Genomic DNA, 54,576 nt, shown 5'->3' with positions numbered 1-54,576 from the left:
AACACCAGCCGCCGCACGCCCGTCTTGCAGCGGCATCACCTGCGGCCCATCCGGAACCGGACCGGCAAAGCCATAGCCATCTACCGCCGTATTTGCCTGCGGCGGGTTCGAACGTTGGGCATATACATCGGCGGCCAAAATCCGACCTGCGGCTTGTGCCAACGGAACGGTTTCAGCCCCCATCACGACCGAAAGGCGGTCGCGCAGCAGGGCCAACGCCTCGTCAACCGGCGTCCAGCTCACGCCCGCAGGCAAGGCAAAACAATCGTTTCGCAGGGGCGGTGGGGCAATGTCCGGTTTGCTCATAATCCTACCTCTTGCAGAATGAACCCTGCGATGGCTGCGGTGTCGTCCAGATCAAAAACCGGACGGTCGAAGTTCAGCTCTGTGTCACTGGCAACCGCGCGCACAGTTTCGTTCTCGGCCGCAATCAACGGATTTCCAGCGGCCACCCGATACGCCTCGACCTTGGGGTGGGCTTCGCGTTTGAACCCCTCGATCAGCACAAGATCAACCGGAGCCAAGCGTGCCAGCAGATCAGAGAGAGGCGGCTCCGGTGCGCCGCGCAGTTCCTGCATCATCGCAATGCGCTTGCCGGACGCCAACAGCACCTCGGACGCACCGGCTTCTCGATGGCGGAAACTGTCCGTGCCGGGCTGGTCGACATCGGCGGCGTGATGGGCATGTTTGACGGTCGAAACCGAAAAGCCACGCGCGGTGATCTCGGCCACCAAACGCTCCATCAGGCCGGTCTTGCCCGCGTTTTTCCAGCCGGTGACGCCATAGACCTTCATGCCTGCTCCAGCAGCTTTTGCGCCCGCGCCAGATCGTCGGGCGTGTTGACATTGAAGAAGGGATCAAACGGCTCCGCCGGAAACAACGCCTCACGCCCATCATGTTTATCTGTCCACAGCACAACCTTGCGCAGCCCGTCATTCAAGGCATCTCGCAAATCATCTCGCAACGCGACAGGCCAGAGGCCAAATGTCGGATGCCGGTCGACCCGTTTGCCGCCGCCGGATTTCAGTGCTTCATCCCCGGTTCGAGGCGTAGTCGCCAGCACCAACGGATGGGTTTGCCCTTGAGCAGCATCCGTTAGGCGCGCCACAAGATCGCGCGGAAAAAACGGCGTGTCGGCAGCGGCGGTGACGATGCTGTCGGCCCCCTGTTCTGCTGCCCAATCGAGCCCCGCCAGCACACCCGCCAGAGGCCCGGCGAAACCTTCAATCGTGTCGGGAAGAACCGGCAGGTTCAGGTCGGCGAACCGTTCGGGATCACCATTGGCATTCAGCGCCAGACCGACCACCTGCGGGCCAAACCGGTCAATGACATGAGACAGCAGGCTCTGCCCACCGACTGTCAGCAAGCCTTTGTCGCCACCACCCATCCGAGTGGCAAGGCCTCCTGCGAGGATGATGCCGAGGGGGCGGGTCATTTGATCTCCTCAAGTGCGGGCCATTTCCTGAATTTCTGGGTGGGCAGGAAAAGCAATGGACCGACGGCCAATCCGAATGCTGTAAACCAAATAATTGCAGGCCACCCCGTCAATTCGGCCGCCTTGTGACTCAGGCTATAGTGGGCTGGCAAAAACACTAAGACGGCTCCAACAGCAAAGATAAGACCAAAACAGCACCGATACGTGCGCACCGCCTTTCTGACCTCATCTGGTATCCCGGCAAACTCAGGCAGACCGTGCATCAAAACCCGCTGAAGCACGAGTGCTTGTTTTTGAGACAACTCCCCCCATGCCTGCCAACCAAGCCGAAAGGGGGCGGCGATGTTCCAAATGCTGATGTATTCCTCTGGCGCCCACCCCAGACGGTTACGCAGGTTGACGTCCAATTGCGCCATACCCTCAATGATCGCGCGTTTCGACCGCTCAAGGAGCCAGAACACATAGACCATCAATGGCAGCAAGCCCAATGTCGCGACGAATAAAATAAATAAACCAAAGACTTCCAAAATCATTCCGCACTCTTCCGTCTATGCTTTTTATCTTCGACCGCCACTGTCGACGGGTCCACATCCCGCACCAGTCGATCCTCGCCCGCAAGGCACATGAACCGCTGCCCCCGCATACGACCGATCAGCGTCAGGCCAACCTCACGCGCGATTTCGACACCCCAAGCGGTGAACCCTGATCGTGACGCCAGAACCGGGATGCCCATCATTGCAGTCTTGATGACCATTTCCGAGGTCAGACGGCCTGTGGTGTAGAGGATCTTGTCCTCGGCACCCACGTTTTCGGACAGCATCCAGCCGGCGATCTTGTCGACCGCGTTGTGGCGTCCCACATCCTCCATGTAGACCAACGGTCGGTTTTCCCGACACAGGACCGTGCCGTGAATTGCACCAGCCTCAAGATACAATGAAGGGGTTCGGTTGATCTTGGCCGCCAGATCATACAGCCACGATGTGCGCACCGAGCCCTGTGGCAGGCGCACATCCTCCAGCCCCTCCATCATGTCACCAAACACAGTGCCTACCGCACAACCGCTGGTCCGGGTCTTTTTCTTCAGCTTATCCTCATATGAGGTTTCGCGCGCGGTGCGCACCACCACGGTTTCCAGATCGTCATCGTAATCCACGCCGGTAATGTCATCATCGGCCAACAGCATCCCCTGATTGCGCAGGAACCCCAGCGCCAGATATTCAGGGTAATCGCCGATTGTCATTGCAGTCACGATTTCCTGAGCGTTAAGGAATATCGTCAGGGGGCGTTCCTCAACGACCGAGATCCGGCTGACCGCGCCATTCTGGTCGATGCCGTCAACCGCACGGGTCAGGCGAACCGCGCCGGGATCAGGGGCGATGATGTAGTCGGTGGCATCCGGTTTCGTGGCCAATTGCAACCCTTTCCCAAGATCGCTACTGCTGTTGGCGATACCATAGGAATTTGCCATGGCTTACACCACATCCAAGTCATACTTCTGGAAGGGTTTTCGCGATGGAGCGCCGTTTATCTTTGTGGCAATTCCGTTCGGCACCCTTTTCGGCGTATTTGCGACCGAGGCTGGGCTGGATATTATCCAGACAATCGCCTTTTCGGCGGCTGTCTTTGCCGGGGCAGCCCAGTTCACCGCCCTGCAGCTGTTGCAGGACAACACACCCAGCCTGATCGTTCTGGCATCGGCCCTGGCGGTTAACCTACGCGTGGCAATGTATTCGGCCTCACTGACACCTTATCTTGGTGCGGCCCCCCTGTGGCAACGGGCCTGTGCCGCCTATCTGACGGTCGATCAGTCCTATGCCTGCTCCATTGTACAGTTCGAAAAAGAGCCCGATATGACCGTGCCGCAGCGCATGGCCTATTTCTTTGGCTCGGTCACACCGATCACGCCGCTTTGGATTTTGGCAACTTATCTGGGCGCAGTTTTGGGCGCACAGATTCCAGAAAGCTGGGCGCTGGATTTTGCACTTCCGATCACATTCCTGGCAATGATCGGGCCGATGATGAGGACGCTTGCCCATGTCATCGCCGCCTTAGTCGCCATAACCGTTGCTTTGTTGACCGTAGGCGTGCCGTTCAACCTGGGCCTGCTGATCGCCGGGACCGCCGGGATGATCGCAGGGGCGCAGGCCGAATTGATGTTAGAGCGGAATAGGCCATGACACAGATTGATCCGGTGACCATGTGGAGCATTATCGTTGGCTTGGCGATTGGCAGCTTTGCGCTACGCTTTACCTTTATCGGCATCGTCGGAGACCGCCCGATGCCACCCTGGTTGTTACGCCACCTGCGCTATACCGCCGTTGCCATCGTCCCGGCCCTGATTGCGCCGCTGGTGGTCTGGCCAACCGCGACGGGTGGTCAGCCCGACGTGCCGCGCATGGCCGCCGCAGCGGTTGCTTTGACGGTTGGTGTCATCACAAAAAACGTGGTCATTGCCATCTTTGCCGGGGCGGGCACGCTCTATGGCTTGCTGTACCTATTGGGTTGAAGCCGCTTCCAACTGGTTCAGGCGCGCATTGTTCGAGGCCAAACCGGCCTGCAGGTCAGCATCGTCATTCTCGCGGTATTCGGTGGTCACGACGCCGGGGAGTTCACCGAACTGATCGGACAGCTTGACCGGGTAGAAGGTCGTATTGATCTGCTCGAAACCCGGCACCTGCCGCAATAGCTGCGAGGTTGAGTTGGCGCAAAACGCTTCGGATACAGGGCCCATCTGCTTGGCCAGTTGCAGGGCAATTTCGGCCTGCTGTGGTGTCACCTGAATCGTCTGGATACGCGCATAATGCGTTTCGCGTGCGTGGCTGCTGCGATAAGCGCGTTCGACATTCGGCGTGATGCCATACAGAACATCGTTTCGGATCGGCACCACATCGGCGCGAAACGAGCCTGCGGGGTCAAAGATCACCCTTTCGCTGCCGCTTATCATCAGCGAGGTATGCGCCCCCGAACCGGTCCGGGTGCTGATCATGGTATAGAGCGTCAATGTTGATGGCCCCGGATCACGATAGGAACGGGCCACAACTTCGGTCTGATCGGCCTGCGGACGCTGCGAACCGGCACAGCCAGCCACTGTTGCTGCCAGCAGGCAGGCAATCACAAATCTGATCACGGCGGTCAGCCTCGCCCGGGATTAAGCGGCGAAAACCGCCAGAAACAGGCAAAGGAAAGCAATCGCCACCACGCACCATGTGGTCGCTTTTACGAAACCGTTGAAGGTTTTGGTTTGAACGGTGATGTCCATTTCGCCGTGCTTATGTTCAGCCATGATTTTCAGAATCCTAATTCGCGTGTTTGATACGTTGGATAATCGAAAATCCCGGGCCTGTCACCACGTCATTCGGGCGCAGGTGACACGGAATCAAAGACCGAACACCCGCGATATCCGAACCCCCACCGCCAGGGCAGGCCCGAACAGGGCGCCCCGCCCAATCGCACCGCGCCATACATGGCCTCGGCGGTTATGGCATGGGCGGATCGTATCTGATCCGAAGTCATGTCATAGCGTTCGGCGTAAATTTCGGCGTTCTCATCCCCGTGTTGCCGCACGCAGGCTCTCAGGCTGTCATCGGCTGACAGGCGCGCGTCATAACTGTCTTCGGGGCGCAGGCCTGCGCCCGCGTGGTGATAGGCCCGGTCATGGCTGACACAGCAACTCTCCCATGGGGGATGCGCCTCGAACAGGGCCTGAAAGCTGGGAAACCTGTCAGCCACAAAGCGCCAGCTGGCTGACAACCCGCCCGAGCAGCCATCCGTTTCAAATGGCGTCAATTCCGCAGCGCCCCGCTGTGCGATCAGCGCGCGATGGGCGGGCATCTCAAGACTGCGCATAAAGTCCTGCGCCCCGACTGGCGCCGCGATCAGCGCCAGAGAAACGGCCAGATTACGGGCTTTCATCGCGCATCGCATCGGTATCAACGGCCATGCCGAGCACCGTTGCCAGCCACAGCATCAGACGTTCTGCCGGCCCCATTTCAGCGCGGATACGCAAGACTTCTTTGGCCATTGCCGGTCGGTCCGTGATCAGCCCATCCACCCCCATCGAGGCCATGGCCGACATTTGCAACGGGTCATTCACCGTCCAGACATAGATATCCTTGCCCGCGGCCTGCACCGAACGTACCAGCCCCGGCGTGGCCATGGCGGCGTTGACAGCCACAAAATCCCCTTCGAGACCCGACAGATCGCCAACAGCGGTTGCCGCCAAAACCCCCGCGCGCCAATCGGGACGAAGAGCCTTCATCTTTTGCACGGCAGGGTATTTCAGCGACATGGTAGCGATGTCATCCTGCATGCCGAATTCCTCGACCAAGGCCGCAACGCGGTTTTCCAGATCGACGTCATGACCGTAATATTTCAACTCGATGATCACCTTGGCCCTGTCTTTGGCCGCAGCCAGCACGTCGCGCAGCGTTGGCGTGCGTTCATCGGCATATTCCGGGTCATACCAACTGCCGATATCGATCTCGGCCACGTCTTCCATCGTGGCATCCCAGACCTTCAGGTTCACCCCGGCCAGCTTCATGAAATCGCTATCATGGGCGACGATTATCTCATCATCCGCCGTTTCCTGCACGTCGATTTCAACCCAGTCCGCCCCGTCCTCAATCGCCTTCAGAACCGAGGCCATGGTGTTTTCCGGCCGTAACGCAGCGGCACCACGGTGGCCGATCACCTCGGCCCTGTCAGGGGCCTGAACGCGTTCCAGCAGGGATTGACCGAACCAGAGCCCGACCAATACCGCCACCGCCGCAATGCCAACAGCACTCAGCAGACCAATGCGCAGATTGCCTGGCGCGGGATGTGGTGGTTCAGAGGTCCGGATCTTGAAAAAACCGTCCAGCAAAACCGCAAGTGCTCCCAGCGCGGTGGCTGCCAAAACCAGCCCAGCCAACGACCAGAGCCCGGCGACCAGAAGGCTGTAAACTAGCGCCAGCCGCAGATGCTCTGCCCCCTGCAGGGGCACCAACGCGAATAATGATCCCGCGCCCCAAGCGATCAGCGCGGCAAGAACTGCCCTCAGCCCCAGCCAGAACACCAGTGCGATCTTGAGCCGCCCGCGCTTGCCCTCCATCCGATCCGCGCTGACCTTGAAAGCATCAGCCGGTGGCAGGTTTTCGAACAGAACCAGATGCAGTCCCAGCGCCCATGCGGACAGCTTGCGGATCAGCACCCACGCCATGACCAGCACCACAACTCCGATCAGCGCAACGGCGATCCAGAAAGACGGCGGATGGAAGGTCAGGTAATAGTTAATGTCATACTCGGTCAGCGTCCACCAGGCGATCAGAGCAGCGACAGCGGCGAAAGGCAGGATCAACAGGATGATCCGCAGAACCAGGCGTGCAGCAAATCCAAACAGCGCAGGCAGGCGCGACAGGATCAATTTGATCGCCGCGCTCCCCGCGCGCCACGGATCGCTTTCGCCCATCCTCAGCGACCCGGCCATGACCGAGAAGACAAAGATCTCGGCCAGCAGGAACAGGCTGAGCATTGCGATTGCGACCGCAAACCCCAGCGGAGACAGGATGAACGCGGCAATATCCTGATCCGTCAGGGCGGTCTGGCTGGAGAGCGAAACCGCTAGGTTCACCGCAATCGCCACGCCCGGCGCAATCAGCGCAATCAGCAACAGGCGCACGACGACATAGATCGGCACAAAGACCCGGCGGCGTGCCCACGCGCCCTTGTATGCTTTTGTAACGGCAGAGAAAGTGGCCACGTTGCGCCCCCCAAATGATTGATTCATTCAAGGCTGCGCAGACGAGAATTGCAAGTCAGGCTATCAGTTTTCTTCCAGATCAGCCGCCAGTCGGAATCCGATGCGATTGGCGGGCTTATCCTCGACCGATTTGGGCAGCGCTCGCAGCATTACATTCAACTGGCTGACATGCTGCACGAGTTGGGTTCGCGCCCCGGACCCATCTGCGCCGTAAAAAGTGATGATATCAGGGTCGAAATAGCCCATTCCTTCGATCCGCATTACCCCGGCATCACCGCCAGTAAATCCCATGGCGACCTCATGATCCGCATCCAGCGTATTCTCGAAATTCTGGATATACAGGATCAACCGTTCATAGGCCCATTGCGCCGAGCTTTTGGTGGCTACGGGCTTTTGCAACTGGCCGGGCAGGTCCTTGGCGCCGGATTTCGCATCCGGGTTGGCATGCACCTCGTAACATCGGGGCAATGCTGCTGATTCCGCTGCCTCGGCTGAGGTTTCGATCTTGTCCATGCCTTCTACCCTTTGCGCTGAAACTCCCACGCCCCGTCCGCGCGCCGCGTTCGGGTAACAGCACCAATGTGGTAGAGATGGTTCAGATGTGCAACTGCTTCGACCAGAGCAAGCCCATACTCTCCTTCACCGATCTGGCGTTTGAACAAGGGCACAAAGCACTCAGCAGCGGTTTTGGGCTGGTCCAGATAATTCTGCAGACGGTCCAGCGCGCTGTGGTGGTTGTCGATCAACTGCCTCATCCTGACCGGCAGGCCGGTAAAGGGCAGTTTGTGCCCGCCCAGCGCCATATGATCCGGGCGCGCCAGGTCCTGCAGGCGCTCGCAGGCTTCCATCCACTCCGCCACTGGATCCGCCATGGGCTCGGTAACATAGACGCCTAGATTGGGGCTGATCGAGCTGAGAACCTGGTCGCCCGTGATCACCAGATTATCGTCACGGCTCCAAAAAGTTGCATGTTCGGGAGCGTGGCCATTGCCCATATGAACATCCCAGTCGCGCCCGCCCATACGAATGACGCTGCCCTGCTTGATCCGGGTAAAGCCCAGCGGCATCGGATAGACCGTGTCGCAGAAATTGAAGGGCCGTTCTGTCATCCTTTTGGCAAGGAAATCGGCATCCATCCCGGCGCTTCGGTAGTAATCCAGCGTTTCCTGCGGCCAGTTTTCCTGCACATCCAGCGTCAGCATCCGTGCAAACAGCCATGCAGTACGCGACGTGACCAGCTCGGCCCCGTGTTCAGATTGAAACCAACCAGCATTGCCAACGTGATCGGGATGGTGATGGGTCACCACCACGCGCGTCACGGGTTTGCCCCCCAGCGGTCCCGCCATCAGGTCCGCCCAAATACGGCGCGTCTTGTTCGAGGACATGCCAGTGTCGATCACCGTCCATCCGTCGCCATCATCCAGCGCATAGATATTGACGTGATCCAGCGCCATAGGCAGCGGCAACCGCATCCAAAGCACGCCTTCGGCAATTTCAACGGCTTCACCCAGGGTCGGAGCCTCGGGCCAAGGATAGCGTATCGTCAAATGTGTATCACCGTCCATCAGGCAGCTACCATTTCCTCGGCGCTGAGAGCAAAGACGTCCTCCGCACCGTTCTGCGCCTGAACCAAAAGCCCCGAAAACTCAGGCAACAGTGCATTGATATAAAAGCGTGCCAGCTTGAAACGGGTGCCGTTTGGCTCGGCCAGGGCCGCCTTGAGGTGATAGTGACCGCCCAGAACGCGGGCGAATGCCTTCAGATAGGGCACGGCGCCGGCAAATCGCGTGTTCATGTCGGGCTGCGATATCAGCCACTCGGTCGTTTCACGCAGGCTTTCCGTGGCCTCCCAGACAGGACCCGCCAGTTCCGGCATTGACCCACGCGCGCGTTCGGCGTGATCCTCGATTTCGTCCAGCAAACGGGACGCCGCTTCGCCGCCATCCATCATCTTGCGTGCGACAAGGTCCATGGCCTGAATGCCGTTGGTGCCCTCGTAAATCGCGGTCACACGGACGTCGCGATAGAACTGTGCCGCGCCGGTCTCCTCGATAAAGCCCATACCGCCATGGACCTGCACGCCTTCTTCCGAAACCCGCATACCGGTTTCGGTACCGAAGGCCTTGTTTATCGGCGTCAACAAGGCCGCGCGCGAAACCCAGTCCGCGTCGCCTGTTGCATTGGCCATATCAATCGCGGCTGCGTTTGCAAGCATGATCGCGCGCGCAGCAAAAGTATCCGCACGCATACTCATCAGCATCCGGCGTACATCGGCGTGATCGAGGATTGTGCCCGAAGGTGTCTTGCCTTGCTTCCGCTCAAGCGCATATTCCAGGGCCTGCTGATAGGCGCCTTCGGCGGCACCGATACCCTGTCCGCCGACGCCCAGTCGCGCGTTGTTCATCATGGTGAACATCGCAGCCATTCCGCCATGTTCCTTACCCACAAGCCAACCTTTGGCGCCATCATACTGCATCACGCAAGTTGGCGAACCATGCAGGCCCATCTTGTGCTCGAGCGAAACCACTTTCAGGTCATTTGCCACACCTGGATTGCCATTCTCGTCCGGCAGGTGCTTGGGGACCAGAAACAGCGATATTCCCTTGGTTCCGGGAACTGCATCGGGCAGGCGTGCCAACACCAGATGGCACACGTTTTCAGCAAAATCGTTGTCACCCCAGGAAATGAAGATCTTCTGACCAGACACCGAATAAGTGCCATCTCCATTCGGTTCTGCCTTCGACGTCAGCGCACCCACATCCGATCCCGCCTGCGGCTCGGTCAGGTTCATCGTGCCCGACCATTCACCAGCGATCATTTTGGGCAGGTACAGGTTCTTCAGCTCATCACTTGCGTGGTGCTCCAGTGCTTCGATCTGGCCCTGCGTCATCAGCGGCGCCAGTTGCAGTGACAGGCAGGCCGCAGACATCATCTCGTTGACGGCAGTGGTCAAGGTCATCGGCAGCCCCATACCACCATACTCGGGATCGGCGCTCATGCCGATCCAGCCCCCCTCGGCAATAGCGTTCCAACCGTCGCTAAATCCTGGCGAGGTACGCAACACGCCGTTTTCCAGACGCGCGGGCTCTAGGTCTCCGTTCCGCTGAAGCGGCGCCATGACCTCTTCGCAGAGTTTTCCAGCCTCGGTCAGGATGGCGCTGACGACGTCTTCGCTTGCTTCCGCGAACTTGTCGGTCGCTGCAATACGATCAAAATCAACCGCATGGCGGAACAGAAATTCGTAATCTGCAACTGGTGCGCGATAGGGCATAATATTACCTCGGGGCTGTCTTGAACGGTCCGCGACGCCGGGGTTGGAAATCCGCTGACTCGCCGTTATTCATCTGGGTTTGAACGATTACGTACCCATCCTTATGCTACAAGCAATCAAAACGCGGCGTCACTCACAATGATCTCTAACGGTACACTCGAACTGTCAGCCGACCCGGCGGGAATTGCTCAGGCTGCGGATCTTCTGAGGCAGGGACAGCTGGTCGCTTTCCCGACTGAAACGGTCTATGGGCTGGGTGGGGATGCCCGCAACGGAGAGGCTGTCGCCAGCATCTATGCCGCCAAGGGCCGACCCAGTTTCAACCCTCTGATTGCGCATGTCGCATCGGTAGAGTCCGCGCGCAGGTTTGTTGAATGGTCAGATCAGGCCGAGGCGTTGGCACAGGCGTTCTGGCCCGGCCCGCTGACTCTGGTTCTGCCGCTGCGGGAAGGGCACGGTGTATCGTCGCTTGTCACTGCCGGGCTGGATACATTGGCGGTTCGGGTGCCTGCGCATCCTTCTGCCCGGGCTATTCTCGAGATGTTCGACGGGCCGGTCGCTGCGCCCTCGGCCAACCCTTCGGGACAGATCAGCCCGACAACAGCCGCGCATGTCCGCGCCGGTCTGGACGGGCGCATCGCTGCCATTCTGGATGACGGTCCCTGCGGTGTCGGGCTGGAATCCACTATTGTCGGCCTCGCTGGAGAATCCGCTTTGCTACGCCCCGGAGGGGTGGCTTTGGACCAGATCGAGGCAGCTCTCGGTACGGCATTGCATCTACACCAATCGGGCGACACGCTAACAGCACCCGGACAGATGCTGTCGCATTACGCCCCGGACGTGGCGGTCCGGTTGAACGCGCAGACTACACATGGTGACGAGATTCTCTTGGGATTTGGACCGGTCGAATGCGACCTGAACCTGTCCGCTGATGGTAACCTGACCGAGGCAGCGGCCAATCTTTTTGCCGCTTTGCACAAGCTCAACAGCACCGGACGCCCGATTGCCGTGTCCCCTATTCCGGACCACGGATTGGGCGCCGCTATCAACGACCGGTTGCGCCGGGCTGCAGCACCGCGTGACAGTTGATCAGGCGCGCCCTGCACTGGCCGACAGAGTCAGAGGATCGACGCCCAGCGTTGCCAGCGCCGCCTCCCATTTCTGATCATCGGGGACATCGAACACCAGCTTCGAATCCGCCTCGGTTGTGAGCCATCCGTTCATCGCGATCTCATCCTCAAGCTGCCCGGGTCCCCAGCCTGAATACCCTAGCGTCAGCATAGAATTCAGCGGTCCTTGCCCCGAGGCCAGGTCTTCAAGCACGTCCAACGTTGCAGTCATGCTGAAATCGTCCGAAATCTGCAGGGAATGGAGGTTCGCGTCATAATCGGCGCTGTGCAGGACGAATCCGCGCGACATCTCGACCGGGCCGCCGAAATGCACCAGACGCTCACCCACGATCGGGATACGGCAAGCGATGTTCAACTGACCCAGCAGCGTCTTTATGCGTAAATCCGAAGGTTTGTTGATGATCAGACCCATCGCGCCATCGTCGCCATGGCTGCAAATATAGACAACCGAATGATCGAAACGCGGATCGCCCATCCCAGGCATCGCAATCAACAGTTTACCGGTCAGATCCATAAGACGACATCTCTTGCTGAGCTCCCATCAACAATGCCCCCGCAGTCCCGGTATTGGCAAGGGACGAGCGGCGATTTCGCTAGATTTCATTCGAGTGACCCGAACGTGACTTGGAATTCGCCTCGAGACCACGCATTTATAGGGTATGAACATTCACAAGACATTTCTGGCAGCCGCCTTTGCCGTGACCGTTGGCGCGATTGGACCGGCATCTGCACAAGTGGTCGGCTCGGTGGCCGAATTGGATATCCTGGACGGCGGGCGCACAGCAAATGGAGCCTATCTTGGGGCGCTGCGGGTGACCCTGCAGGACGGCTGGAAGACCTATTGGCGGGCGCCGGGCGATGCGGGTATTCCGCCACAGTTCGACTGGAAAAGATCAACCAATGTCGGCAGCGTGTCGATCACATGGCCCGCGCCGGATGTCTTTGACCAGAATGGCCTGCAGTCGATTGGATACGAAAATCAAATGGTCCTGCCGGTCGAGATTTCGCCGAAGAACCCGGCCAAACCCGTGCGGCTGAAAGGCACGGTGGATCTGGGGGTCTGCAAAGACGTCTGCATCCCGGAACGTTTGGGCTTCGATCATACCCTGAACGCCGAAGCAGAGCGCAACCCGACGATCGCGGCGGCACTGGCCAAGCGTCCCTATTCCGCCAAAGAAGCCCGGGTCGCCAACGCGCGGTGCCACCTGACCCCGACGTCTGACGGAATGCAGATCGAGGCGCGCGTCACCATGCCATCCGCAGGTGGCCGCGAGATCGCCGTGATCGAACCCGGCAACCCCGAGCTGTGGGCCTCGCAAACCGACGCCAAACGGCAGGGCGGTACTCTGGTCGCCACATCCGAGGTGATCAACGCCTCGGGCGGTCCGTTTGCGCTGGATCGCTCAAAGATCCGGATCACTGTTCTGGGTGCCAATCACGCGGTGGACATTCTGGGGTGCAGCGCTGGCTGACCCCATGATGCAAACTCCGAAAATCGGTGCGCTTGCGGTCGTCATTCATGACGGGCACGTCCTTCTGGTTCAGCGCAGCAAGCATCCGGATAAGGGGCTATGGGGCTTTCCCGGCGGCCATGTGGAATGGGGCGAAACCGTCCTGCAGGCAGCACAGCGGGAACTGCGCGAAGAAACCTCGGTGATTGCCGAGCCGTTGCGGTATCTGGACAATCTGGACCTGTTGCGCCGCGACGCTCATGGCGCGGTTCTGTCTCATTACCTGTTGGTTGGCGTGGCCTGCCAGTATCAGACCGGGCTACCGGTTGCGGGGGATGACGCAATGGATGCACGCTGGTTCCCACTGGACTTGATCCGACAAGGCGCACTGCCCATGAGCGACCGAGTCTCAAACCTGTTGGAAACCGCCCTGCGTCAGGGCTAGGCAGTGCGTCCTTTGAGACGGGCGTACAACAGGCCCGACAAAACAATGCTCACCACCAGAATCACCGTGGCGCCGGCAGTAAAAGCTCCAAACCCCATCCGCAGGATTGAGGGGCCCTCTGGCCCGGCATAAAGCCCCGAAACAAGGCCCGGTGGAGACCCGGTCACCGCAGGCCAGATCATCGTCAACGCAAACCAGAGCATCAAGGCAAACCCGGTGACAACAAGCGCCCCCTGCACCACACGATCCGGCGCCCGAATTGCGCGACGCATGGCCGTCATTGGCCGCGACAGATCGTTCAGGATCCCCAGCAGGGCAGGAACGAGCAGCAATACCAGCACCATCCCAAACGCCAACCCATAGACCAGCGTGATCACGGTCGGTTTGAGGAACTGTGCCTGCTGCGATCCTTCGTACAACAGTGGGGTCAGGCCCAGAACCGTGGTCAGCGTCGTCAGCATTACTGGCCGCAATCTGTCCGATGTCCCCTCGACGATGGAGGGCATCAGCCCACGAGTCTGCTGATACTCGTCAATCGTCGTCACCAGAACAATCGAGTCGTTGATGATGATTCCGGTCATCCCAAGCAGGCCAACAACCGTGAACATGCTGAGCGGGACCTCCCAGATATAATGGCCCCAAATGGTTCCGACCAAACCAAACGGAATGATCGCCATCACCACCAATGGTCGGGTCCAACTGGCAAAGACCCAGGCCAGCACCAGATAGATGCCCGTCAGGCACAGGATCAGACCGGTACGGGCTTCGGACAGAAACTCTTCTTCCTGCTCGCTCAGACCTGCCATGGTCCACTCGACCTGACGTGTGGCTGCGATATTGGGCAGAATTTCCTCGCTCATCGCACGGGCGATCTCGGCCGCGCGTGTTGGATCATCCTCGGAGATATCGCCATAGACCGAAATCACCCGCAGTCCGTTTTCACGCCGCACGGTCGAGAATCCGGATTTACGCTGAACCGAAACGATATCGGCCAACGGGACATAGACTCCATCGGGCGTGCGCATCAGTGTGCGTTCCAGGAAATCGGCGGTCAGTTCTCCTTCAGGCAATTCAACCCGGATCTCGGCACTGCGCGGGCCATCCGGGAAGGTCGCGGCCTCGATCCCGTTCAGACGGTCCCGCAGCACCCGGCCCAATGTTTCGATCCGAAAGCCCAGCGCCTGTCCCTGCGCGGTCAGATCCAAAATGTATTCTTCCTTGTCATAGGCCAGATTGTCTTCCAGCGCTGAAACCTCAGGGTATTTCGAAAGCGCGACCTGCAAGTCCTCGGAAGCCGTTTTAAGCGTGTTCACATCGGCGCCGTAGAGCTGCACGTCAATCGCATCTCCTCCCGGACCAGACCGCCAGCCCCTGAAGCTGAGCAGCTCAAGTTTGGGATGGCTTGGCGCCATTTCCTGCAACTCTCCGACAAACTCGAAGCTCGAATAGGGGCGCAGGTCGGCATCTATCAACTCGATCGAAATCCCGCCCAGCAAATCCGTGTCCTTGCCATCCGCTGCCGAAAGTGCACGGCCCGCGGATCCCCCGATCTCGGCCAGCACGTAATCAATGGGGTTGCGCCCGTGCCGCTCTTCATAGCGTTGGCCAAGCGCCTCTACCGAGGCCTGCAGTTGGTGCATCATGGCCAACGTATCCGCGCGGCCTGCGCCCTCGGCCATGATAAAATTGCCTGTAACCGATCCACGCTCGGGCGCATTGAAGAACCGCCAGTTCACGTCCCCGTGTATGAACAGGGAAATCTGGCTGGCCAGAATGACGATCATCGCCGACACCACCACATAGCGTGCCCAGATTACCCAGGCGATCAGCGGTCGGAACAGCGTATCGCGCACCCAGCGAAACCCCTTGTTCACCACACGGTTCGGCAGGTCATACCAATGTTCCTTGGCAGAGTGCGCAATCGCGTGGGCCATATGGTTGGGCAGGATCAGAAAGCATTCGATCAGCGAGGCGATCAATACCGCTATCACCGTGAAGGGGATGTCGCGGATCAACTCTCCGAAACGGCCACCAATCGCAGTCAGGCCGAAAAAGGCGATAACCGTGGTCAGCGTCGCAGCAAAGACCGGCATCGCCATGCGACGTGCGGCGCGTTCGGCGGCCACCATTGGCGGCTCACCCAGCCGTCGCGCGCGAAAATCGGCATGTTCACCCACAACGATGGCGTCATCCACGACGATACCCAGAGTGATAATCAGGCCGAACAACGACACCATGTTGATCGACAGGCCGCCAATATACATGAACGCAATCGCCGCCGACATTGCCACCGGGATACCCGCGGCAACCCAAAAGGCAATCCGCGCATTCAGAAACAGAAACAGCAGGCAGACCACAAGACCCAGCCCAACCAGCCCGTTATCGACCAGAATATCCAGCCGGTCGGTGATCGCTTGCGCCCGTGTCCGGATCAGCTCGGCCTTTACGCCCTCGGGCAGGCTGGCTTGCATCTGCGAGACGACATCTTCGACCGTGTGTTGAATTTCAATCGCGTCCCCCAGATTTGACCGATCCACACGAACGGACATTGCCGGATTCTTGCCAACAAAATAGCTACGATTTCTGGTGACACCTTCAATCTGGATCTGCGCCACGTCACCGATCAACAGCTTTGAGCCATCGGTGAAATTGCGCAGCGTAATCCCTTCGATCTCTTCCGGGCTGCGCTTTTCGGTGCCGGTGCGAATACGCGCATTGGCCCCTGTCACATCGCCCGCCGGATTGGCGTTGACCTCGGCTGCGATGGCCAATGCGATCTCGGACAGGGTGATGTCATTGGCGATCAACTGCGCGGTGGGCACCTCGACCACGATGCGCGGCGCGGCAAGGCCCCGGATCGTGGTGCGGGTCACGCCAACAGCGAACAAACGGTTGATCAGCTCATCGGTGAACTTGGCCAGCTGTTCAGGATCGACAGGGCCGGTGACGACAACATCCGTGACGCGATCGCGCCAGGCACCGCGTCGGATGGTCGGCTCATCAGCGTCGTCTGGCAAGTTGGTGACACTGTCGACCGCTGTTCTGACCTCTTCGACCGCGCGAGACATATCCCAGTTCGGCTCGAACTCCATCCGGATCTGGGCTGTGCCCTCGCGCGAAGTCGAAGAGGTGCTGGACACGCCTTCAACGGCCAGAAGGGCCGGCTCCAACAACTGAACGATGCCATTATCAACATCTTCAGGGCCAGCTCCATCCCAGCTAACGCTGACATCCACCCGTTCAAGGATCACATCGGGAAAGAACTGCGCCCGCATATTCGGGATGGCCGCCGCGCCCAGCACCAGCATAACTAGCAGCAGCAGGTTGGCGACCGTCCTGTGGCGCGTGAAATAGCTGAGTATCCCCCCAGCCGCGCCGGGAATTTCGCGCATCATCGCGCCTAACCTCCGGCTCGGTTTTCGATGCTGCGCACCAACGACGCGGGAACCTTGGCTTCGCCCAGTTGGCCCAGCACGCGGGCTTTGACATCTTTAGGCAATGCATCACTGGCTTCGACCTGCGCCACCAGCTGGGCACGCTGTTCCTCGGACAGCTCGACCATATCCGTCTGGCCCCCTGCGTTGGCCTCATCCCGCAGCGGCCTGACCCGGACACCGGCCCCAAGCAGAGGCGTTCGACCAATGACAACCTCGCGACTTTCCAACCCCCGCCCGCGCAGCAGCACCTCATCACCCTGACGGCGGATCAACTGCACTGGTAGAACTTCAAGCCGGTCATCCTTGCCCAGAATCAGAACCGTCCCTGCTGAATCCAGAACCGAGGACGGCAGGCGCACCACGTTCTCAAGCGGCTGTTCCTGAACCGAGACTGTCACGAAATCACCGGGCTTGAATCCCGAAGTATCCTCGAGCAAGGCATAAAGCAGGCGACCGGTTTGCCCTTCTCCGGCCGAGCCGCTATCGCGGCTTATGCGGCCCTGCGCCGCAAGATCTGCTCCTGTAACCTCTAGCGATACAGTGACCGGGGAATTGATCAGATCCCCTTCAGCATCCAGCAGGCGCACGAATTGCGCGGTCGAGACGCGAAAGGCCACCTCAAGTGCTTTAGGATCAACCAATTCGGCCAGTTTTTCGTTGGCCGAGACCAGGCGACCCTCAACCAAAGTTACGTCGGTCAATGTGCCCCCGAACCGGGCATGGATGGTCATGTCTTCCAAATCACGTTCGGCGGCGGCCAGTGCAATACGGGCACGCGACAGCAACGTCGTCGCCTGATCGACGCGCGATTCCGCCTGTGCCAGCGCGATCCTCCGGGCCAAAACAGATTGCTGTGCCGATGCCTCGGCCAGTTCCGCCTCTTCCACGGATGCCGCCGCGCCCACTCCCCGGCTTTTCAAGTCTTTTTGACGCTGCAGGGCTCGGCCCCGCAATTCGGCCTGCGCCTCGGCCGAGTTCAGCTCATCCTGCGCCAGCAGCAGCGACCGTTCGGCATCGCGTTCCTCAAACTGAGCATCCAGCAGGTCCGACTTGGCGCGGTCCAGCGCCGATTGTGCATCCGCCGGATCAAGCTCGACCAGAACCTCTCCTGCAGTGACAGCACCGCCATCTTCGAAATCTTCGGACAAGGAAATCACACGGCCACCAAGCGCTGCACGCAGTTCCAGGCGGCGGCGGCTTTGCACTTCACCAAATGCTTCAAGATAAGGCGTTACGGTTTCCACTTCGGCATGCCGGACAGTAACCGCAAAAATGCGCTCCCGCGCCTGCGGAGCGGCATCCTCGCGCGTCAGAACATCCTGCACTGCACCCGCGATCATCTGAACCGCCACAAACAAGAGTGCCAACGTCAAGGACGTCAGGAAAACTCCGGCAAGGCTCTGCCTCAGAAAGCGCATTTACTATCACCCCGTTCGCATCAGGCTGGCATTTCAGAAGGTAGCTTTGCCCCGAAAAATGCCAAGCCACAAAGCGGTAATACACATTTGAACGTGTAACCAGCTTACTTCCGTCGCAGATGTTCGTCCAATCTGGGCATAATTTCCACGAAATTGCAGGGCCGGTGACGATAATCGAACTGTTTTAGCAATATTCCATCCCAGGCATCCTTGCAGGCACCGGGGCTGCCGGGCAATGCAAACAGATAGGTGCCCCCGGCGACGCCACCTGTGGCGCGCGACTGGACGGCAGAGGTGCCGATCTTTTGCATCGACAGGATTGTAAAAACCGTGCCGAATGCGTCGATTTCCTTCTCGTAGACATCCCGATGCGCCTCGACCGTGACGTCGCGCCCGGTCAGGCCGGTACCCCCGGTTGAGATGACGGCGTCGATTTCCGGATCTGCGATCCACACGCGCAGCTGTTCTGCAATCTGGGCGCGCTCATCCGGAAGGATCTTGCGGTCCGCGACCAAATGGCCCGCCGCCTGAATCCGATCCACCAAAGTCTGTCCCGATCTGTCCTCGGGCAGCGTCCGCGTATCCGAGACAGTGAGGACGGCGATCCGAACTGGAATGAATTCTTTGCTTTCGTCGATGCGTGACATGTGACGTCAGGCCCTTTCCATAATCGCAAGCCGAATGGCGAGCGCCGTAAAAATCCCTCCGGTCACCCAACCCATGAAACGCGAGGCACGCGGGTTCGAGACCAAGACTCGGCCCGCGCCACCGGCAAACATGCCGACCATCCCGTTCACCACAAAGCCGCCCACCGCGATGATAAGGCCAAGGGTCAGGAACTGCGGCAAGATTGGCCCCAAGGTCGGGTCCACAAATTGCGGGATGAAGGCCAGCACGAACAGGATGACCTTTGGATTGGTGAGATTGACCAGCAGCCCATCACGAAAAGCAAGTTTCCCGCTATGTGCCGGTGCCTCGGCCGGCACAGCACCGTTTTTGATCGAACGCCAGGCCAGATACAGCAGATAGGCCACCCCCAACCAACGGATCACATCAAACAGCCAGGGCAGCGTCGATACCGCCGCGCCAAACCCAAGCCCAGCCAGCAGGACATGCACCATCGACCCTGCAGAAATACCGGCGCTGGCCGCAAGCGCGGGCCGTGCGCCTTTGCGCAGGCCCTGCCCAAAGCAGAACATCATATCAGCTCCGGGTGTGAGGTTCAGAGCGAGCGCAGCCGGGATAAACGCCAGAAGGGTTACAGTTTCGATCATCAATGCAGCTCAAACCAATTTGGTCTGGGCCCCAGATTGGCCACCTGGGTGCGCCCGATTGCCCCGCGATACCCCCAGCTGTCATGGATATGGCCATGCAGAGAAAGCTGCGGCTGCACCCGCTCGATCGCGTCGCGCACCGCGACCGAACCGACGGCGCCGCCCATTGACGTGACATCGCCATGCCCTTTAGGCGGAGAATGCGTAATCAGAATATCGGCAGCGTCGCACCGATCCAGCAACTCGGCGGCCTCGGCCTCGGTCAGATCGCAGGACCAACCGCCAAAAGGCGTCACCGGCACACCATATCCCAGACCAAACAGGCGCACCCCGTCCACAGTCATCCCGGTGCCGTGCAGCACGTGGACACATTCGGGCACAGCCGCTGTCAGCTCTTGGACGCTTTCGGCATTGCCGGGGGTTAGGACCAGAGGGGCCGAAATGCCTGCAAGCATCTCCATCGCCTGATCCAGCCCTTGCCGCATATTGCAGAAATCACCAGCACCGATCACCAGATCTGCCTCGGCGCTGGCGGCAACCAATTCGACCGCCCGGCTGCGCGCCATATGCAGGTCGGAAAAGGCCAGGATGCGCATCACTTGCCCTCCAACCGGGCCTTCAACTCCAACAGATCTGCCCAGGCCTGCCGTTTCATTGGCTGTTGCCGCAGCAAGTAAGCAGGGTGAAACATCGGGATGACCGGCAGCCCCCAAGCCTGATCCCACTGGCCGCGCAACCGAGTTATACCGCGTTTGCCCAGCACCGCCTGACAGCTGATATTGCCCATCACGACCAGAACCTCGGGCTTGGCCAATGCGACGTGGCGCTCCAGAAACGGCTTCATCATGCCGATCTCTTCGGGCTTGGGATCCCGGTTCTGCGGGGGCCGCCAGGGCAGGACATTGGTGATATAGACGTTTTCGGCACGGTTCAGCTCAATCGCGGACAACATCCTGTCCAGCAACTGCCCGGCCCGGCCAACAAAGGGCTTGCCCTCGCGATCTTCATCCCGGCCCGGAGCTTCGCCTATAATCATCACCCGCGCACCCGGCGTCCCGTCGGCAAACACCAACTGGCGCGCGCCACGTTTCAACTCGCAATGATCAAACGCATCCATCGCAGCGCGCAACTGGTCCAGTGAACCAGCTGTCTTGGCGACTGAATCGGCAATCGCCAACGCATCGACCGGCTTGGGCTTTTCCGGCGCCGTTTGTACCGCTGTGGGCTTTTTGGATTTGGGCGCTGTGTCGGGCAACGTATAGCGGTTCACCGGGATATCCCCGATCGCATCCGTCGCGCCCAGTTCAATCTGCCAGTCCAGCAGAGCCCGCGCTGTGTGAAAGTCCAAAGCCGATTCCATAACACTCAATCTAACCTCCTTTTGACCGAGGGAAAGCGAATTGGCCTTGATTGCGCGCTCGGTCGCACCGACCATTGGGGCAATCATGCTGATCCTGTTTCGATTCCTCTCAATTTGGGCGCTTCTGGCCTTGGTCAGCGGGCCTATTTCGGCGCAGCTGTTTGATCGAAACGATCAGTGCCGCGCGGGGCAGTTCGCCTGTGGCAGTCGGTGCTGTTCCGGTGGGCAAAGATGCAGTTTCGACAATCATTGCATCCCGCTGGGCGGCACCTATTGCGGCGGCGGCCGCAGCTGCGGCCCGTTCGAGCGCTGCGTGGCAGGCGGTCTACGCTGCGCACCCAAAGGAGCCAACGCATGCACCACGCGTCTGGACTGCCCCGGCGACAGCTTTTGCAACGCGCGCGGGGAATGCCAGCGAAACACCCCCGAATTCGACCCGGATTCAGCCACCAGCGGCAGCCCCATCACCTGTGACGACGGCTTGACCTGTGCGGCCGGATCATCCTGCCTGCCAGGCGGAGGATGCGCACAGCCCGGTTGGTTCTTGTGCGAGAAAACCGGATCACAATGCCGCCCTGGATTCAAATGTTCGAACCACCAAGGATGTGTGCCGGTTAAGGCGATCGACTGCGGCTATGGCAAATGGTGCAAACCCGGCGAACAGTGCTTGCCCGAGGGTGGGTGTGAGAAACTGCCCTAACGCCTTGATCCCAAGGTTGCCTTGCGCGGCGCGGCTTTCTATAAGCGGGCCGATTGTCAGACAGGAGTCCGCCCATGCGTTTCGCCCATCGTCACCTTCTTGGCATCGAGCACCTGTCCCAATCCGATATTACTGCCATTCTTGATCTGGCCGAGACCTATGTCGAGATGAACCGGCAACCGAACAAGCACTCGGATGTGCTGGCGGGGCTGACGCAAATCAACATGTTCTTTGAGAACTCGACCCGTACTCAGGCCAGTTTCGAACTGGCAGGCAAGCGGCTGGGTGCGGATGTGATGAATATGGCAATGCAGGCCAGCTCGATCAAAAAAGGCGAGACGTTGATCGACACGGCGATGACGCTGAACGCGATGCATCCTGACCTTCTGGTGGTGCGGCACCCGCATTCCGGCGCGGTTGATCTGTTGGCGCAGAAGGTGAATTGCGCCGTACTGAACGCAGGCGACGGGCGGCATGAGCACCCAACACAGGCGCTGCTGGATGCGTTGACCATTCGCCGCGCCAAGGGTCGCCTGCACCGGTTGAACATCGCGATCTGCGGCGACGTCGCCCATTCCCGCGTGGCGCGGTCGAACTTGATCCTGCTCGGCAAGATGGAAAACCGCATTCGCCTGATCGGCCCACCAACGCTGGTCCCCAGCCAATTTGCCGAGTTTGGAGCCGAGATCTATGACGATATGAACGAAGGCCTTCAAGACGTCGATGTCGTGATGATGCTGCGCCTTCAGAGAGAGCGGATGGATGGCGGGTTCATCCCCTCGGAACGTGAATACTATCATCGCTACGGGCTGGATGCCGCCAAACTGGCGCAGGCCAAACCCGATGCCATTGTAATGCATCCCGGCCCAATGAACCGCGGGGTCGAGATTGACGGAACGCTAGCCGATGATATCAACCGCTCGGTCATTCAGGAGCAGGTTGAGATGGGTGTCGCCGTCCGCATGGCTGCGATGGAACTGCTGGCCCGCAATCTGCGCGAGGCCGCATGAGCGATCTGGCCGTTGCATCCCATGAACACGGCGTTATCCGCCTGTTCGCACTCGACATGCGCCCGGAAGAGGCCAAGTTTCTGCGCGAACCCGGAGCCGTCGATCAGATTCTAGGGGTAGCGGGGCTGGATCCCGAACAGGTTGACGTCTTTCCGGTCTCGGACCTCGAAGACCTTGGCCTCTATGGCTATCTGACCGAGGGCTGCGACGTGTCCGCAGATCAGCTGGACCACACAGCTCTGGATGCGATTGACGGCTGGGTTCTGGTGGTCCGCAGCGCCGCATTTCGCGGTCGTGCAGCCGCTTTGCGCCCCGACCGCAGGCTGCGCCTGATCGGCCTCTACACCGAAGAAGCAACAAGCTGGGCAGGTGGCCGGATTGAGACGGAAAGCGCGAAACCGTATTCGGCGCCGCAATCCGCACCGCAAAATGACAGACCGCGTCGCATGGGCTCTGCGGTTCTGGCGCTGCTGATCCTTCTGGTTATCGGAGGTGCCCTATGGCTGATCCTGTGACTTTCCCACCCGACAAAGGGGCCTATATCCGCACCAACACGTGGATGGCAGCCGCGGCTATGGCAGGGGCCATGATCATCCTTTGGCTGATCGGTAATCCCTATGTGTGGACCGGCGCGCCTGCGGGCCTTGCTGCAATCGGCATTCGTGCGTGGTATCTGGCCTCAGACGAGCTGACGGCCGCATGGGAAATGACAGACACTACTCTGACCGGCCCTGGCCCGCGCAAAGTGGCGCTGAACCAGATCGAGGCTGTCAAAACCATGGGTAGCTTTGTTCAAATCGTCACAAAAGGCGGGGACAAGCACCTGATCAAGTATCAGGCAGATCCCGCCGCTACCAAAACCGCTATTGAAAGGGCCATGGCATGAGCAATCTGATCTTCACCAACGCCCGCCTGATCGACCCCGAAACTGGCGCGGACGCACCGGGATGGGTGCATGTGGCTGATGGCCGTATCATAGCCAAGGGCGAAGGTGCGGCCCCGTCGATTGACGCGCAGGTCATCGACTGCGGCGGGCATTGCCTGGCACCGGGCATCGTCGATCTCGGCGTCAAGGTTTGCGAGCCGGGCGAGCGGCACAAGGAAAGCTATAAATCCGCAGGCCTGGCGGCGGCGGCAGGGGGTGTGACCACGATCGTGACGCGCCCCGATACCTTACCCGCCGTGGACACGCCGGAAACGCTGGAATTTGCGACCCGGCGCGCACAGGCGGATGCCCCGGTCAACGTGCTGCCCATGGCGGCCCTGACCAAAGGGCGCGAAGGGCGCGAGATGACCGAGATCGGATTTCTGCTGGATGCCGGTGCCGTCGCCTTTACCGACTGTGATCATGTCATTGCAGATACCAAAGTGTTCACCCGCGCGCTGACCTATGCTAAATCCTGCAGTGCGCTGGTGATCGCCCACCCTCAGGAACCGGGGCTGAGCGCTGGCGCCGCCGCCACCAGCGGCAAATTCGCCGCCTTGCGCGGATTGCCCGCCGTTTCCCCAATGGCCGAGCGTATGGGGCTGGACCGCGACATTGCGTTGCTGGAAATGACCGGTGCGGCCTATCACGCCGATCAGATTACCACCGCCCGCGCCCTGCCCGCGCTGGAACGGGCCAAGCGGAACGGGCTGGACATCACTGCTGGCACCTCGATCCACCATCTGACGCTGAATGAGCTGGACGTGGCCGACTATCGCACCTTCTTCAAGGTCAAACCTCCGCTGCGGTCGGAAGATGACCGGCAGGCTGTCATCGAAGCGGTGCGGGCAGGTCTGATCGACACGATCAGTTCCATGCACACGCCACAGGACGAAGAAAGCAAACGCCTCCCGTTTGAAGAGGCGGCCTCGGGCGCGGTGGCGCTGGAGACGTTGCTGCCTGCGGCTTTGCGCCTGTACCATGCTGATCAACTGGACTTGCCGACTCTGTTCCGCGCGATGGCTCTGAACCCGGCTAAACGACTGGGTCTGGACAGCGGTCGCCTGTCTGAGGGCGCACCGGCCGATCTGGTTCTGTTCGACCCGGATGTACCCTTTGTGCTGGACCGGTTCACGCTTAGATCCAAATCGCAGAATACGCCATTTGACGGCCAGAGGATGCAAGGTAAGGTCACCGCAACCTTTGTGGCAGGCCAAGAAGTATACCGGAGACCCTGATGCCCCTGATCGACAGTACGATGACCCAGCTGATCCTCTGGGCCGCGATTGGATACCTGATGGGGTCGATCCCCTTTGGCATGATCATCGCCAAGGTGATGGGACTGGGAAATCTGCGCGATATCGGGTCGGGCAATATTGGGGCGACCAATGTACTTCGCACCGGTAACAAGGCCGCCGCCGCGCTGACTCTGATCTTTGACGCCGGTAAAGGGGCCGCTGCCGTCTTGCTCGCCCGTGCCATGGCCGGAGAAGACGCTGTACAGGTCGCCGCATTGGCCGCGTTTCTGGGCCACTGTTTTCCAGTCTGGTTGGGCTTCAAAGGTGGCAAGGGTGTCGCGACCTTTCTGGGCCTCTGGCTAGCGCTTGACTGGGGCGTGGGCATTGCCTGCTGCATAACTTGGCTGGTGGCCGCTGCCATCTGGCGGATTTCGTCGCTTGGGGCCCTTGCAGCAGCGTCCCTGTCTACAACCTGGGTCATGGTTTTGAGTGACGGGTCGACGTTTATTCTGGGAATCGTCCTGACATTGCTTGTGTACTGGCGCCATGCCGCCAATATCTCGCGCATCAAAGCCGGCACCGAACCCAGGATCGGGTCCAAGACCTGATATCCGCCCGAGTTAATTGGTTCTTGATCGAATCATTTCGATCTATAATTTCTGTCATTACAGAAATTACTGGATACAATCATGCACCTTACAGAATCCATGCGCGACTTTATCCTCCATTGGGGGGAAATGGGTACCAAGTGGGGTGTGAACCGCTCGGTCGCGCAAATCCACGCGCTATTGCACATCTCGCCCGAACCGATGACTGCAGATGAGATCTGTGAAACGCTCGGGCTGGCCCGCTCGAACGTCTCGACCGGGCTGAAGGAACTGCAAAGCTGGAAGCTGATCAAAGCCAGCCGAAACCTGGGTGACCGGCGCGATCACTTTCATTCGATTCGGGACATGTTTGACCTGACCAAAGCTGTGGTCGAAGGCCGCCGCGAGCGGGAATACGCCCCCACCCTGGACGCGCTGCGTATCGTGGCCCAAGAGGCCCAGATTGACGGCACCTCGCCCAAAGTGCGCCAGCGAATTGATGAGACACTAGAGACCATGCAGATGTTCAACGACTGGTATGTCGATGTGAACCGTCTACCTCGCCGCGTTCAACTGGCAATCGTCAAACTTGGCGGACGCATCGCCCGGCTGCTGCCCAAGGGACAAGGGGACAAGTCGCCCTAAAAATTTTACCCTTAAATTTCTCTCAATACAGAAATCTCAGAATATGATGTAAAAAGGAGCATGACATGATCCAGCCTAAACGCCCGACCGAACGCGCACCGAAAGGCATCCAATGGGCCGACCTAGTTCCCCTGAACCGCTGGGACAAGATCAAGGAACTGATGCTGCCGCTGCCCTGGCTGCTGCTGTCTCTGACGCTCTACAGTACTGCCCTCTGGCCACTTGGTGCTATGGCCAGCTTTCTGTTCTTTCTGTGCGCCCTGCGCCTGAACCACGAAGCGATCCACGGCAATCTGGGGCTGTCGCGGCGGCAGGATTCCTTGGTGATGCATGTGCTCAGCGCGTTTATGTTGGGTTCTAATCACGCTTTCTGCCAATGCCACCTGCTGCATCACAAACACGCCATGGGTCCGGGCGATTGCGAGGGGAATTGCGGGCACATGACCCTGGCGCAGGTCTTGGTACACGGACCCCGGTTTCCCTTCGACATCAACCGTGCGGCCTGGCGGGTCGCCAACGCCAAGGCCCGCCGCCGCATCCTGATCGACTGGGGGCTGGTGCTTGCCGTGATCGCCACTGCTGTGCTGAACGGATCGCAAACCTTGCTGCTGCACGTGGCTGCGATGAGCACAGCCCAATGCCTTGCCGCCCTGTTTGCGGTCTGGATAACCCATCAGGGCACGCATGACAGTGGCGTTGCCGCGCGCAGTCAGCGCGGGGTGCTGGCGCGGCTGGCCTATCTGATGTTCTACCACCGCGAACACCATCTGTTCCCGAAGGTTCCTGTCAGCCGGTTGCCCGTTCTCGCGGATCGGCTGGAACGTTCGGTTGCAGGATATGCCGCAAGTCGCAAGCCGGTCATCGGCTGGCTGGAACCACGCCGGTTCCGGGTTGAACCCTAATCCTTACTGATACGCGCACCCAAGGATCCTGAGCGGAAATGCACAGGATCCGTTTGCCAGCACACAATCACCTTTAGTTGTTTTGAACGTGATCAATACGCTGCCCACTTCGGGGTCGTGGCGGCCAATTACCGACCGCACGGAACAAAACAATCAGGGTTGCCCAGACTCAATTACGGAATCCCCCGGCAGCTCGATTCACGAAAGGTGAAAACAATGAACAAGATCAAATCCCTTATCGGCGGCGTCGCGCTGTCTGTTGCCATCGCAAGCTCAACCCTGGCTGCAGGCGTCGAACTGAACGCAAGTTCGACCGGTCTGGCGCTGCAGGGCTATGACCCGGTCGCTTACTTCACCGCTGGCGAAGCCACCAAGGGCGATTACCGCATCACTGCGCTGCACAACGAAGCCTTGTACCGCTTTGCCTCGGAAGAAAACAAAGTCGCGTTTGAAGAAAACCCCGATGCCTACCTGCCCGCATATGGTGGCTATTGCGCATTCGGCACCGCGATGGGCTTCAAGTTTGACGGCGACCCGAACTACTGGAGAATCGTCGACAACAAGCTGTACCTGAATCTGTCCGCAGATATTCAGGAACGCTGGGAAGGCGACATCCCCGGCTTTAACGAGCGCGCCGACACCAACTGGAAAGATATCGCCGACAAGAGCCCTTCGGAATTGCAGGCGCAATAATCCGCTCAAGAAAAACACCGGATCGGCGGCAGTTCACCCTGCCGCCGATTACCATTTGAAACCGCCATTTTTCACCCTAGTTGTTCAAGCAGGAACGAGCCCAAAAAAACGTGGGCCAGTGCCCCAAAGCGGCGGCACAGAAATCAGGTACGGAAACAGCCAAAAGACAGCGATCCGGTCGTCAGACCGGGCCCTAGCAATACCGCCTACAAATGAGCAGCACAGGTTTGCTGAAGACCAATTCGAAAGAAAGGTTAACAGAATGACAGGTAGATTTTTTATTGCGGCCTTTATCGCCTCTATTGCGGCCGGAGGCGCCTCGGCGCAATCCTCGGGCAACTGGACGGGCTTTTACGGCGGCCTTCAGGTCGGCTATGCCGATATCGACACCAATGTTTCGGGCGTCGACGGTGATGGCGCGATTGGTGGTATCGTGTTGGGATATGATTATGATCTGGGGGATTGGGTTGTCGGTGGCGGCTTTGACTACGACTGGACCAGCATTGAACTGACCCCCGGCGTCGAGATCGAAGACGTTTGGCGCCTGAAAGCACGCGCCGGATACAAAGTGACTCCGGTGGGGCTGCTATATGGTATCGGGGGCTATGCCGAGGCGAGTACGGACAATCTTGGCAGTGACGATGGTTGGTTCATCGGCGCTGGGTATGAACAGATTGTCGCCCCCAATGTCAGCGTTGGAGGCGAAATCCTGTATCACGAATTCAACGATTTCGATTCGACCGGAATTGATGTGGACGCGACCACAATCCAGGCCCGCGCCACCTACCGGTTCTAAGAAAACAGTGACGGAACCCCGGCACAAACGCCGGGTTCCTTTCATTTACAGTTCAAGAACTGTGCTGCCTGTGGTTTGGCGCGCCTCAAGTGCGCGATGGGCCTCGGCCACCTGATCCAGCGGGAACCTCTGATCAATGTGGATTTTGACCTCGCCGCCTTCGACCTTGTTGAACAGGCGCCGCGCCATGGCCTGACAGACCGCGTGGTCCGAAATATGTGTGAAGAGCGTTGGCCGCGTTATCTTGAGCGATCCTTTCTTGGCCAGAATACCGATATCAATCAGAGGCACCGGGCCCGAGGCATTGCCGAACGAGATCATCATGCCAAGCGGTTTCAGGCTGTCGAGCGATCCGTCAAACGTGTCCGACCCGATGGAATCCATCACCGCGTCTACGCCTTTGCCTTTGGTGATCTGCGCGACACGCTCGGCAAAGTTCTCGGTCCGGTAATTGATGCAATGCGAGGCACCGTTGAACTGCGCCAGACTGCATTTTTCATCGGTTCCGGCAGTACCGATCAACGTGATCCCCTCGGATTTGGCCCATTGGCAGGCAATCAAGCCAACACCCCCGGCAGCTGCATGAAACAACACGGTATCCCCGCGTTTTAGCGGTGTGGTGCGATGAAACAGATATTCGACTGTCATCCCCTTGAGCATCATCGCGGCCGCCGCATCAAAAGAAATTCCATCCGGAAGCGGGCACACCTGTGCGGCGGGCATGACCCGTGCCTCGCAATAGGCTCCGGGCGGAGAGGCAGCATAGGCCGCGCGCTGCCCGGATTCCAGATGCGTTACACCTTCCCCGACGGCTTCGATCACGCCAGCGGCCTCCATGCCCAAAGCCTGCGGCAGATCCAGCGGATACAGCCCAGTGCGCTGATATACATCAATGAAATTCAGCCCGCAGGCATGATGACGAATACGAACCTCACCGGGGCCGGGTTCACCAAGTGGGCGATCTTCGATCTTCAGAACCTCGGGGCCGCCGTGTTCATGGATGACGACGGTTCGTGCCGTTTTCTGCATGTTGTCCTCCTCTAGCCTCAGGCCAAGCTAACATGCCTGTGACGCAGGGCAATCGACACGATTACGCGAGGCGCAACCCAAACGCGAAAATTTGTGCTATACTATGCCCAAGGCGTTGCTGGCTGGTCCGGCCAAAAGCAACAAGTCGCCGGATTGACCCCGCTGCGCAACATCGCAATGCAGGAGGGGACGGCAATGGACAAAACGATTGGCAATCCGATCACCTGGGCGGCACGGAACATAGGTGCAACCGGGGATCACCTAGCTGAAAACATCAGCCATATCGGCAGCGCGGATACACGGCACCTGCCAGTGGTTCGTACGCTGACGATGGATGATCTTTGGGCCTGCCTGAGGGCAGGATACAGCGATTTTCTGGATACAAGGGCCGATGCGATATTCGTGGTGCTCATCTATCCGATCGCAGGTTTTCTGATGTTCGGAATTGGGCTGAACACAAACATGGTTCCACTGCTGGCACCGCTGGTTGGTGGTTTTGCGCTTGTGGGTCCGTTAGCCGCCCTTGGCCTGTACGAAATCAGCCGCAAACGAGAACAAGGTGGCGAGGCTGGATGGCTGGATGCGTTTGGCGTGTTCCGGTCCCCTTCCCTGGGTGCAATTCTGGCTTTGGCGTTTTACATGGTCATGCTGTTTCTGGTCTGGCTGATGGTCGCGCAGAGCATCTATGTTCAGACACTCGGCCCTGACCTGCCCGCGTCGCTGGGTGCCTTTCTAACCCAAGTGTTCACCACCGCCGCTGGATGGACCATGATCTTGTTCGGGCATGCTGTTGGGTTTCTGTTTGCCCTCGTCGCCCTGGCAATCAGCGTCGTCAGCTTTCCGCTGCTGCTGGACCGCAAAGTGGGCGTTCCGGTCGCCGTGGTGACATCCGTACGGGTGTTGCGTCGCAATCCGGGCGTCATCCTGAGCTGGGGATTCATCGTTGCCGCGCTGCTGGTCATCGGAGCGATCCCGATGTTGCTGGGCCTGATCGTCGTGATGCCGGTACTGGGCCACGCCACCTGGCATCTCTATCGGTGTGCTGTGGCCTGAAACATAGCTTTATCCCGCAACTTTCAGAACAATCTTGCCAATATGGCCAGAGCTTTCCATCCGGGCATGGGCCGCCGCCGCATCAGCCAGATCAAACTCACTATCCATGACAGGGGCAACTTTTCCCGCCTCGAGCAAAGGCCAGACCGCTTCGTGCAGATCCGAAGCAATTTTTGCCTTGGCCAGATCGCTTTGCGGGCGCAGGGTACTGCCAGTCAAGGTCAGCCGTTTGACCATCATAAGCGCAAAATTCAGCTCGACCACGGGCCCCTGAAGGAAGGCTATCTGCACCAGCCGACCATCCTCGGCCAGCGCCTTGACGTTGCGTGGGATATAGTCGCCGCCCACCATGTCCAGTATCAGGTTCGCCCCGCCCTCGGCCCGCATCGCGGCTACGAAATCCGCGTCACGGTAGTTGATCGCCTGTTCGGCACCCAGCTTTTCACAGGCCTCACATTTTTCAGCCGAGCCTGCAGTAGCAAAAACCCGCGCTCCAAAGGCGTTCGCCAGCTGAATCGCCGTTGTGCCGATACCACTGGAACCACCATGCACCAGAAACCGCTCACCGGCCTTCAGGCTGCCGCGCATAAAGACGTTGGACCAGACGGTAAAGAAGGTCTCGGGCAGGCAGGCGGCTTCTTTTAGGCCCATCCCCGCTGGCACCGGCAAACAATGCGCCGCAGGTGTGGCCACATATTCGGCATAGCCGCCGCCCGGCAGCAAGGCACAGACCTGATCGCCAACGGATAGGTCTTCGACCCCCGCCCCGATGGCCACGACCTCACCCGCGGCCTCAAGACCCGGCAGATCACTGGCACCCGGAGGTGGATTATAGGCACCGGCGCGCTGCAGAGCGTCCGGGCGGTTCACCCCCGCATAGGCGACTTTGAGGATCACTTGACCGGCCAAAGCTTGGGGCATCGGGCGTTCTGTCAGTTGCAGAACATCCGGACCGCCGGGTTCGGCGATTTCAACGGCGCGCATCATCTGAGTCATGGGTAGATCTCCTTTGGCCAATGCCTAGCAGGCTGAAACGCCAAGGCCCAGTAGCAAGAGGACTACTTGCGCGGTGTCAGGAATCCGGGAAGCGTGCCGTGGGTTTTAGCCGGAGCTTTAACCTGCCCGGCCAACCAATTCGGAACAGCAAGAAACGGTCTGAACAGAGGATTGTCCCTCACCTGCCCCTTAAGCTTTTCGAACTGCATGACATTGTCGATACGACGGTCCAGAAACTCCCACGTTTTCTGATTCCCGGGCGAATCATCCCCCAACCAGAACAACAGGGTCGAGGAATAGACCCCCGACAATGTCGCCCGCTTGGTGTACCAGTTCACGTCGTCCGAAGTATCTCCCAACGTGTCCCAGATCAGATCACAGGTTTGCCATACTGCCCTTGCGCCATCAGCCGCGTGGCTTGGCAGCGAAAACATGGTCATACCCCGGCGCACGAGTTCCTTATCCGGCACGGCCTGCAGCCGGAACCGGACGGCAGCAGCGATCCGGTCACGGAATTTGATATCGCCCAAATCCTCAGTTTTAAGGCGATCTGCCATCACCGCGTCCCCGCGCGCATGAAATGCCAACGCCAGGTCAACGGCACCACGCGGACAAATCGCCCGCACCAGAACGTCATCCATTCCACATTCTTCAATCGCCGCGCGAAAGCTGGTTTCCGACCAGCCATCGAAGGGAACATGTGTCAGCATCGCATCCAAAAGCTGCTGCTTGGCGTCTTCATAGGTGGTGGTCATGGCGGTTCTCCGGTTATCAGGACCAGTACTAGACAAGATAGAGGCGCTTTGCTATACGGCCAATTCCTGCAATTTCCTTGCAACTCTATCTAGAAAGGTGGTGACAACCACATGCAGGTTAGTGTTCGCGACAATAACGTCGATCAGGCGCTTCGTGCCCTGAAGAAAAAGCTGCAGCGCGAAGGCGTGTTCCGCGAAATGAAGCTTAAGCAACATTTCGAGAAACCGTCCGAGAAAAAAGCGCGCGAGAAAGCTGAAGCGATCCGCCGTGCCCGTAAACTGGCACGTAAGAAAGCACAGCGCGAAGGTTTGCTCTAAGCACCTTCCTCGTCCAGTTTTGGATGACACTATTTGACGACCCCCGAGGCATCGCCCGGGGGTTTGTCGTTTTCAGGGTGACGTTGCGCGCTTTTTCGCGACTGGCTGACGCAACCCCGCGTCAATGCGCGATAAATCGCGAACTCAGATTCAACTTCCGGTGGCGATCTGCCCACCAACCCCGAGCGGCACGATTGTGTCTTCTCGTCGCCAAGTTCTCGCCACTAATGTCCCGCCAAAATAACGCAATCTATTGGAGGCAGAATCATGTCAACGGCCAGCGATCTAGAGCGGCAGATGCTCGCATTGATCAATGCAGAGCGGGCAAAGGCGGGCTTACAACCGGTCAAGCTTGAGCTTCGGCTGAACGCAGCGGCGGAAGATCACAGCGAGTGGATGCTGAACGTCGATAAGTTCAGCCATACCGGCGCCGGAGGTTCGCGACCATCGGACAGAATGGAAGATGCGGGCTTCGAATTCTCCGGAAGCTGGCGTGCGACTGAAAACATCGCATGGCAGAGTGTCCGCGGTGCGCCGGGGCTGTCGGATGACGTTCAGGATCTGCACAACAGCCTGATGAACAGTTCCGGCCATCGCGCGAATATTCTGGACGCCAACGTGACCGTTATCGGAATTGGGATTGAGGTCGGAAACTATGACGGCTGGAACGCCATCATGGTGACCCAGAACTTTGCACGGACCTCTGCGCCTTTGCAGCTTGATACCAGCAGTTCGGGTGGTTCCGGTGGTTCCACACCTCCACCGCCCTCGGGGCAGTTGGACGTCAGGGCTGGCAAGATCGGCACTGCTGCGGATGACTGGTTCGTTTTGAAATCCGGACAGGCTGGCCTTTTGGATGGGCGCGGCGGTGATGATATCCTGGTTGGCGGCGGCGGCCGAGATAAGCTGCTTGGCCGCTCCGGCGACGACACCCTGAACGGCGAAGGCGGAAATGACACTCTGGTTGGCGGTGCTGATAATGACGACCTGAATGGGGGTGATGGCAAAGACCTTCTGAAAGGCGGCTATGGCATTGACCAGCTGGACGGTGGCGGCGGAAAAGATGTGCTTAAAGGCGGAGGGGGCAACGACATTCTTGTCGGCGGCGCGGGCAACGACAAACTGATTGGCGGCAATGGCGCAGATGTCATGACCGGTGGCACCGGAGTGGATCAATTCTACTTCACCAAGGGCGCGGATACTGTGACGGATTTCACCGACGAGGATATCGTCAACCTCCGGCAGGCCAAGTCTATCGTTGGGTATAACGATCTGATGAAGAACCACATTTCGCAATCCGGAAATGACGTCATCATCGATGCCGGTAACGGCCACACCCTGACACTAGAAGATACCTTGTTATCGGACCTGGCCAGAGACGACTTTGTGTTCTGAAGGCCGGACAAGCGAAAACTAAAGCCACGCCCCCGGAATCCGGGGGCGTTTTTCGTGATCAGTAAATCTTGGGCACGTACAGCTCGTCCGGCAAAACACGCCGTTCGTATTCCGGATTATATTTGCGATCCGGGAGATCAACTTTTTCCTGCGGTACATCCGTATAGGGGATCTTGGTCAGAAGATGCTCAATACAGTTCAGGCGCTCACGCTTTTTGTCGTTGCCTTCGACGATGTACCAGGGCGCCTCTCGGATGTTGGTACGGAACAGCATGTCCTCTTTGGCTTTGGTATAGGCCTCCCAGCGGATACGGGATTCCAGATCCATTGGGGACAGTTTCCACTGTTTCATAGGATCGTGAATCCGCATAAGGAATCGCAGCTGCTGTTCCTCATCCGTGATCGAGAACCAGTATTTCAGCAAGATGATCCCGGATCGAACCAACATCCGTTCGAATTCGGGAACGTCCTGAAAGAACTGATCAACCTGATCTTTGCTGGCAAACCCCATCACCCTTTCGACCCCGGCACGGTTATACCAGGACCGATCGAATAGAACGATCTCACCGGCGGCGGGCAGATGCGGGACGTAACGCTGGAAATACCACTGGCTCTGCTCACGACGACTGGGCGCCGGCAGAGCAACCACCCGGGCAACACGCGGATTCAGGCGCTGCGTAATCCGCTTAATCACCCCACCCTTGCCAGCACTGTCCCGGCCTTCAAACAGGATACAGACCTTGGCACCGGTATGTTGCACCCAGTCCTGCACCTTGATCAGTTCAGCCTGAAGTCGCAGCAAGTTACGGAAATAGACCTTGCGATCCAGCATGTCGGGATGCTGATCCTTGTAGATCTTCCGCACTTCCACCGACAGCATGGGCTCGCTGAATTCGATCTCAAAATCTTCGTCCAGCGCGTCTTCCAACTCGGCTTCGAGCCAGTCTTTTGGTGCATGGTTAAATTCGTCGGTCAAGGTCTGCTCCTTATCAATTAACGGGTCAGGACCCTATCAGGCGCGTGTAACCGCCTGATGTCATCACAGAGGTAGATGAAAGCCCTTTTCTAAGCTTATCTGCCGGGGTCAGCAAGATCACTGCCCCAGGAATTCGGAAACTTGGCATTTCCGCTCGGCTGGATCATTCAATCGCCAGAGCCACCCCTACTTCAGCTTGTATGAAGCCTGTTAACATGACTTGCCAGCCCGAGTGTTCTGAGGGCATCAAAGCACAGGTCATTTCAGAGAGGGGCCGTGGCGCATTTCATATCTGTTCTGCCGGTTGTTTGGCCCTGGTTTATCCTGATCGCCGCGCAGATATGCGCTGTTTCAGGGAAATGGTCTTTGGGGTTCGTTCTGCTGACCTGTTTTGGCCTGATTGCTCTGACCTTGGGTCTGGTCACGCCCTTTGCCGCAGCTATTGCGTCAGCAGGTCTTACCGGAGCGTTGATGCTACGCGGTTTGAACGGTGCGTTTTCCTTTGTTGGACATATCGCCTTGATCCTGTGGTGCCTGGCCATGGGCGCACATCTGGTTCCGGGCTTTCATAACCTACTGGTACTGGACCGGGTTCATGCCGGTCCGGGCAGCACCGATTTCACGATGTACCTGAACCTGGACAAGCCTCTGATCCTGTTCGCCGTCCTTCTGGCCTGGCCACGCATGAATGATGGAGTAGCGTATATACGCAAATCGCCGCTGGCGGTCGGGCTGGTCGCATTGCCGGCCCTGTTTCTACTGGGCCTCTCAGTCGGTGCCATCCGGCCAGAGTTCACCCTTCCCCATTGGTGGATGATCTTTGCACTTTCCAACCTGTTTCTGACCTGCCTCACGGAAGAGGCCTTTTTCCGTGGCTATCTGCAATCAGCACTTTCCGAACGCCTGGGGGCTGCTGCGGGGATTGCTGCGACCAGCCTGCTTTTCGGGCTTGCACATTTTGCAGGTGGACCTGCATTGGTTGTCTTTGCAGCCCTTCTTGGCGCGGCATGTGGCCTGGGATATTACGCGACAGGACGGCTTTGGGTTCCGGTTCTGATGCATTTCGCCTTTAACGCGGCGCATCTGGTGATTTTCACCTATCCCGGCCCAGCCTAGGTTAAACCGGCAACGCCGTCGTCTTGAACACAGTCCGAAGCGCGAATGAACTTTGCATCTGCGCCACGCCTGGAAGTCGAGACAGATATTGGCGATGGATGCGGGCGAAATCCTCGGTGTTTTCGGCAACGACCTTCAGGATGTAATCCGCAGTTCCTGCCATCAGGTGGCATTCCAAAACATCCGGGATCCGCGCAACAGCTTTTTCGAAGGCCTCCAGTACTTCCTCGGCCTGGCCCTGCAAGGTGATCTCGACAAACACCGTTGTTGGCACATTCATCTTGCGCGCGTCCAACAAGGCAACGTAGTTGCGGATATAGCCATCGGCCTCAAGCCTCTGTACCCGCCTATGGCAGGCCGAAGGCGACAAATTCACCTGCTCGGACAATTCAGCATTCGACATACGACCATTCCGCTGCAAGGCAGCCAAAATCTTTCTATCTGTCGTATCAAGGCTCATCCACGCAATTCCTTTGCGGGTTTTACCCATTGTAGCGAAGATTTTCCCGAAGAAAAGCCGGAATGCGGGCAGAGTTTCACAGAAATTGCACCCGAAACCGCCCATTATTTAGGCAGTTTAGGAACGGAGAGACCTAATGAAAATCGGTTGCCCCAAAGAAATCAAGCCGCAGGAATTCCGTGTCGGCATGACGCCCAACGCCGCACAAGAGGCGGTGTCTCGTGGCCATGACGTGATAATCGAAAACGGAGCTGGCATTGGCGCCGGGTTTGACAACGATGATTACGTCGCCGCAGGTGCCCGCATCGTGGACAGTGCAGAAGAAGTTTTTGCCACCGCAGAGATGATTGTCAAAGTCAAAGAACCCCAGGCGGGCGAACGCAAGATGCTGCGTGAAGGGCAGCTTTTGTTCACCTACCTGCATCTGGCCCCGGATCCGGATCAGACCCATGACCTGCTGGAATCGGGCTGTACGGCTATCGCCTATGAGACAGTGACCGATGCAAATGGAGGTCTGCCCCTGCTTGCACCCATGTCCGAGGTTGCGGGCCGTCTGGCACCACAGGTCGGATCCTGGACGCTGCAAAAGGCGAATGGCGGCCGCGGAGTGCTGATGGGTGGCGTCCCCGGCGTTGGTCCAGCAAAAGTTGTGGTTATCGGTGGGGGCGTCGTCGGTACCCATGCCGCCAAGATCGCTGCAGGTATGGGCGCGGATGTGACGGTACTGGACCGGTCTCTGCCCCGGCTGCGTTATCTGGACGACGTGTTCGGCGGTCAGTTCAAGAACCAGTATTCAACTGCAGGTGCGACCGCGGAGTTGATCCAGACAGCCGACATGGTGATTGGCGCTGTGCTGATTCCGGGTGCTGCAGCGCCGAAACTGGTGACGCGCGCGCAGCTGTCCACCATGAAACCCGGCGCGGTTCTTGTGGATGTTGCCATCGACCAGGGCGGCTGTTTTGAAACCTCAAAGGCCACAACCCATGCGGACCCGATCTATGAAGTTGACGGCGTCATGCATTACTGCGTGGCCAACATGCCCGGCGCGGTTGCAAGAACATCAACAATAGCACTGGGCAACGCCACAATGCCGTTCATGCTAGCACTGGCGGATAAAGGATGGAAACAGGCCTGTCAGGATGATCCGCACCTGCTGGCTGGCTTGAACGTTCACGCCGGCCAACTCACCTATTATGCGGTTGGCAAAGCGCTTGGGATTGACGTGGTATCCCCCAACGTCGTCATCAAATCCTGACGGAAGCCTCCAACCCCTGAAGCGTTGGGCATAGCGCCGCCTCTTCGAAGCGGCGTGACCTGTTCACAGCGTTGAACGGGGCACCAAAAACAACGACGCCGCGCGATTAGCGCGGCGCCGGGCCCAACCGGAGGAGGGTATTTCAATGCCCGAGCGACGGGCGGGAGCATCATCCCTGTTTCTGGATCTCGACCGAATGCGGGTATGGTATCGAAACGCCTTTTGCATCAAACGCTTCTTTGACTGCTTTGGTCATTTCAAATTTGACATCCCAATAATCGACAGCGGCACACCACAAGCGCACCGTCAGATCGACCGAGCTGTCCCCCAGATTTGTGACCCGCACCCAGGGCTCGGGATCGCCGTGGATGCGCCCGTCAGCCATTGCGAGGTCCAGAATGATTTTCATCGCCTCATCCGCGCTATCGCCATAGTCGATACCAAACACCAAATCTACACGACGCGTCTCGTGTGCCGAGTAGTTGGTGATAACTGACCCCCAAGCCTGGCCATTGGGTACAATGATCTGCACATTGTCGGGGGTCACGAGTTCGGTCGTGAACAGATTCAGATCTTTGACAGTTCCGGCTGTTCCGCCGATGTCGACATATTGGCCAAGCTTATACGGCCGGAAGACAACCAACATCACGCCTGCTGCCAGATCACTAAGTGTACCCTGCAGCGCCAGGCCAATGGCCAGCGAAGCAGCGCCCAAAATGGCAACGATACTGGTTGCTTCGATCCCGAAGATGCCCAGAACAGCCACAATTACCATGGCCAGAATGGCCCATTTGATCATGCTGGCGGCAAAATTGCCCAGCGTCGGATCAATATGGGGCGTTTTGTTGATACGGCGGCGAACAACCCCAGCGATCATTCCTGCCGCAATCCAGCCCAATATCAGAACAATCAGAGCCTTGCCCGCACTCATCAAGATTGGCACATAGCCGTTTGCCATATCCATGGCTTGATTTGCCATTTCCATCGTCTGCTCCAATTCGGGTTTCCTTCTGCTTTCAGATCGTTAATTGAATCCCACCTATCTGGTGGGCTCCTCTTCTGCCGTAACTGCAGGAGTCACTTTTTCAGTGCGTCGCGGATTTCCATCAGGATGTCCAGCTCGCTTGGCCCGGCTGGCGCTTCTTCTTCCGCCGGTGCTTCCTCTTCTGCCGCCTCTTTGACCCGGTTCACCATTTTGACCAGCATGAAAACCACCCAGGCGATGATCAGAAAGTTGATGATCGCCATTATGAACGCACCATATGCAAAAACAGAAGCACCGGTTTCCCGCGCCGCTTCCAGGCTCGCCCCTTCGGCGACATCACCGGCCAGAACGGAGTAGTTGTTGGTGAAATCAACCCCACCCGTAAACAGGCCAATCAATGGATTGATCAGATCACCAACAAGCGACGTAACAATTGCGGTAAATGCGGCTCCAATGATGATACCCACCGCCATATCCATGACATTGCCTTTGGCAATGAATGTCTTGAACTCCTGGAACATAACTTCCCTCTTTCCCTGTTGTCATTTTTATGCGCCTAAACGCACGGCAACTGTGCGCTAATTGCACTATAAAATGTATGTTTTTATGGGAAATCGTAACTATTTTTCCCCAATCGGCTTATTCAGGAGACCCCATGACACATTTTGCGTCTTATTCCATTACAGACAAATGGCCCGCCAAAGACCCTTCGGTCATTCAGCTCTATTCTTATCCGACGCCTAATGGCGTCAAAGCCTCGATCATGCTTGAGGAAACCGGCCTGCCCTACGAGGCACATCTGGTCACGCTTGCGGATGCGGATGTCAAAAGCTCCGAGTTCCTGTCGCTGAACCCAAACAACAAAATCCCTGCAATCATTGACCCGAACGGTCCTGATGGACATCCCCTGGGCCTGTTTGAAAGCGGTGCGATCCTGTTGTATCTGGCCGAGAAGTCAGGGAAATTCATGGGCCAGACACAAAGCGACGGACATCGCATTACCCAATGGCTCATGTTCCAGATGGGTGGAATTGGTCCCATGCTTGGGCAACTTGGCTTTTTCCACAAATTCGCCGGGAAAGAGATCGAAGATCCGCGCCCCCGTGAGCGCTATCTCAACGAGGCAAAGCGGCTGTTGAATGTCGTGAACAATCAACTTGATGGCCAGGAATGGATCGCCGGGGATTACTCGATCGCCGACATTGCAATCGTCCCCTGGCTGCGCGGGTTGGATTTTTATGGTGCCCGAGACATTGTTGGCTGGGATGAGTACTCAAATCTCCAATCTTATCTTGATCGGTTTCTTGCGCGTCCCGCCGTTCAGCGCGGGCTGCAGATTCCTTCCCCAGGTTAACACGTGTGGGGTGAGGCAATACCTCACCCCATCCATTTAGCTTGGAAGCTTACCCGTCAAAACATACCGCAGCACATCCACCACCTGCGAGGGATGTTCAGCAACAGCCAGGGCAGCTGCATCAACCTCTTTCAACGCGTGCTGATGATCTGGCCCGTGCACTACGATGATCGACTTGCCCAAAGCCGCCGCATATCCCGCGTCAAAGGCTGCGTTCCATTGCTTGTATTGATCGCCAAAGCGGACGACCACGACATCCGCGTCTGAAATGCCCTTGCGGGTTCGGATCGCATTGACCATCGCACCCTTGTGGTCATGCCAATACTTGTTTGGCTCGGACCCCAAAATTGCAACGCCGCAATCGTCGCTGGCTTCGTGAACCGTGACAGGGCTGTTGAACGAAATGTCCAACCCTTTCGCCCCGTCAATGATCTGCTCGCGCCAGTCGGTGTGTATCTCTCCGGACAGGTAGACGTTCAGGCCCATTGATTTCTCCTTTGATTTTATTGGCGACCCTAAAGACAAAATGGACCTGACCCAAGGGGGGGCTCAGAAAGCCAGCCGCCAAAACACCGGCTGCCCGTTGGGAACTGCCTTACGGGCCGCGCTGCGCTGCTTGCTTCCCAGAAACCCCGGCATCTCGGATGTTGGCTCGAACCCGAAACTGCGGGGCAAACGGGTATAGATCGACCGAGGCGGCAACCGTCCCCAGGTGATCCCTTTCAGCTGCGCGCCCGGTTCTGGCTGGTGCATCCAGACTTCGCGAATGGCGAATTCGTCGCGCAGCAGCACCAACACTGCCAACATCATGACCTCGGCCCATATTTTCGCGCATTTCTGCTGCAGCGCCTGCTCGTATTCACGCGTCAAACGCAACTCACGCGACCGGGGCGCCCGGCATTGCAGTCGACGCCGGGCATGGCCGACAAAGCGCAACCAGTCGGACTGAATTTCTTCAATCAGACAATAGCCACTTGTTAAATCTATATCCAAGCGGCACCAGGCCAGAGTCGGACGGCCATGCGTGCGTACCGGGTGCCAACAGCTTTGGAACGCACCCGCCGCCGCGCGCTGTTCGAATTTCCACAACAGCTCGGCATGCTCGGTCGGGAAGCCCAACTGCACCACAAGGTTATGCGCCTTGCGCGTGGTTTGTTCATCAGACCAGCGCTCAAAGCTCAGGCAGAAATCCAGCCATTCGGACTGATAGACCGCTTCTAAACCATGGAACGCCGCAGGGCTTAGCCCCTTCAGACGCACGGCGCGATCCGCATGGGCCACGGCCAGCACATCGTGCCGCCGCAAAACCCCGCCGCACCGCGCGATCATGGGTTTCAGCAAAGGACGCGCCAGCAAACGGGACAGCCCCGATTGCTTTAGATCCGAAACCGACATTTCGGCCTCCATCGACTGGCACAGCAACCAGGGGCTTTGCCGATCGGTATAATAGTAGAATGGCATCTCTTCCGGCAGAATCTGCCGGATCATCGAGATGTCTTGGCGTTTCATGACAACTCTCCAACGGGAAACAGGCCCGCCGGTCAGTTGGCGGGCAATCAGGGTTTGGGCATTGCTTTTGCGAGGCTGGGATCTGGCATCTGGCAGACTCCGGATTGTGATTGCATCAGGGGGCTGGACTTACGGCCAGGGGGTGATTCCACTCAACCCCTGGATTTTCAGGACGCAGGGACGTTGCAGCACGGCAACACTGGCGTCTGAGAAACGAGAAAAGCGCGCCGAAGGGCGCGCTTTGCATTTGGATTACGGTCGCGTTAGCCGCGCAGAACGCCGCCCGTTGCCTTGGAAACCTTGGCGATGATCTTCTCGGCCACCGCTTCGATGTCTTTTTCTTTCAGGGTCACATCTGTTGGCTGCAGCCGAACGGTGATGGCCAGAGATTTCTTGCCCTCACCCAGGCTGCCGCCAATGAATTCATCAAAGACGCGCACATCCTCGATCAGCGCCTTGTCGGCCCCGGCAGCGGCATTCACCAGCGTCAGTGCCTCGACGCCTTCATCGACGACAAAGGCAAAGTCACGCTCGACCGCCTGCAGATCGCGCAGCTCCAGCGCCGCGCGGGTCGCCCCGGATTTACGCGGAAGAGGCACCTCATCCGGCCAGATAGTGAAAGCCACCGCCGGGCCCTTGATGTCCATCGCCTGCAACACACGCGGATGCAACTCGCCGAAAACGCCCAGTACCTTTTTCGGACCCAGACAAATTTTGCCGTGCCGGCCCGGATGCCACCAGGCGTCGCCCTCGCGTAGGATCTGAACCTTGGCGGGTGCGCCGATGGCGGCCAAAACGGCCTCGGCATCTGCCTTGGCGTCGAACACATCCGCCGGGCGTGTGGCGCTATGCACATCCTTGGGGCCGTCGCGACCGACCAGCAGGCCGGTAATCTGGATTTTCTGATCGCCTGGCTCGCCGTCGTGAAAAACTGGGCCAACTTCAAACAGCGCCACATCTGCATAGCCGCGCGCCTGATTGCGGGCCGCCGCTTGCAACAGCCCCGGCAGCAGATCGGGGCGCATATGGCTCATCTCGGACGAAATCGGGTTTTCCAACTGCGTCGCTTCATCGCCACCGCCAAACAGCGCTGCGGATGTCTGATCAATGAATGTATAGCTGACGCATTCGTTATAACCCAATGCGGCACAGGTGCGGCGCGCCATCGACTGGCGGCGCTGAGTGGGAGTCATAACCGGTTTCGGAATGCCATCAGTGACCCTCGGCAGCGGCTTGCCCTGAAGCTTGGTCAGGGAGGCAATTCGTGCGACCTCTTCCACCAGATCAGCCTCGCCCATGACATCGGGGCGCCAGCTGGGGACATGGGCCATCTCGCCTTCAAGGCGGAAACCCAGACGGGTCAGGGTCTGGCGCTGCTCGCTTTCGGGAATGACCATCCCGACCAGCGATTGCACCCGGGCCGAGTCCAACTTGTAGGATCGCGCATGGTTTGGTGCTTTGCCTGCCTCAACTACTTTAGAGACCTCGCCACCGCAGATATCCAGGATCATCTGCGTTGCATGTTCCAATCCTTCCAGCGTGTATTCCGGGTCGACGCCGCGCTCGAATCGGTACCGCGCATCCGAGTTGATTTTCAACGCCCGGCCTGTCAGTGCAATTTGCACATGATCCCAGAACGCGCTTTCGAGGAAGACGTTCACGGTATCCTCGGTACAGCCGGTTTCTTCGCCGCCCATGATCCCTGCAATGGATTCCGGGCCGTTGTCGTCCGAAATCACCATCATGCCCGGTTGCAGCGTGTATTCCTTTTCGTCCAGCGCCACCAGCTTTTCGCCGCCCTTGGCCCTATGTACGCGCAGGTTGCCCTGAACCTTGTCCGCATCAAAGACATGCAGCGGACGGTTTTGGTCGAAGGTCATATAGTTGGTGATATCCACCAAGGCCGAGATCGGACGCAGGCCGATCGCCTTCAACTGATCCTGCAGCCACTGCGGGCTGGGGCCGTTCTTGACATCTTTGATCAGACGTCCGGTGAAATGCGGTGCTCCGTCCAGCGTGTCATCATCAATCGTCACCTTGATCGGGCTGACGAAATCGCCCGGCACCGGCACATAGTCGCGCTCTTTCAGCGTGCCGACCCCGCGTGCCGCCAGATCGCGCGCGATCCCGGCGACGCCCAACGCATCGGGGCGGTTCGGGGTGATTGCAATCTCGATCATCGGATCGACCTTTGCGGGATCATTCTCGGCCAGCCAGTCAACGAACTGATCGCCGACCTCACCCGAGGGCAGCTCGATGATGCCGTCATGCTCTTCCGACAGCTCCAGCTCGCGCTCCGAGGCCATCATGCCAAAGCTCTCGACACCGCGGATCTTGCCGACGCTGATGGTGATGTCCAGGCCCGGAATATACATGCCCGGTTTGCAGACCACGACGGTGATGCCTTCGCGCGCATTGGGCGCGCCGCAGATGATCTGCAGATCACCCTCATCCGTCGCAACCGTACAGACCCGCAGCTTGTCGGCATCAGGGTGCTGTTCGGCATAGGTCACTTTTCCCAGCGTAAAACCCGCCAGTCGGTCCGCCGGATTGACGATCTCTTCGACTTCGAGCCCCAGATCGGTCAGCGTTTCGGCGATCTCATCGACCGACGCGTCAGTGTCCAGGTGATCCTTGAGCCAGGAAAGGGTGAATTTCATCGGTCGTATTCCGCATAATCTTGGGTCAGCCCGCGTGTAACGGATATTCAGACAAGGGGAAAGAGGCCGTGTGCCACATGATCGCCTACTGTGCGGCAACTGTGTTGGCGACGCTGTCCGATCCGGCAAACACCGCCAAAATCCGCGCGATGTTTTCGCTCGTATTCTCCCCCACATGCGGGGATCGGAACGCTTCGACAAAGGCATCACCGGTTTTGTAGGTCTTTGTCCCCGCCGCGCCGTAATCGACAGTGATTTCCCCTTCCAGCACATAGGCCATCAGCGGAGCATTATGCCGGTGACTACCGGTCACCTGACCCGGCTGCATGGTGATGATGGCCATGGTGATCTGCGGCATGCCGTCCGGGTATTCCAGTGGCTCTCCGATCACGGACTTGTCCGTTTGCACCAACACATCAACAGGCGGATAGGCGTCGCGCGCCAGGGCAGAGGTTGCGGTCAGGATCGCGGCGGTCACCAGCAGGGGTTTCATCGGGCAAGGCTCCTTGGTCAGATGGCCTGCGCAGATGACCCCGGATGTAGGGGGCTGTCAAACGGGTCAGGGATAGGCTGGTGTGCGCCCGGCCAGCTCATCCAACTGCCAGCCGATCCAGCCATGCGGGATGAAATGCCCGCCCGGATGCGTGTCCAACGTGACCTGCCCCTCCGCGCAATCAGTCCACTCCACGCGGCTGAGGGTCAGGAAAGGCTTCACGCTCCAATCGCCACGCGGGGTTGCACCGTTGCAATCGAACTTCGCCTTCCACAACGCCACCGGATAGGTCGTGTCCCCGCCCGGCCCCAAGGGAAAATCCATCACCGTGTCATCCAACCCATGCACATGTCGCACCTGACGCGGGGCCTGCGGGCAGTCCTCGGTCTGGCGAATGCTGCCAGCCACAGCCAGCAGGGCCGCAATATCATTGCCGGATTGACAGACATAGCGCCACGCCATCGCGCCGCCATAGGAATAGCCCGAGACATAGATGCGATCCGGGGCGATGGGATAGCGCGCCGCCACATCCTCTAGCACCCGATCCGCAAAGGGGACGTCATCAGTGTCGGACGTCCAGAAATCCCAGCTTTTGCCGCGCCCGTTCGGGGCCACCAGCAGCACGCCGCGCAGTTTGGTGGCCCCTGCGATCCTTTCGTGGTTGACCACCACATCCCCCTGCCGCGCCCAACCATGGAAGTGCAGCAATACCGGCAGAAGGGTTTCGCCGTCCCAGCCATCGGGTTCAAGCACATGATAGGAACGGTCGCCCAGCGGGCAGGCTGTGTCGCCATGGCAACCATTTGCTGCAGCTTGGAGCGGGAGAAGAAGAAACAGGCAGGTCAGAATCCGAAACATAACTCGGAGCCTACCCGCCCCGTGCACGAAGTCACGTCACAACGCCGTGGGAATTCAGCGAAAGCAGCGCTATCGCCAGACCGAAGGATGGCGATCCCAAGACTGTGTAAGGCACTTTATCTCTGCCAAATCCGCGCACAGTTCGAGCGTTGCGCTAACGAAGACAAATCGCCAGCCCGTGCGGGCGGTGTCGTCCATTAGGCTTGAACCAATGGCGCCTTAATGAACGACCTATAGCGCGGCGGCCTGTCGGCCTTTGCTCCGCGCCCCTAGACTAGCTCAGAACCGCCTTTGCAAAAAACCTGATCAGCTGAAAGATCGTCTACAGCGGTACCAGCAACCAAATCACATCGCATTGCCATAACCAATTTCTGATAGGCAGTTGCGTATTCCCGATTTTTTTCATTGAACTCGTCTACAGTACTTTTGTTTGCAGCAAAGACTTCCATAACACTCTTGTCAGCCTCAATAGGCTGACCTGACCTTTTCGCATTTGCCTTTTCCATGCCTCTTACCAGCGCTTCGCCAAACATGGTCTTGGATGCATGAACGACGTCTTTCGGGGCCGTTAAGACTATCAAACTATGTAGGTTGGTTAGTTTTTCGACGTACTCAACAAAACTCTCAACAGGAATTGAAGCCATCCCGACATTGCGATCCATCAATACTGAAAGGTATTCGGCGTAGATAAGAGACCTTTTTTCCCTCAGATGCTGTTCTCGGTCCGATTTCCTCTGAACAAAAAACACCCAAATAGCACCTAAAAGCGCTGTAAACGGTGGCAGAGTCGTTTGCACTATGTCCAGCCATGACCAACCTTCAAAGGCCGTGCTGATGGCATCTGTCACCGAGACAAACCACCATGCAGGTTCGGCATATCCAACGCCGCGAAGCCGTAGTGCCTCAGCCACCGCAGGTCGCTATCAAAGAACGCCCGCAAATCAGGAATGCCGTATTTCAGCATCGCCAGACGGTCGATACCGATGCCAAAGGCAAAGCCCTGATAGACGTCCGGATCAATCCCACCGGCGGCGATCACCTTGGGGTGGACCATGCCCGAGCCCAGAATCTCCATCCAGTCGTCGCCCTCGCCGATCTTCAGCTGGCCGTTATCCCAAGAACAGCGGATATCGACCTCGGCCGATGGCTCGGTGAAGGGGAAATGCGAGGCGCGGAAGCGCAGCTCAACATCGTCGACCTCGAAGAACGCTTTCACGAACTCTTCCAGAACCCATTTCAGGTTCGCCATCGAGATGTCTTTGTCGATGGCCAGCCCTTCGACCTGATGGAACATCGGCGTGTGGGTCTGATCATAATCGGCGCGGTAAACGCCGCCCGGACAAATGATGCGGATCGGCGCGCCCTGCAGCTCCATCGAGCGGATCTGGACGGGCGATGTATGCGTGCGCAGCACGTGCGGCGGGCGCTCGTCGCCCCCGGCACGGTGCATATAGAACGTGTCCATCTCGGCCCGCGCGGGGTGGTGGCCGGGGATGTTTAGCGCGTCGAAATTGTGCCAATCGGTCTCAATCCGCGGCCCTTCGGCCACCGAGAAACCCAGTTCGGCAAAGATCGCGGTCAGCTCCTCGGTCGCCTGGCTGACCGGGTGGATCGAGCCTTGGCGGCGCGCGCGGGTCGGCAGGGTAACGTCCAGCCATTCGGTCCGTAGACGTTCGTCCAGCGCGGCATCGGCAAGACCGGCTTTCTTGGCGGCTAGGGCCGAGTTGATCTCATCCTTCAGGGCGTTCAGCGCGGGGCCTGCGACCTGACGTTCCTCGGGGGTCATCTTGCCCAGCTCGCGCATCTTCAGCGCAACTTCACCTTTTTTGCCCACGGCGGCGACGCGGATCGCCTCAAGCGCGTTCTCATCGCCCGCCTCGGCGATCTGCCCCAGATATTTTGCCTTAAGATCGTCCATGACGCCCTCTGAATTTGGTCGCCAACCTGCTATCGGCCCCGCCCCGCGAATGCAAGCGGGACCCGGTGGGTCAATAGCTGTATTCGGGATAAATTCGGGTCAGATCGCCGTTCCAGTCACCATTGTAGTGTTCCAGCAACTCATCCGCCGGAACCTTGCCGGTATCGAGGCTTTCCTTCAGCGCGTTCAGGAAATGCGTCTCATCGGGAACCAGACCACCTGCGCCGGGATAGGCCCGGGCCTTGAGACCACTTTCCGAGATCGCAACCACTTCGCGGGCAAGATCATGCATGTTGATGTCGCCAACCCGCGCCTGCAGGCCATTGACGGCTGCCTGAACGCGCAGTTCCTCGCGCGTTTCAGCATCCCAGCCCTTGACCAGATCCCAGGCCGCATCCAGCGCGCCCTGATCATAGGTCAGGCCAACCCAGAAGGCAGGCAGCGCACACAGACGCCGCCACGGGCCACCATCTGCGCCGCGCATCTCCATGAATTTCTTGATCCGCGCCTCGGGGAAGGCGGTGGTCAGGTGATCGGCCCAATCGGACAGGGTAGGTGTTTCACCCGGCAGCGCGGGCAGTTTGCCCTGCAGGAAATCGCGGAAGGACATGCCCAGCGCGTTGATATACTGGCCATCGCGATAGACAAAGTACATCGGCACATCCAACGCGTATTGCACGTAGCGCTCGAACCCAAAGCCCTCTTCGAACACGAAGGGCAGCATGCCGGTGCGCGCATCGTCCAGGTGCCGCCAGATATGGCTGCGCCAGCTTTTCTGGCCGTTGGGCTTGCCCTCAAAGAAGGGCGAATTGGCGAACAGCGCAGTCGCCACAGGCTGCAAAGCCAGCGCCACGCGCAGTTTCTGCACCATGTCTGCCTCGGACCCAAAGTCGATATTGACCTGAACCGTGCAAGTGCGCCGCATCATGGCGCGGCCCATGGAGCCTACTTTTTCCATGTAATCGTTCATCAGCCGATAACGGCCTTTGGGCATCAGAGGCATCTGCTCATGGGTCCAGATCGGGGCCGCGCCCAGACCTATAAAGCCCACGCCGATTTCATCAGCGATATCCTTAACCTCGCGCAGGTGGGTGTTCACCTCGTCGCAGGTCTCGTGGATCGTCTCCAACGGCGCGCCCGACAGCTCTAGTGCACCGCCCGGTTCAAGGCTGACATTGGCGCCGTCTTTTTCCAGGCCGATCAGGTGGCCCGCTTCGCGCACCTCGGCCCAGCCGTGCCGGTCGCGCAGCCCTTCAAGCACAGCCACAATCGACCGCGTGCCTTCGAATGGCAGCGGTTTCAGTGAGTCTTTACAATAGCCGAACTTTTCATGTTCGGTTCCGATACGCCAATCGGCTTTGGGCTTGCAGCCCGCTTCCAGATATTCGGCAAGTTGCTCGTGGCGTTCGATCGGTCCGCCGCCGGACTGGGGGATGGACATGAACCGTGCTCCGATCCTGATGTGTCTGTCTTGTTGGTCAGTCGTGGTCGCAAACGACGGCGGTGTCAATGCAACCGCATATGCGCAGGGCGCATCGGCTGACGCTCCCAAATTACTACGGGATGGACGGCCCCACCGTTCAATTCCGACAACATATGTTCTGTTTTCAACCCCGGCAGCGCCGAGAACACGTCAAACAGCGCTTCGGCCCCTTCGGCATTCACAGGAATGTGAAGTGTCGGCTGGCCAGGCTGTTCCAACACCCAATGCGCCGGATTCGAGGATGGGTCCAACGCCAACCGTTCGATTTCCCGCGTCGCGACCATGCCACCGTCCAGCGGGCCAAAATAGGATATCTGGCCTTCGTCGATGGTCACAACTCCGGGGCCACCGACGCCGGTGCGAAACCTGGAGCGCTGAACCCCGATCACGGCCAGTGCAAGCGACACCGCCACCAAAACCCAGCCCAACCAGCCCAGCAACCCACCCGGGCCGCTGATCCAGCTGAGGCCAACCAACAGAATGACACCGGCAACCAGCACTTCGCGCCAGCGCCACAGGGCCAGTTTCGCTTCGGGTCGGATGAAACTCATGCGGTATCCTCTGGGTTTATGAACAGGATGAGCGAGTACTGCCCCGCGGATTGAAAACCGATACCGATATAAGCACGCGCAGCGGAATCGGAAGCCGCAAACAAAACCGCGCGTTTCGCACCCGTACGGCGCGCCTCCTCCAGATGCAGCGCGACGGCCAGACGCGCATATCCACGGCCGCGCATTTCACGAGGTGTAAAGACCCCACCAATCTGCACGACTTCTTGCAAGCACGCGTTAAAACCAGTCATGGCGACAGGCCGATCGTCGACCAGCAACACACGATGAGAATCACGTGCGGTATAGGCGTCGCAATCCAAGCCAGACTGTTTTTGCGCTCGTGACGAATTGAATTCCATTGCTTCGATCAGGTAGTCAGACCGCCACCTTTCGACGATTTCACGATCAAACGCACCTAAAGGCACCAATTCTGCGCTTGTGGCATCCGGAATAGCAAGCTGTTCCAAATCCAGCGTGAAACCCGGTTCATCGCTGTTCAGCGTTGCCGGCCGATCCTCCCACCCCGCAAGACGCATGATCCGGCGGGCCTGTGTTGCCTCAGCCGCCATTCCGAACAAGGCACGCCCCCGGATCAGATCAATCGCAGCGGCCAGTTCTTCATCTGTGCAATCGGGACATTGCGGTAAAACCATGCCCTCATTCGTGATGGAGAACGCCGCACGGGGATCGTCGCCCAACACCCAGATATTAACGGCACGTCGGTCCGTGCCCCGCAATCCAAAATCACGCAGATTGGCCAAGGGGAACATCGACGTCTGAATGTGGCGCATTAGAAACTGGTCGATCTTCGGTACATCCGCCTCCTGCGCGAGACGCCAAATCATGACCAGTCCCCCAGCGCCTGCTGCCACATGGTCAGAGCCGCAACGGCTGCAGTATCCGCGCGCAGGATACGCGGGCCAAGACTGACGACATGGGCATAGGGTAAGGCGGTCAGGCGGGCACGTTCACGTTGGGAAAAGCCGCCCTCGGGTCCGATAAGGATCGCCCATGGCAACCCCTTTTCATGCGCCGCCAGGCGCAGGGCCGAGCCGACCTCGGCCTCGTTACAAAACATCAGTTGACGCCCCTCGGGCCAGCCATCCAGAACTCGGTCCAGCCGCTGCAGATCGGCGACCTCGGGCACGAAGGTACCGCCGCATTGCTCGGCGGCCTCGACCGCGTGGGCTTGCAAGCGGTCCTGACGGATACGTTCGGAATTGGTGAATTCTGTCTGCACCGGCATGATCCGCGCCGCACCCATTTCCGCCGCCTTTTCAACGATGAAATCGGTGCGTGCCTTTTTGATCGGGGCGAACAGGAACCACAGGTCAGGTGGCCGTTGCAGCGGTTTGGTCTGTTCGACACAGGTCAGTACACCGCCACGCTTTCCCGCTTCGGCCACTTCGGCCTGCCATTCTCCGTCCTGTCCGTTAAACAAGGCAACCTGCCCCCCCACAGCCAGGCGCATGACACCGAACAGGTAATGTGCCTGCTCGCGCGTCAATTCTACCGATTGCCCCGGACCCAAAGGGTGCTCTACATACAGTCTGATCTTTGCACTCATGAGACCTTACATATGCAAGGCAATGCGCCAACACCAGACGGTCAGGTCGCTGATGCGGTCAGCGGCAACTGGGTCGACACCTATGCGCCGGAATTCTCGCGCCCTTACCTGCGGCTGAGCCGGGCTGATCGGCCTATCGGCACATGGCTGCTGCTGATCCCCTGCTGGTGGGGACTGACGCTGGCCATCCTCAGCGACGGCACCCCGCGGTGGGAGGACCTCTGGATCGCCATCGGTTGTGCCATCGGTGCCTTTTTGATGCGCGGCGCGGGCTGCACTTGGAATGACATTTCGGACCGCGACTTTGATGCAAAAGTGGAACGGACCCGGTCGCGCCCGATCCCTTCTGGGCAGGTCAGTGTTCGGCAGGCCGCGATCTGGATGGTGCTGCAATGCCTGCTGGCATTGTTGGTTCTGCTGAGTTTCAACCAGGCCGCCATCGCCATGGGCGTGCTGTCCCTGTTGCCCGTCGCTGTCTACCCCTTCGCCAAAAGGTTCACCTGGTGGCCACAGGTATTTCTGGGACTGGCCTTCAACTGGGGCATCCTGCTGACCTGGGCCGCGCATACCGGAACGGTCGGCGGGCCGGCGATCACTCTGTACCTGGGTGGCATCGCCTGGACGCTGTTCTATGATACGATCTATGCGCATCAGGACGCCGAAGATGACGAGCTGATCGGTATCAAATCCACCGCCCGCCTGTTCGGCGCAGATACCGCGCGGTGGTTGAAGTATTTTCTGGCCGCAACCGTATCCCTGATGGCGCTGGCCATTATCGACGCCATGACAGGGCAGGAGCCGATTACAGCCATGTTCGTTGCACTGGCGGGACCTTGGGCAATGGGGTGGCATATGACGTGGCAACTGCGCGGGCTGGACACCGAAGACAACGCCAAATTGCTGCAGCTTTTCCGGGCCAACCGGGATACCGGCCTTATTCCGCTGATCTTCCTTTGCATTGCTGGGTTGCTCTGATTGCACCTCGGCGCGGGCCTCTGTAAGAGTCCTGCTCAATAACTTCAGGAGTCGTCTGCCCGCACATGCGCCTGCCCTATTTCCTAGCTGCCTCCCTGATATTCCTCGTTTCGGCCAGCCTATCGCTTGTGGCCGCAGGATATGCGGTAACCAAAGTTGAAGAAGCGTCGGAACTCGCCGTGCGGCGTGCGCTTGACCTAAAAGGGCATGACTGGGCCGAAGTCGAATCCGATGGCCTGCGCGTTGTCCTGACCGGCATAGCCATTGACGAAGCAACGCGGTTCAATGCGCTGACCGCAGCCGGGACCGAGGTTGATACCTCACGCGTTATTGACGACATGCAGGTCGCCCCCACCCGGCAACTGGCAGCACCGCGCTTTTCCGCTGAAATTTTGCGAAACGACAGCGGTATTTCGATTATTGGTCTGATACCCGCAAGCCAAGACCGCAGCGAGCTGATCGAAAGGTTGCGCCGGATGGACGGCGACACCGTTTCGGACCTGATGGAAACGGCGGATTACCCTATACCCGAAGGCTGGGACGACGCGTTGAACTATGCGCTCGAAGCGTTGACCCGCCTGCCGCGTGCCAAAATATCGGCCAGCCCCGGTTTGGTGAAAATCACCGCCATTGCAGACAGCCTGCGGGAAAAAGAACGACTGGAACAGAGCCTGACCCGCGCTGCACCTCCCAGTTTGCGAATCGGGTTGTCGATCTCGGCTCCGCGCCCCGTAATCACCCCCTTTACACTGCGCTACCTGATTGATGCCAACGGCGGCCAGTTCGATGCCTGCTCGGCCCAGAATGAAAAAGCGCGGGATGCCATCGTCGCTGCTGCCAAAGAAGCAGGCCTTGCTGGTCCGTTTAACTGTACAATCGGTTTGGGCGTGCCCTCACCCCGTTGGCCCGAAGCGGCAACGCTCAGCATTCGCGCCCTGTCCAAGATTGGTCAGGGTTCGGTCACGATTTCGGATGCGGATATCACGCTGGTGGCGGCGCAAGGAACAGAGGCTGGGGTCTTTGACCGTGTGGTGGGCGAGCTGGAAAATGCGCTGCCCGAGGTTTTCGCCCTGCACGCCGTCCTGCCCGAACCCGAAACCGCCGAATCCACCGGCCCCCCCGAGTTCTCGACCACGCGCAGCCCCGAAGGGCTGGTCCAAATGCGCGGTCGTCTGAGCAATGAGACATCGCGCGACATGGCCGACAGTTTTGCCCGCGCGGCATTTGGATCGGAACAGGTTTATACCGCCACCCGCATCGCCTCCGACTTACCCGCAGACTGGCCGGTGCGTGTTCTGGCGGGGCTGGAAGCGTTGTCTCTGCTGCATAACGGCGCTCTGACTGTTACCCCTGACGACGTTTCTCTCAGCGGGGTCAGCTACGACCCGGACGCCAAAGCCCGTATCGCCGGATTGCTGTCGGAAAAGCTTGGGGATGCCAAAGGTTTCACCCTTTCGATCACCTATCAAGAGCCGCCGAAACCCGCAGACAGCCTGCCCGACCCAGAGCTGTGCGAAGACCAGCTTGCTGAGGTTCAGGCCAGCAGCAAAATCGCATTCGAACCGGGATCGGCCACGGTTGCCGCGGATTCGCGCGATACCGTCAATCAGATCGCCGAGATTCTGCGCGAATGCGGCCCCATCCGGATTGAAATTCAGGGCCATACAGATAGTCAGGGCCGCGAAGAGATGAACCAGCAACTCAGCCAGGCGCGGGCTCAGTCGATCCTGAATGAGTTGCGCGGACGCCGCATCCCAACGTCAAGCTACTCGGCCGTGGGATATGGTGAAACGCAACCGATCGCAGACAACGATACCGAGGCAGGCCGAGAAGAAAACCGTCGCATTGAATTCCGCCTGATCCGGCCCGAGCCCATTGCCAATTCCGAGACCGGGCTTGAGGCGCTGGAGGCCGAGACAGAGACGCCAGAAGACGCCGCAGATACCGGCGCAGAGGATCAGTAAGTTGAACAGAATAGAATTCATCATTGCCACCGCCATCATCCTGTTCGCAGCCTTCTGCATGGGGTGGTTCGCCAACTGGCTGGCCCATCGTCTGTCTCGTGTTCGCCAAAGCGACGTCGCCGATCTGGATCGCATGAGCCAGGAATTGCATGAGGCCGAAGAAACCCGCGATCAGGCCATCACCTATCTGCAACAGCGTGAGGCCGAGCTAACCAATCAGCTCACCCAGACCGAGGCGGAACTGGGCGCTGCCATGGACGGGTTGCGCGCCGCGCGGCAGGAGGCCGAAGAATTACGCGGCCGGATCAACAACGCGGACTAAGAGAACCAGAGGAATCGGCAACTTGCGACACCCGCAAATATAGGGCCCCGTTGTGTGTTTCAGACACCTGCCAAACCGGGCCCGAAAATCCCTTCAGCTTGATGCAGCTTGGGCACAGTTCAATTCATGA

61 protein-coding genes (1 of these 61 cut by a window edge) are annotated in these 54,576 nt (G+C 58.9%); 24 read left to right on the top strand and 37 right to left on the bottom strand.

Annotation, left to right across the window (positions count from 1 at the left end):
- The 5 genes in view from AC2FFB_RS06040 to AC2FFB_RS06020 are tightly spaced (each overlapping or abutting the next) and all read right to left on the bottom strand, a layout consistent with a single transcriptional unit that may run on beyond the window.
- Positions 1-306: the 5' portion of a molybdenum cofactor synthesis domain-containing protein gene (locus AC2FFB_RS06040; protein WP_496874662.1), read on the bottom strand. The gene continues 960 nt to the left of window position 1, outside the view; 306 of the gene's 1,266 nt are visible here — the first part of the coding sequence; the start codon lies at positions 304-306; its stop codon lies off the left edge, out of view.
- Complete coding sequence (mobB, locus tag AC2FFB_RS06035; protein WP_142635390.1) at positions 303-794, bottom strand: molybdopterin-guanine dinucleotide biosynthesis protein B; 492 nt, start codon at positions 792-794, stop codon at positions 303-305. Before mobB ends, AC2FFB_RS06040 begins: the two co-directional genes overlap by 4 nt.
- Positions 791-1,435 carry a molybdenum cofactor guanylyltransferase MobA gene (mobA, locus tag AC2FFB_RS06030; protein ID WP_281972573.1) on the bottom strand — a complete coding sequence of 215 codons (645 nt, stop codon included), beginning with the start codon at positions 1,433-1,435 and terminating at the stop codon, positions 791-793. The genes mobB and mobA overlap by 4 nt, the downstream gene beginning before the upstream one ends.
- Entirely contained in the window at positions 1,432-1,968 is a 537-nt protein-coding gene (locus tag AC2FFB_RS06025) for a hypothetical protein (RefSeq protein WP_496874661.1), read from the bottom strand. The genes mobA and AC2FFB_RS06025 overlap by 4 nt, the downstream gene beginning before the upstream one ends.
- Positions 1,965-2,852, bottom strand: a complete 888-nt coding sequence (locus tag AC2FFB_RS06020) for a formate dehydrogenase accessory sulfurtransferase FdhD (RefSeq protein ID WP_496874730.1) — start codon at positions 2,850-2,852, stop codon at positions 1,965-1,967. Before AC2FFB_RS06020 ends, AC2FFB_RS06025 begins: the two co-directional genes overlap by 4 nt.
- 49 nt (positions 2,853-2,901) lie before the next feature.
- Between AC2FFB_RS06020 and AC2FFB_RS06015 the strand changes: the two genes are divergently transcribed.
- Together AC2FFB_RS06015 and AC2FFB_RS06010 are read left to right on the top strand one after the other, a co-directional pair.
- On the top strand, positions 2,902-3,612 hold the full coding sequence (locus AC2FFB_RS06015; RefSeq protein WP_142635384.1) for an AzlC family ABC transporter permease: 711 nt from the start codon (positions 2,902-2,904) through the stop codon (positions 3,610-3,612).
- A complete protein-coding gene (locus tag AC2FFB_RS06010; protein WP_496712192.1) occupies positions 3,609-3,941 on the top strand; it encodes an AzlD domain-containing protein in 333 nt (110 codons plus the stop codon). Before AC2FFB_RS06015 ends, AC2FFB_RS06010 begins: the two co-directional genes overlap by 4 nt.
- On the opposite strand, the gene AC2FFB_RS06005 is transcribed toward AC2FFB_RS06010, so the two are convergent.
- The 7 genes from AC2FFB_RS06005 to AC2FFB_RS05975 form a co-directional block, all read right to left on the bottom strand.
- Entirely contained in the window at positions 3,930-4,562 is a 633-nt protein-coding gene (locus tag AC2FFB_RS06005) for a hypothetical protein (protein ID WP_496712194.1), read from the bottom strand. The genes AC2FFB_RS06010 and AC2FFB_RS06005 overlap by 12 nt on opposite strands.
- Positions 4,563-4,583: 21 nt before the next feature.
- Positions 4,584-4,718 carry an aa3-type cytochrome c oxidase subunit IV gene (locus AC2FFB_RS06000; protein WP_142635378.1) on the bottom strand — a complete coding sequence of 45 codons (135 nt, stop codon included), beginning with the start codon at positions 4,716-4,718 and terminating at the stop codon, positions 4,584-4,586.
- A 68-nt stretch (positions 4,719-4,786) separates the two neighbouring features.
- Positions 4,787-5,347: a hypothetical protein gene (locus AC2FFB_RS05995; protein ID WP_496874660.1), complete on the bottom strand. Its 561-nt coding sequence runs from the start codon at positions 5,345-5,347 to the stop codon at positions 4,787-4,789.
- Positions 5,334-7,172, bottom strand: coding sequence for a glycerophosphodiester phosphodiesterase family protein (locus tag AC2FFB_RS05990; RefSeq protein ID WP_496874659.1), 1,839 nt, complete (start codon positions 7,170-7,172; stop codon positions 5,334-5,336). Before AC2FFB_RS05990 ends, AC2FFB_RS05995 begins: the two co-directional genes overlap by 14 nt.
- Before the next feature lie 63 nt (positions 7,173-7,235).
- Positions 7,236-7,685, bottom strand: a complete 450-nt coding sequence (locus AC2FFB_RS05985) for a DUF6173 family protein (protein ID WP_142635374.1) — start codon at positions 7,683-7,685, stop codon at positions 7,236-7,238.
- Between the two features lie 5 nt (positions 7,686-7,690).
- The gene (locus AC2FFB_RS05980; RefSeq protein WP_281995247.1) at positions 7,691-8,737 is read right to left on the bottom strand and encodes an MBL fold metallo-hydrolase; all 1,047 of its coding nucleotides are present in this window, start codon (positions 8,735-8,737) and stop codon (positions 7,691-7,693) included.
- Positions 8,737-10,443: an acyl-CoA dehydrogenase gene (locus tag AC2FFB_RS05975; protein ID WP_496874658.1), complete on the bottom strand. Its 1,707-nt coding sequence runs from the start codon at positions 10,441-10,443 to the stop codon at positions 8,737-8,739. The genes AC2FFB_RS05980 and AC2FFB_RS05975 overlap by 1 nt, the downstream gene beginning before the upstream one ends.
- Before the next feature lie 138 nt (positions 10,444-10,581).
- On the opposite strand from AC2FFB_RS05975, the gene AC2FFB_RS05970 reads away from it, so the two are divergent.
- Entirely contained in the window at positions 10,582-11,532 is a 951-nt protein-coding gene (locus AC2FFB_RS05970; protein ID WP_142635369.1) for an L-threonylcarbamoyladenylate synthase, read from the top strand.
- On the opposite strand, the gene AC2FFB_RS05965 is transcribed toward AC2FFB_RS05970, so the two are convergent.
- On the bottom strand, positions 11,533-12,087 hold the full coding sequence (locus AC2FFB_RS05965; RefSeq protein WP_142635367.1) for a YqgE/AlgH family protein: 555 nt from the start codon (positions 12,085-12,087) through the stop codon (positions 11,533-11,535).
- Positions 12,088-12,232: 145 nt separating this feature from the next.
- On the opposite strand from AC2FFB_RS05965, the gene AC2FFB_RS05960 reads away from it, so the two are divergent.
- Together AC2FFB_RS05960 and AC2FFB_RS05955 are read left to right on the top strand one after the other, a co-directional pair.
- Positions 12,233-13,045, top strand: coding sequence for a protein-disulfide reductase DsbD domain-containing protein (locus tag AC2FFB_RS05960; protein WP_496693555.1), 813 nt, complete (start codon positions 12,233-12,235; stop codon positions 13,043-13,045).
- 7 nt (positions 13,046-13,052) lie between these two features.
- Positions 13,053-13,469: an NUDIX hydrolase gene (locus AC2FFB_RS05955; protein WP_496874657.1), complete on the top strand. Its 417-nt coding sequence runs from the start codon at positions 13,053-13,055 to the stop codon at positions 13,467-13,469.
- Here the strand turns inward: AC2FFB_RS05955 and AC2FFB_RS05950 are convergent.
- From AC2FFB_RS05950 to AC2FFB_RS05925, 6 genes are all read right to left on the bottom strand, one after another.
- Positions 13,466-16,864, bottom strand: a complete 3,399-nt coding sequence (locus AC2FFB_RS05950; RefSeq protein ID WP_496874656.1) for an efflux RND transporter permease subunit — start codon at positions 16,862-16,864, stop codon at positions 13,466-13,468. The two genes, AC2FFB_RS05955 and AC2FFB_RS05950, sit on opposite strands and share 4 nt — an antisense overlap.
- Positions 16,865-16,869: 5 nt before the next feature.
- Positions 16,870-18,324 (bottom strand): efflux RND transporter periplasmic adaptor subunit, encoded by a 1,455-nt coding sequence (locus AC2FFB_RS05945; RefSeq protein ID WP_496874655.1) that lies wholly within the window; start codon positions 18,322-18,324, stop codon positions 16,870-16,872.
- A 104-nt stretch (positions 18,325-18,428) separates the two neighbouring features.
- Positions 18,429-18,971: a molybdenum cofactor biosynthesis protein B gene (moaB, locus tag AC2FFB_RS05940; protein WP_496696503.1), complete on the bottom strand. Its 543-nt coding sequence runs from the start codon at positions 18,969-18,971 to the stop codon at positions 18,429-18,431.
- A gap of 6 nt (positions 18,972-18,977) precedes the next feature.
- Complete coding sequence (locus AC2FFB_RS05935; protein WP_496874654.1) at positions 18,978-19,598, bottom strand: LysE family translocator; 621 nt, start codon at positions 19,596-19,598, stop codon at positions 18,978-18,980.
- On the bottom strand, positions 19,598-20,194 hold the full coding sequence (locus AC2FFB_RS05930) for a metallophosphoesterase family protein (RefSeq protein WP_496874653.1): 597 nt from the start codon (positions 20,192-20,194) through the stop codon (positions 19,598-19,600). Before AC2FFB_RS05930 ends, AC2FFB_RS05935 begins: the two co-directional genes overlap by 1 nt.
- Positions 20,194-20,958 carry a uracil-DNA glycosylase gene (locus AC2FFB_RS05925; protein ID WP_496701865.1) on the bottom strand — a complete coding sequence of 255 codons (765 nt, stop codon included), beginning with the start codon at positions 20,956-20,958 and terminating at the stop codon, positions 20,194-20,196. The genes AC2FFB_RS05930 and AC2FFB_RS05925 overlap by 1 nt, the downstream gene beginning before the upstream one ends.
- A gap of 40 nt (positions 20,959-20,998) precedes the next feature.
- On the opposite strand from AC2FFB_RS05925, the gene AC2FFB_RS05920 reads away from it, so the two are divergent.
- From AC2FFB_RS05920 to AC2FFB_RS05875, 10 genes are all read left to right on the top strand, one after another.
- Positions 20,999-21,658, top strand: a complete 660-nt coding sequence (locus tag AC2FFB_RS05920) for a scavenger receptor class F, member 2 (RefSeq protein WP_271948520.1) — start codon at positions 20,999-21,001, stop codon at positions 21,656-21,658.
- A gap of 74 nt (positions 21,659-21,732) precedes the next feature.
- Positions 21,733-22,668 carry an aspartate carbamoyltransferase catalytic subunit gene (locus tag AC2FFB_RS05915; RefSeq protein WP_142635354.1) on the top strand — a complete coding sequence of 312 codons (936 nt, stop codon included), beginning with the start codon at positions 21,733-21,735 and terminating at the stop codon, positions 22,666-22,668.
- Positions 22,665-23,183, top strand: a complete 519-nt coding sequence (locus tag AC2FFB_RS05910; RefSeq protein WP_496712280.1) for a hypothetical protein — start codon at positions 22,665-22,667, stop codon at positions 23,181-23,183. Before AC2FFB_RS05915 ends, AC2FFB_RS05910 begins: the two co-directional genes overlap by 4 nt.
- Positions 23,168-23,554: a hypothetical protein gene (locus AC2FFB_RS05905; protein ID WP_281995257.1), complete on the top strand. Its 387-nt coding sequence runs from the start codon at positions 23,168-23,170 to the stop codon at positions 23,552-23,554. Before AC2FFB_RS05910 ends, AC2FFB_RS05905 begins: the two co-directional genes overlap by 16 nt.
- Entirely contained in the window at positions 23,551-24,831 is a 1,281-nt protein-coding gene (pyrC, locus tag AC2FFB_RS05900; RefSeq protein WP_496874652.1) for a dihydroorotase, read from the top strand. Before AC2FFB_RS05905 ends, pyrC begins: the two co-directional genes overlap by 4 nt.
- Entirely contained in the window at positions 24,831-25,439 is a 609-nt protein-coding gene (plsY, locus tag AC2FFB_RS05895) for a glycerol-3-phosphate 1-O-acyltransferase PlsY (RefSeq protein WP_142635346.1), read from the top strand. Before pyrC ends, plsY begins: the two co-directional genes overlap by 1 nt.
- Positions 25,440-25,520: 81 nt before the next feature.
- Positions 25,521-26,063: a GbsR/MarR family transcriptional regulator gene (locus tag AC2FFB_RS05890; protein WP_496874651.1), complete on the top strand. Its 543-nt coding sequence runs from the start codon at positions 25,521-25,523 to the stop codon at positions 26,061-26,063.
- 65 nt (positions 26,064-26,128) lie between these two features.
- A complete protein-coding gene (locus AC2FFB_RS05885) occupies positions 26,129-26,965 on the top strand; it encodes a fatty acid desaturase (RefSeq protein ID WP_496874650.1) in 837 nt (278 codons plus the stop codon).
- Between the two features lie 216 nt (positions 26,966-27,181).
- A complete protein-coding gene (locus AC2FFB_RS05880) occupies positions 27,182-27,658 on the top strand; it encodes a YHS domain-containing (seleno)protein (RefSeq protein ID WP_142635340.1) in 477 nt (158 codons plus the stop codon).
- Between the two features lie 262 nt (positions 27,659-27,920).
- Positions 27,921-28,454 carry an outer membrane protein gene (locus tag AC2FFB_RS05875; RefSeq protein ID WP_496874649.1) on the top strand — a complete coding sequence of 178 codons (534 nt, stop codon included), beginning with the start codon at positions 27,921-27,923 and terminating at the stop codon, positions 28,452-28,454.
- Between the two features lie 45 nt (positions 28,455-28,499).
- Here AC2FFB_RS05875 and AC2FFB_RS05870 read toward each other — a convergent pair whose 3' ends face one another.
- Complete coding sequence (locus AC2FFB_RS05870; RefSeq protein ID WP_496693543.1) at positions 28,500-29,483, bottom strand: quinone oxidoreductase family protein; 984 nt, start codon at positions 29,481-29,483, stop codon at positions 28,500-28,502.
- Between the two features lie 195 nt (positions 29,484-29,678).
- Between AC2FFB_RS05870 and AC2FFB_RS05865 the strand changes: the two genes are divergently transcribed.
- The gene (locus AC2FFB_RS05865) at positions 29,679-30,536 is read left to right on the top strand and encodes a DUF2189 domain-containing protein (RefSeq protein ID WP_496693542.1); all 858 of its coding nucleotides are present in this window, start codon (positions 29,679-29,681) and stop codon (positions 30,534-30,536) included.
- A gap of 9 nt (positions 30,537-30,545) precedes the next feature.
- Here AC2FFB_RS05865 and AC2FFB_RS05860 read toward each other — a convergent pair whose 3' ends face one another.
- Both AC2FFB_RS05860 and AC2FFB_RS05855 read right to left on the bottom strand, forming a co-directional pair.
- Positions 30,546-31,532, bottom strand: coding sequence for an NAD(P)H-quinone oxidoreductase (locus AC2FFB_RS05860; RefSeq protein ID WP_496693541.1), 987 nt, complete (start codon positions 31,530-31,532; stop codon positions 30,546-30,548).
- Between the two features lie 62 nt (positions 31,533-31,594).
- On the bottom strand, positions 31,595-32,287 hold the full coding sequence (locus AC2FFB_RS05855; RefSeq protein WP_496712291.1) for a COQ9 family protein: 693 nt from the start codon (positions 32,285-32,287) through the stop codon (positions 31,595-31,597).
- A 111-nt stretch (positions 32,288-32,398) separates the two neighbouring features.
- Between AC2FFB_RS05855 and rpsU the strand changes: the two genes are divergently transcribed.
- Positions 32,399-32,605, top strand: coding sequence for a 30S ribosomal protein S21 (gene rpsU, locus AC2FFB_RS05850; RefSeq protein ID WP_005614280.1), 207 nt, complete (start codon positions 32,399-32,401; stop codon positions 32,603-32,605).
- Positions 32,606-32,872: 267 nt separating this feature from the next.
- On the top strand, positions 32,873-34,000 hold the full coding sequence (locus AC2FFB_RS05845) for a CAP domain-containing protein (RefSeq protein ID WP_282021660.1): 1,128 nt from the start codon (positions 32,873-32,875) through the stop codon (positions 33,998-34,000).
- Between the two features lie 58 nt (positions 34,001-34,058).
- Here the strand turns inward: AC2FFB_RS05845 and ppk2 are convergent, their stop codons facing one another.
- A complete protein-coding gene (ppk2, locus tag AC2FFB_RS05840) occupies positions 34,059-34,976 on the bottom strand; it encodes a polyphosphate kinase 2 (protein WP_496689073.1) in 918 nt (305 codons plus the stop codon).
- Between the two features lie 276 nt (positions 34,977-35,252).
- Between ppk2 and AC2FFB_RS05835 the strand changes: the two genes are divergently transcribed.
- Positions 35,253-36,092: a CPBP family intramembrane glutamic endopeptidase gene (locus AC2FFB_RS05835; RefSeq protein ID WP_496693538.1), complete on the top strand. Its 840-nt coding sequence runs from the start codon at positions 35,253-35,255 to the stop codon at positions 36,090-36,092.
- A 1-nt stretch (position 36,093) separates the two neighbouring features.
- Here AC2FFB_RS05835 and AC2FFB_RS05830 read toward each other — a convergent pair whose 3' ends face one another.
- Positions 36,094-36,552 carry an Lrp/AsnC family transcriptional regulator gene (locus AC2FFB_RS05830; protein WP_142635322.1) on the bottom strand — a complete coding sequence of 153 codons (459 nt, stop codon included), beginning with the start codon at positions 36,550-36,552 and terminating at the stop codon, positions 36,094-36,096.
- A gap of 136 nt (positions 36,553-36,688) precedes the next feature.
- On the opposite strand from AC2FFB_RS05830, the gene ald reads away from it, so the two are divergent.
- On the top strand, positions 36,689-37,807 hold the full coding sequence (ald, locus tag AC2FFB_RS05825) for an alanine dehydrogenase (protein WP_271948547.1): 1,119 nt from the start codon (positions 36,689-36,691) through the stop codon (positions 37,805-37,807).
- Between the two features lie 169 nt (positions 37,808-37,976).
- Here ald and AC2FFB_RS05820 read toward each other — a convergent pair whose 3' ends face one another.
- A complete protein-coding gene (locus AC2FFB_RS05820; RefSeq protein ID WP_246097177.1) occupies positions 37,977-38,786 on the bottom strand; it encodes a mechanosensitive ion channel family protein in 810 nt (269 codons plus the stop codon).
- Between the two features lie 98 nt (positions 38,787-38,884).
- Complete coding sequence (mscL, locus tag AC2FFB_RS05815; RefSeq protein WP_142635318.1) at positions 38,885-39,313, bottom strand: large conductance mechanosensitive channel protein MscL; 429 nt, start codon at positions 39,311-39,313, stop codon at positions 38,885-38,887.
- Between the two features lie 134 nt (positions 39,314-39,447).
- On the opposite strand from mscL, the gene AC2FFB_RS05810 reads away from it, so the two are divergent.
- Positions 39,448-40,146, top strand: a complete 699-nt coding sequence (locus AC2FFB_RS05810) for a glutathione S-transferase family protein (protein WP_281972595.1) — start codon at positions 39,448-39,450, stop codon at positions 40,144-40,146.
- 36 nt (positions 40,147-40,182) lie between these two features.
- Here the strand turns inward: AC2FFB_RS05810 and AC2FFB_RS05805 are convergent, their stop codons facing one another.
- The 11 genes from AC2FFB_RS05805 to AC2FFB_RS05755 form a co-directional block, all read right to left on the bottom strand.
- Positions 40,183-40,632 carry a YtoQ family protein gene (locus AC2FFB_RS05805; RefSeq protein WP_271948554.1) on the bottom strand — a complete coding sequence of 150 codons (450 nt, stop codon included), beginning with the start codon at positions 40,630-40,632 and terminating at the stop codon, positions 40,183-40,185.
- Between the two features lie 63 nt (positions 40,633-40,695).
- Positions 40,696-41,655, bottom strand: a complete 960-nt coding sequence (locus AC2FFB_RS05800) for a hypothetical protein (protein ID WP_496712301.1) — start codon at positions 41,653-41,655, stop codon at positions 40,696-40,698.
- A gap of 263 nt (positions 41,656-41,918) precedes the next feature.
- Positions 41,919-44,315: a phenylalanine--tRNA ligase subunit beta gene (pheT, locus tag AC2FFB_RS05795; protein WP_496874648.1), complete on the bottom strand. Its 2,397-nt coding sequence runs from the start codon at positions 44,313-44,315 to the stop codon at positions 41,919-41,921.
- An 85-nt stretch (positions 44,316-44,400) separates the two neighbouring features.
- A complete protein-coding gene (locus AC2FFB_RS05790) occupies positions 44,401-44,808 on the bottom strand; it encodes a cupin domain-containing protein (RefSeq protein ID WP_271948559.1) in 408 nt (135 codons plus the stop codon).
- Positions 44,809-44,874: 66 nt separating this feature from the next.
- Positions 44,875-45,666, bottom strand: a complete 792-nt coding sequence (locus tag AC2FFB_RS05785) for a CE1 family esterase (RefSeq protein ID WP_496874647.1) — start codon at positions 45,664-45,666, stop codon at positions 44,875-44,877.
- A gap of 269 nt (positions 45,667-45,935) precedes the next feature.
- Positions 45,936-46,514, bottom strand: a complete 579-nt coding sequence (locus AC2FFB_RS05780) for a hypothetical protein (RefSeq protein ID WP_496874646.1) — start codon at positions 46,512-46,514, stop codon at positions 45,936-45,938.
- Positions 46,511-47,584 (bottom strand): phenylalanine--tRNA ligase subunit alpha, encoded by a 1,074-nt coding sequence (gene pheS / locus AC2FFB_RS05775; RefSeq protein WP_496874645.1) that lies wholly within the window; start codon positions 47,582-47,584, stop codon positions 46,511-46,513. The genes AC2FFB_RS05780 and pheS overlap by 4 nt, the downstream gene beginning before the upstream one ends.
- Positions 47,585-47,654: 70 nt before the next feature.
- On the bottom strand, positions 47,655-49,025 hold the full coding sequence (locus AC2FFB_RS05770; RefSeq protein WP_496696530.1) for a glutamate--cysteine ligase: 1,371 nt from the start codon (positions 49,023-49,025) through the stop codon (positions 47,655-47,657).
- Positions 49,026-49,090: 65 nt separating this feature from the next.
- Positions 49,091-49,618 (bottom strand): hypothetical protein, encoded by a 528-nt coding sequence (locus AC2FFB_RS05765; protein ID WP_496701825.1) that lies wholly within the window; start codon positions 49,616-49,618, stop codon positions 49,091-49,093.
- Positions 49,615-50,463 carry a GNAT family N-acetyltransferase gene (locus AC2FFB_RS05760; protein ID WP_496693532.1) on the bottom strand — a complete coding sequence of 283 codons (849 nt, stop codon included), beginning with the start codon at positions 50,461-50,463 and terminating at the stop codon, positions 49,615-49,617. The genes AC2FFB_RS05765 and AC2FFB_RS05760 overlap by 4 nt, the downstream gene beginning before the upstream one ends.
- Entirely contained in the window at positions 50,460-51,185 is a 726-nt protein-coding gene (locus tag AC2FFB_RS05755; RefSeq protein ID WP_271948572.1) for a 16S rRNA (uracil(1498)-N(3))-methyltransferase, read from the bottom strand. Before AC2FFB_RS05755 ends, AC2FFB_RS05760 begins: the two co-directional genes overlap by 4 nt.
- 12 nt (positions 51,186-51,197) lie before the next feature.
- Between AC2FFB_RS05755 and ubiA the strand changes: the two genes are divergently transcribed.
- From ubiA to AC2FFB_RS05740, 3 genes are all read left to right on the top strand, one after another.
- Positions 51,198-52,160 (top strand): 4-hydroxybenzoate octaprenyltransferase, encoded by a 963-nt coding sequence (gene ubiA / locus AC2FFB_RS05750; protein ID WP_496676706.1) that lies wholly within the window; start codon positions 51,198-51,200, stop codon positions 52,158-52,160.
- 65 nt (positions 52,161-52,225) lie between these two features.
- The gene (locus tag AC2FFB_RS05745) at positions 52,226-54,124 is read left to right on the top strand and encodes an OmpA family protein (RefSeq protein WP_496874644.1); all 1,899 of its coding nucleotides are present in this window, start codon (positions 52,226-52,228) and stop codon (positions 54,122-54,124) included.
- Position 54,125: 1 nt separating this feature from the next.
- Entirely contained in the window at positions 54,126-54,446 is a 321-nt protein-coding gene (locus AC2FFB_RS05740; protein WP_142635291.1) for a hypothetical protein, read from the top strand.
- The last annotated feature ends 130 nt before the right edge of the window (positions 54,447-54,576 follow it).

Source organism: Ruegeria sp. YTSA219 (assembly GCF_059609985.1).
The sequence above is the reverse complement of the archived record's forward strand: the minus strand, read 5'-3'. Positions and strand labels throughout refer to the sequence as shown.

What these genes read in the sequence shown, in the direction of transcription:
- AC2FFB_RS05890 (WP_496874651.1), top strand. Translation starts at nt 25,521, where the DNA reads ATGCACCTTACAGAATCCATGCGCGACTTTATCCTCCATTGGGGGGAA.
- AC2FFB_RS05880 (WP_142635340.1), top strand. Translation starts at nt 27,182, where the DNA reads ATGAACAAGATCAAATCCCTTATCGGCGGCGTCGCGCTGTCTGTTGCC.
- moaB (WP_496696503.1), bottom strand. Translation starts at nt 18,971, where the DNA reads ATGTCACGCATCGACGAAAGCAAAGAATTCATTCCAGTTCGGATCGCC.
- mscL (WP_142635318.1), bottom strand. Translation starts at nt 39,313, where the DNA reads ATGTTCCAGGAGTTCAAGACATTCATTGCCAAAGGCAATGTCATGGAT.
- AC2FFB_RS05885 (WP_496874650.1), top strand. Translation starts at nt 26,129, where the DNA reads ATGATCCAGCCTAAACGCCCGACCGAACGCGCACCGAAAGGCATCCAA.
- AC2FFB_RS05855 (WP_496712291.1), bottom strand. Translation starts at nt 32,287, where the DNA reads ATGACCACCACCTATGAAGACGCCAAGCAGCAGCTTTTGGATGCGATG.
- AC2FFB_RS05865 (WP_496693542.1), top strand. Translation starts at nt 29,679, where the DNA reads ATGGACAAAACGATTGGCAATCCGATCACCTGGGCGGCACGGAACATA.
- AC2FFB_RS05915 (WP_142635354.1), top strand. Translation starts at nt 21,733, where the DNA reads ATGCGTTTCGCCCATCGTCACCTTCTTGGCATCGAGCACCTGTCCCAA.
- AC2FFB_RS05950 (WP_496874656.1), bottom strand. Translation starts at nt 16,864, where the DNA reads ATGATGCGCGAAATTCCCGGCGCGGCTGGGGGGATACTCAGCTATTTC.
- AC2FFB_RS05745 (WP_496874644.1), top strand. Translation starts at nt 52,226, where the DNA reads ATGCGCCTGCCCTATTTCCTAGCTGCCTCCCTGATATTCCTCGTTTCG.
- AC2FFB_RS05995 (WP_496874660.1), bottom strand. Translation starts at nt 5,347, where the DNA reads ATGAAAGCCCGTAATCTGGCCGTTTCTCTGGCGCTGATCGCGGCGCCA.
- AC2FFB_RS05785 (WP_496874647.1), bottom strand. Translation starts at nt 45,666, where the DNA reads ATGTTTCGGATTCTGACCTGCCTGTTTCTTCTTCTCCCGCTCCAAGCT.
- AC2FFB_RS05765 (WP_496701825.1), bottom strand. Translation starts at nt 49,618, where the DNA reads ATGAGTTTCATCCGACCCGAAGCGAAACTGGCCCTGTGGCGCTGGCGC.
- AC2FFB_RS05760 (WP_496693532.1), bottom strand. Translation starts at nt 50,463, where the DNA reads ATGATTTGGCGTCTCGCGCAGGAGGCGGATGTACCGAAGATCGACCAG.
- plsY (WP_142635346.1), top strand. Translation starts at nt 24,831, where the DNA reads ATGCCCCTGATCGACAGTACGATGACCCAGCTGATCCTCTGGGCCGCG.
- AC2FFB_RS05945 (WP_496874655.1), bottom strand. Translation starts at nt 18,324, where the DNA reads ATGCGCTTTCTGAGGCAGAGCCTTGCCGGAGTTTTCCTGACGTCCTTG.
- AC2FFB_RS05875 (WP_496874649.1), top strand. Translation starts at nt 27,921, where the DNA reads ATGACAGGTAGATTTTTTATTGCGGCCTTTATCGCCTCTATTGCGGCC.
- AC2FFB_RS05935 (WP_496874654.1), bottom strand. Translation starts at nt 19,598, where the DNA reads ATGATCGAAACTGTAACCCTTCTGGCGTTTATCCCGGCTGCGCTCGCT.
- AC2FFB_RS05870 (WP_496693543.1), bottom strand. Translation starts at nt 29,483, where the DNA reads ATGCAGAAAACGGCACGAACCGTCGTCATCCATGAACACGGCGGCCCC.
- mobA (WP_281972573.1), bottom strand. Translation starts at nt 1,435, where the DNA reads ATGACCCGCCCCCTCGGCATCATCCTCGCAGGAGGCCTTGCCACTCGG.
- AC2FFB_RS05965 (WP_142635367.1), bottom strand. Translation starts at nt 12,087, where the DNA reads ATGGATCTGACCGGTAAACTGTTGATTGCGATGCCTGGGATGGGCGAT.
- AC2FFB_RS05845 (WP_282021660.1), top strand. Translation starts at nt 32,873, where the DNA reads ATGTCAACGGCCAGCGATCTAGAGCGGCAGATGCTCGCATTGATCAAT.
- AC2FFB_RS05790 (WP_271948559.1), bottom strand. Translation starts at nt 44,808, where the DNA reads ATGAAACCCCTGCTGGTGACCGCCGCGATCCTGACCGCAACCTCTGCC.
- AC2FFB_RS05905 (WP_281995257.1), top strand. Translation starts at nt 23,168, where the DNA reads ATGGCTGATCCTGTGACTTTCCCACCCGACAAAGGGGCCTATATCCGC.
- AC2FFB_RS05800 (WP_496712301.1), bottom strand. Translation starts at nt 41,655, where the DNA reads ATGAAACGCCAAGACATCTCGATGATCCGGCAGATTCTGCCGGAAGAG.
- ald (WP_271948547.1), top strand. Translation starts at nt 36,689, where the DNA reads ATGAAAATCGGTTGCCCCAAAGAAATCAAGCCGCAGGAATTCCGTGTC.
- AC2FFB_RS05755 (WP_271948572.1), bottom strand. Translation starts at nt 51,185, where the DNA reads ATGAGTGCAAAGATCAGACTGTATGTAGAGCACCCTTTGGGTCCGGGG.
- AC2FFB_RS05975 (WP_496874658.1), bottom strand. Translation starts at nt 10,443, where the DNA reads ATGCCCTATCGCGCACCAGTTGCAGATTACGAATTTCTGTTCCGCCAT.
- AC2FFB_RS05955 (WP_496874657.1), top strand. Translation starts at nt 13,053, where the DNA reads ATGCAAACTCCGAAAATCGGTGCGCTTGCGGTCGTCATTCATGACGGG.
- AC2FFB_RS05930 (WP_496874653.1), bottom strand. Translation starts at nt 20,194, where the DNA reads ATGCGCATCCTGGCCTTTTCCGACCTGCATATGGCGCGCAGCCGGGCG.
- mobB (WP_142635390.1), bottom strand. Translation starts at nt 794, where the DNA reads ATGAAGGTCTATGGCGTCACCGGCTGGAAAAACGCGGGCAAGACCGGC.
- AC2FFB_RS06000 (WP_142635378.1), bottom strand. Translation starts at nt 4,718, where the DNA reads ATGGCTGAACATAAGCACGGCGAAATGGACATCACCGTTCAAACCAAA.
- AC2FFB_RS05860 (WP_496693541.1), bottom strand. Translation starts at nt 31,532, where the DNA reads ATGACTCAGATGATGCGCGCCGTTGAAATCGCCGAACCCGGCGGTCCG.
- AC2FFB_RS05960 (WP_496693555.1), top strand. Translation starts at nt 12,233, where the DNA reads ATGAACATTCACAAGACATTTCTGGCAGCCGCCTTTGCCGTGACCGTT.
- AC2FFB_RS06015 (WP_142635384.1), top strand. Translation starts at nt 2,902, where the DNA reads ATGGCTTACACCACATCCAAGTCATACTTCTGGAAGGGTTTTCGCGAT.
- AC2FFB_RS05805 (WP_271948554.1), bottom strand. Translation starts at nt 40,632, where the DNA reads ATGGGCCTGAACGTCTACCTGTCCGGAGAGATACACACCGACTGGCGC.
- AC2FFB_RS06025 (WP_496874661.1), bottom strand. Translation starts at nt 1,968, where the DNA reads ATGATTTTGGAAGTCTTTGGTTTATTTATTTTATTCGTCGCGACATTG.
- AC2FFB_RS05910 (WP_496712280.1), top strand. Translation starts at nt 22,665, where the DNA reads ATGAGCGATCTGGCCGTTGCATCCCATGAACACGGCGTTATCCGCCTG.
- pyrC (WP_496874652.1), top strand. Translation starts at nt 23,551, where the DNA reads ATGAGCAATCTGATCTTCACCAACGCCCGCCTGATCGACCCCGAAACT.
- AC2FFB_RS05810 (WP_281972595.1), top strand. Translation starts at nt 39,448, where the DNA reads ATGACACATTTTGCGTCTTATTCCATTACAGACAAATGGCCCGCCAAA.
- pheS (WP_496874645.1), bottom strand. Translation starts at nt 47,584, where the DNA reads ATGGACGATCTTAAGGCAAAATATCTGGGGCAGATCGCCGAGGCGGGC.
- AC2FFB_RS05770 (WP_496696530.1), bottom strand. Translation starts at nt 49,025, where the DNA reads ATGTCCATCCCCCAGTCCGGCGGCGGACCGATCGAACGCCACGAGCAA.
- AC2FFB_RS05970 (WP_142635369.1), top strand. Translation starts at nt 10,582, where the DNA reads ATGATCTCTAACGGTACACTCGAACTGTCAGCCGACCCGGCGGGAATT.
- AC2FFB_RS06010 (WP_496712192.1), top strand. Translation starts at nt 3,609, where the DNA reads ATGACACAGATTGATCCGGTGACCATGTGGAGCATTATCGTTGGCTTG.
- pheT (WP_496874648.1), bottom strand. Translation starts at nt 44,315, where the DNA reads ATGAAATTCACCCTTTCCTGGCTCAAGGATCACCTGGACACTGACGCG.
- AC2FFB_RS05820 (WP_246097177.1), bottom strand. Translation starts at nt 38,786, where the DNA reads ATGGCAAATCAAGCCATGGATATGGCAAACGGCTATGTGCCAATCTTG.
- AC2FFB_RS05985 (WP_142635374.1), bottom strand. Translation starts at nt 7,685, where the DNA reads ATGGACAAGATCGAAACCTCAGCCGAGGCAGCGGAATCAGCAGCATTG.
- rpsU (WP_005614280.1), top strand. Translation starts at nt 32,399, where the DNA reads ATGCAGGTTAGTGTTCGCGACAATAACGTCGATCAGGCGCTTCGTGCC.
- AC2FFB_RS05830 (WP_142635322.1), bottom strand. Translation starts at nt 36,552, where the DNA reads ATGAGCCTTGATACGACAGATAGAAAGATTTTGGCTGCCTTGCAGCGG.
- ubiA (WP_496676706.1), top strand. Translation starts at nt 51,198, where the DNA reads ATGCAAGGCAATGCGCCAACACCAGACGGTCAGGTCGCTGATGCGGTC.
- AC2FFB_RS05980 (WP_281995247.1), bottom strand. Translation starts at nt 8,737, where the DNA reads ATGGACGGTGATACACATTTGACGATACGCTATCCTTGGCCCGAGGCT.
- AC2FFB_RS05925 (WP_496701865.1), bottom strand. Translation starts at nt 20,958, where the DNA reads ATGGAATCGGCTTTGGACTTTCACACAGCGCGGGCTCTGCTGGACTGG.